Source organism: Novosphingobium aerophilum, from assembly GCF_014230305.1.
Lineage (GTDB): Bacteria > Pseudomonadota > Alphaproteobacteria > Sphingomonadales > Sphingomonadaceae > Novosphingobium > Novosphingobium aerophilum.
The window spans coordinates 113,378-171,048 of sequence record NZ_JACLAU010000005.1 but is presented as its reverse complement, the minus strand read 5'-3'; the positions used below and the strand labels follow the sequence as shown (position 1 = coordinate 171,048).

Genomic DNA, 57,671 nt, shown 5'->3' with positions numbered 1-57,671 from the left:
CACGTCGGCAGAGACCGGCTGGGCCGCGGCCGAAGGGGCGCAGTTGTTGGGGTTGTAGTTCAGGAGCTGGCTGTAGAACGGCGTGGTCTCGCCGCGCGCCACGTCATAGGAGAAATCGTTGGTGATCCCGTCGGCGGGCTTCCAGCGCACCGCGGCGCGGAAACCGCGACGGTTGAACTGGTTGAACCCGGCCTGGCCCGGCATCGGGTTGATCGTGGTCGGGTCCTGGCGCTGGAACACGCCGTCCAGCTTCAGGGCGAAGCCGGCCACGGCAGGCAGGTCGATATGCGCTTCGGCATTGACCGCACCGTAATTGCCCACACCCGAGCTGATCCGTCCGCCGAACTCGCCGCTGGGCGCGCGGGCGACGATCGACAGTGCGCCGCCTTCGGTGTTGCGGCCGAACAGGGTGCCCTGCGGCCCCTTCAGCACCTCGATCCGCTCAACATCGAACAGCGCCGAGTTGATGCCGTGCTGGCGACCCAGGTAAACGCCGTCGATGTAGATGCCGACGCCCTGCTCACGCGCGGGCTGGTTGGCGTCCAGCGGCACGATGCCGCGGATGCCGACGGTCAGCGCCGACTGGCGGGCTTCGAACGGGGCGACGCGCAGCGAGGGCACAGCGCCGTCGGCCAGGTCGAACAGGCTCTGTACGTGGCGCTTCTTGATGTCGTCGGTGCCCATCACCGAGATCGAGATCGGGGTCTTCTGCAGGTTGGTCTCGCGCTTGGTCGCGGTGACGACGATGTCGGTCAGGCCGGTCGAATCGGGGGTGGTCGTCTCGGCGGCGGCTGCGGCTTCGTCGGCGTCCACGGCGGTGTCCGCCGCGAAGGCCGGAGCGGCAGCGGCGGCGCAGGCCAGCGCCAGGGCGGAGACGGTGAACTTGATCGAATTCTGCATGATGCGTTCCCTTTCGGGCCTTTCTTCATCAGGCAGGAGGAAGCCCTCATGGCTCGACTCGGAATGTCGACCCCCCTGCTGCGAACAGGCCACTAGGGAGCCCACGTTTCACTTCACGGACGATATGATGACAACAATATGACATTGAACTGACGCATGTTGTGTCATGGAAGCGTCATGAATTCGTCATCGCGCTGATGCACATCCGGCAGAAGATTTCACTGCTGTGACCGCCATGCCGAAAATCACCGTCCTCATCGCTCCCGCCAATCGATCGCTGCAGGACCAGCTCGCCGAGGCGCGGCCGGACCTGGATATTCATGGCATCGGCATGGAACCTGTCCCGGCCCGTCTGACCGCTCCCCTGTTCGCCTTCGTCGACTGGCTCCTGCCGGACATGTCCGGTCTGGAGTTCTGCCGCCGCCTGCGTGACGCCGAGAGCTCGGCCCAATCCCCCGTCGCGCATGCCCATGTGACCATGGTGCTGGAAAGCGGTGATGCAGGTGCCCGCCGGCGCGCGCTCGCCGCCGGCGCGGACGACTACCTGGTCGGCCCGCTGACCCTCCCGGCCTTGCTGGAGCGGATCGATGGGGCCGAACTGTCGGTCGCGCGGCCGACCGGCTGGGCCCCGCTCCGCCTGGGCGAGCTGTCGGTGGACGTGACCGCCTTCCAGGCCCGCTTCCGCGGCCGCATCCTGCCCTTGCGGCCCAACGAGTTCCGCCTGCTGGTCCACTTCATGGAGAACCCCGACCAGGTGTTTTCGCGGACCGCACTGATCGACCGGCTGGGCAAGGACGGCGACATGATCGACGAACGCACCGTCGATGTCTGGATCGGCCGCCTGCGCCGGGCGCTGCGGGCCCACGGCGTGCCCGATCCGCTGCGCACGGTGCGTTCGCTGGGCTATGTGCTGGACAGCTTGCCACCGGCCTGACTGTCCTACCCGCAGGCCCGGTGGCAGACTGCCGCCATGCGCCTGGTCCTGCCCCCTTCCCGCCGCCGGTTCCTGCCCTCCCGGCCGGGTCCCGCCATTTCGCATCAGGACCGTGTCAACCGTGTCAACCGGCCCGGTGCCGGACCGGTGAATCGGGCGGGCATTTCCGCCCGCAGTCCCTTGCCCCGGCGGGCCACTGCGGGCATAGGCGCGGCGAGTCTGTTCGACCCGATCACCCTTGCCAGCGAAAGGCCCGCCCGATGAAGGTCCGCGTCCACGTCAGCCTGAAGAACGGTGTGCTCGATCCGCAGGGCCGGGCGATCCATCACGCCATCGAGGGGCTGGGCTTCGCCGGGGTCAAGGACGTGCGCGCCGGGCGCCTGTTCGAGCTCGAGGTGGACGACAGCGTGACCGATGCCGCGCTGGAGGACATGGCGGGCAAGCTGCTCGCCAATCTGGTGATCGAGAATTACCGCATCGAACGGGTGGCCGGGTAATGGCCTTCCGCTCGGCCGTCATCACCTTCCCCGGCTCGAATTGCGACCGCGACATGGCGGTGGCGCTCGAACAGATTGCGGGGACCGCGCCGCACCGGGTCTGGCACGGCGATGCCGACCTGCCCGACCGGCTGGACTTCATCGCCCTGCCCGGCGGGTTCTCCTATGGGGATTACCTGCGCTCGGGCGCGATGGCGGCCCGTTCGCCGATCATGCAGGCGGTCATCGCCGCGGCGGGGCGCGGCGTGCCGGTGCTGGGCGTGTGCAACGGCTTCCAGGTCCTAACCGAGGCGGGGCTGCTGCCGGGGGCGCTGATGCGCAATGCCGGCATCCGCTTCGTCTGCCGCGAAGTGGCCCTGACGGTCGCCAATACGCAGAGCCTGTTCACCGCCGGCTATGCCGCAGGCCAGCAGATCCGCATTCCGGTGGCGCACCATGACGGCAACTACTTCGCCGATGCCGCCACGCTCGATCGCCTCGAGGGCGAAGGCCGGGTGGCTTTCCGCTATGCCGAACCGGTCAACGGTTCGGCGCGCGACATCGCCGGGGTCCTGAACGAGGCGGGCAATGTGCTGGGCATGATGCCCCACCCGGAACGGGCGATCGATCCCGTCCATGGCGGGACCGATGGCCGGGCCCTGTTCGAAGCGGCGGTGCGGGCGCTGGCCTCCGCCTGAGAATCCCGGGGACCTGAGAATCCCGGGGGCCTGAAGCTCAGGCTGCCTCGCCGGACCGGCGCCGCTCGACGAAGCGGGGCGAGAACAGCAACCGGGCGTCCTCCGGGGGCATCGGCCGGCCGAAGTAGAAACCCTGGATCTTGGTGCAGCCCAGCGCCTTGACGATGTCCAGCTCGCTTTCGGTCTCGACCCCCTCGGCGGTGGTGGTGACCCCCAGGCTCTCGGCCATGGCCACCACGGCGCGGATGATCGCCAGGCTTTCCGGGTTCTTCTGCGCCGCGCCCTGGACGAAGCTGCGATCGACCTTGATGGTCGAGAAGCGCAGCTTGCGGAGGTAGTCGAGCGAGGAATAGCCGGTGCCGAAATCATCGAGCGCGATCGAGCAGCCCAGCCCCATGATCTGTTCCAGCGTGGCGCGGGCCGTGGTGGCATCGCGCAGGAAGATGCTCTCGGTCACCTCGATCTCCAGCCTCCGGGCCGGGAGCCCGGTCATGGCCAGGGCCGAAACCACGGTCGAGGCGAAGTGCGGGTCCAGCAACTGCTCGCCCGAGACGTTGACCGCCACCTTGGTGTGATCGGGCCAGCGCGTCGCTTCGGCGCAGGCTTCGCGCAGCACCCATTCGCCGATCGGCAGGATCAGGCGGGTGTCCTCGGCCAGCGGCACGAACTTGGCGGGATTGACCAGGCCATGTTCGCTGCTGTTCCAGCGCAGCAGGGCCTCGAAGCTCAGCACGGTCTCGGTGTCGGCCGAGACCACCGGCTGGTAGTGGACCAGCAGCTCGTTGCGTTCCAGCGCCCGGCGCAGCGCGAACTCCAGTTGGCGACGCTCCTCGGCGTGGGCGTGGAGCGCGGGCTCATAATTGAAGTGGGTCCCGCCGCCGGCGTCCTTGGCGCGGTACAGCGCGAGGTCGGCGCTGCGCATCAGCGTCTCGACCGTCGAACCGTCGCGCGGCCCCACCGCGGCGCCCACGCTGGCGCCGACATAGAGCGTGTGGTGATCGACCTCGTAGGGCTGCGACAGCCGCTCGATTACCGTCTTGGCCACGGTGGCAACCTGGTTCAGGTCCGAAGCGTCGCGGATCACGATGGCGAACTCGTCGCCGCCCAGCCGTCCGCACAGCTCGTTATCGGTCATCAGCTCGCGCAGCCGCGCCGAGACCTTGGCGAGCAACTGGTCGCCGACCAGATGGCCCAGGGTATCGTTCACCGCCTTGAACCGGTCGAGATCGATCATCAGGAAGGCGCAGCGGGTGCGCCACTGTTCCGCATAACGCATCGCGTCTGCGAGCGACTCGGTCAGCATCAGCCGGTTCGGCAGCCCGGTCAGGGTGTCATAGCGGGCCAACTGGGCGATCTTGTCCGCGCTTTCCCGCTGTTCGGTGACGTCGGAGCCGACCCCGCGAAACCCTTCGTAGACCCCGCTGTCGCTGATCTTCGGAGTGCCCGACAGCTCCCACCAGCGCTGTTCACCGGCGATGGTGACCCGCACCAGCAGGTTGGAGAAGCTCTCCCGCCGCTTCAGCCGCTCGGCCAGGTCGTGCAGGCTGGCAGGGAAATGACCGGTCTCCCAGGCGGGTCCGGCAATCAACTGGATGAAGGGTTTGCCCTCGATATCCTCGGGATCGAGCCCGAGGGCATAAGCGAACCGCGGGCTGACGGCGCGCACGCGGCGCGAGGTATCGACCTCCCACAGCCAGTCGGCGCCGCTTTCCTCGAACTCGCGTAGCAGCAGCGAGACGACCTCGGCCTTTTCGACCATACCGGCCTCGGCCACGCGCGATGCGAGGAACATCCGCGCCGCCTCGATCGTGCCGACCGAGACCATGATCATGAAGACGCAGGCCACCCCGGCACTCTGCCACAGCCCGTGCAGCCCGAACGAAACGGCGGCGACGCTGCCGACCATCATGCTGAACAGGATCGTGCCCATCGGTACCGCCGGAATGATGACCGCGAGCGCGGTCATCAGCATGGCGAGCACGGTCCACAGCTGCAGTTCGCTCTGGTAGCCGCCGATGGGCGCGAAAAAGAGGATGGGAACCAGCCAGACCGCGGCGATGATCGCCGCGGCGATGGTCTGGGCGTTGACCTCGTCGCGGCCCATCCGCCGGCGATCGGCATCGCCCAGGGTCTTGTCGTAGCGGGCGCCGTAATACAGCGCCCCGGCCAGGGCCACAGCCCAGCCGACCAGCGCCATCAGCATGACATGGCCCAGGAAAATCTGCACCGTCGCGACCGCGGCGATGCCGTGAACGATCATGCGGGCGAGTGTCGCCTGTGCCAGGCTGGCATATTGCATGCCGCGCAGGCGCGGCCAGTCGCCCTCGGGCGGATCAACCAACCCGATCACCGCCAGGACGGGCAAGTCCTTGGGCAGGGATGACAATTCTGGCACGCTGGGTTTCACGGCGCTTGGTTAGCCGATCAAACCTTGAAACCCGGTAAATCACCGGGGGAGAACCGTCTCCTCCCATCAAATAAACTTTGGCCGCGGCGGCGGCTCGGGGTCACAGCATGTCGATCAGCCGCAGCCCACAGCGTGACCGGCAGATCGACAGCGGGATGGATCGGGACGATTCGCCCGGTCCCGGCGAGGCGACTGCGCCGGGTTCCAAGGCTCCTGCCCTCAGGCCCGGCCGGGCCATCCCGGGGCACCAGCGGCAAGCCCCGGCAAAACCTTGCCGGGGGCGGCAGAATGCAAAGAACCCATAGCGGGATGAAACTGATCTTACGCGAAAAAATCGCCGATTTCGGGCCAATCCACGGCCTTTCCAGCATGCCCCCGTAATCCAAATGTTAGCGACTTCCGGCAAAATTGTGCCGGCTTACCCGGCGCCAGGAGATCCCACCGATGCAACATTCTTTCGCACAGCAGTTTGCCGAAGCGCGCAGCGCGTCGTCGGCAACCCTGTCCGAAATTCTCGGCGCCTTCAGCTACGCGCTCGACCTGACCGAAGGCCAGGAAGAAGGCCACAGCCTGCGCTGCTGCTGGATCGCGATGCGGATGGCCGATCAGCTTGGCCTGACCGCAGCGGAGCGGCGGGACATCTATTATGCCGTCATGCTCAAGGACCTGGGGTGCAGCAGCAACTCGGCGCGGGTGGCCGAGCTCTATCTGACCGACGATCGGCGGTTCAAGCGGGACTTCAAGCTGATCGGAACCGGCCTCAACGATGTGCTGGGCTTCGTCATGCGCACCACCGGCGCCGGCGAAAGCTTCGGAACCCGGTCACGCGCGATCGCCAACATCCTGCGCAACGGCACCGAGATCGCCCGCAGCCTGATCGAAACCCGCTGCACCCGCGGGGCCGACATCGCCCGCCGGCTGCGCTTTTCCGAAAGCGTGGCCCAGGCGATCCACAGCCTCGACGAACACTGGGACGGGGGCGGCAAGCCGCAAGGGCTGGCTGGCGATGCGATCCCACTGGGCTCGCGTCTGGCGCTGCTGGCCCAGATCGTCGACGTCCACTTCATCTGCAGCGGCGCCGAGGCCGCCATCGCCGAGGTGACCAAGCGCAGCGGCTCCTGGCTCGACCCCCGCCTGGCGCGCACCTTCGTGGTGCTGGCCCGGGACCCCGGCCTGTGGGACGAGCTGTCCGCTTCCGATCTGCCCGCCCGGGTCGCCGCGATCGAGCCCGAGGGCCCGGTCGTGACGGTCGACGAGGATTACCTCGACGACATCGCCGAGGCCTTTGGTGCGGTGATCGACGCGAAGAGTCCCTACACCGCCGGGCACAGCGAGCGGGTCGGGCATTATGCCGAACGCGTGGCGGAACGACTGGGGATGAGCGCGGCCGAACGCCGCGTGCTGCGCCGGGCCGCCATCCTGCACGATGTCGGCAAGCTGGGGGTCAGCAGCCGGATTCTCGAGAAGGCCGGACCGCTGGATCCGGATGAGTGGCAGACCATGCGCAGCCACGCCTGGTACACCACGCAGATCCTGGGACGCATCCCGGCGCTGCGGGACATGGCGCTGATTGCCGGATCGCATCACGAACGGCTGGATGGCACCGGCTATCCGATGAAGCTGGAGGCCCCGGTGATCTCGCTGGAAACGCGGATCATCACCGTCTGCGACATCTACGATGCCCTGACGGCCGACCGCCCCTATCGCAAGGCCATGTCGCGCGAGCGCGCGCTGGAGATCATGACCGGGGACGTCGGCAAGGCCATCGACGCCGACTGCCTAGCCGCCCTGCGCGCCGTGGTCGAAAGCGAGACGGCAGCCGGGCCTATGCCAGTTCTATCACCCGCGCTTGCAGGCGGCTGATCTCGGCCGGATCGTGCGTGACGTAAAGCACCGGCAGGCGCAATTCGTCACGAATCCGCTCGATCACGGCCAGGATGCCGTCGCGTCGGCCCAGGTCGAGCGAGGATAGCGGCTCATCCAGGGCCAGGAAGCGCGGGGCGGACAGCAGCGCCCGGCCAATCGCGACCCGCTGCGCCTCGCCTCCCGAAAGCGTGGCGGGCAGGCGATCGAGCAGGTGACCGACGCCCAGAAACCCGATCGCCTCGTCCGGGGTCATCCACCGCGCCGACGGGGGCAAGCGGCGCCAGGCGAACAGCAGGTTGTCGCGCACCCGCCGGTGGGGAAACAGGCGCAGGTCCTGGAAGACATAGCCGCAGCGACGGTGCTCGGGCGGGCAGTCGACCCCGGCGGCACTGTCGAACAGGACGGTCCCGTCCATCGCGATCCGTCCGGCGTCGGGCCGGACCAGTCCCGCAACCATGTCCAGCACGCTGGTCTTGCCGACCCCGGAAGGGCCGAACAGCGCGGTGATCTGGGCCGGCTCGACCGTGAACCGGGCCGCGATCGCACGGCCGCGCCGGATCAACCGCACGTCAACTTCAAGCGCCATCGCCACCCCCGGCATGCCGGTGCCCGCGCCGGGCAAGCGATTCGGACAGGATCAGGGCCAACAGCGAAAGCGCGATCGAAATTCCCGCAAGCCGGGCCACCATGGCATCGCCGCCCGGCAGCTGGAGCGCCGCGTAGATCGCCAGGGGCAAGGTGCGGGTCTCGCCCGGGATGTTGGAAACGAAGGTGATCGTCGCCCCGAACTCGCCCAGCGAGCGGGCGAAGCCGAGGACCGCTCCGGCCAGCACGCCGGGCAACGAGAGCGGCAGCGAGACCGAGCGGAACGTCTGCCAAGGCCCCGCCCCCAGGGTGCGCGCCGCAGCCTCCAGCCGGCGGTCGACCCCCTCGATCGACAGACGCATGGCCCGGACCATCAGCGGCAGGGCCATGATCGCGCTGGCCAGGGCCGCTCCGGTCCAGCGGAACATGACGGTGATCCCGAAGGCGGCCTCCAGCCAGCGACCGACCGGGCCGTTGGCACCGAACAGGATCAGCAAGAGCCAGCCGGTCACCACCGGGGGCACCACCAGCGGCAGGTGCACCAGCGCATCGAGCAGCACCTTCCCCGGGAAGCGCCCGCGCGCCAGTTGCCAGGCCAGGCCATAAGCGATCGGCAGGGTCAGCAGGATCGCCACCAGGCTGACCTTCAACGAAAGGGCGACAATGCCCCATTCCTCGGATGACAGCATGGCCGGGCGTCAGCGCAGACCGAAGCCGAAGCGACGGAAGGTCGCCCGGGCCTGGGGGCTGAGCAGAAACCGGCGGAAGGCCTCACCTTCCGGGTTGTCGCTGCGCGCCAGCCGGGCCACCGGATAGCGGATCGGCGCATGGCTGGTCGCCGGGAACAGGCCGACCACCCGCACCGCCGGACTGGCCAGGGCGTCGGTGGCGAACACGATGCCCAGCGGCGCTTCACCGCGCGCCACCAGCGCCAGGGCCGCGCGGACGTTCTCGCCCCGGGCGACCTGCCGTTCGACGCGGGACCAGACGCCCAGTGCAGTCAGCGCCTCACGGCCGTACTTGCCCGCCGGGACGCTGTCGGGATCGGCCATGGCGAGCCGTCCCGGTCCCAGCGCGCGGGCGAGCGGAAAGCCCGGCGCGACCGCCAGGCGGATGCGGCTGGCGGCCGGCGCGATCAGCACCAGGCGGTTGGTCAGCAGGGATACCCGCGTGCCCGGCCGCAAGCGGTTGTGCTGCGCCAGGTAGTCCATCCATTCCTCGTCGGCGGAAACGAACAGGTCGGCCGGCGCTCCGGCATCGATCTGCCGCGCCAGGGCGGAAGACGCCGCGAACGAGAGGATCGGCCGGGGATGACCCAGCCGCGCCCAGGCATCGGCCACCGCGGTCAGCGATTCCTGCAGGCTGGCTGCCGCCAGCACGATCGGCGCGCGGGGGTCGGCAGCGGCCCTCGCGGCATTCGCCAGCCCGAACGCCACCGCCAGCGCCATGGCCAGGGCACTCCGCCACCGCATTCCTCGACCTGCCCCGCGCATTGCCTGTCCCGCCTGGTCATCCCGGCAAGGGCCGGGTCGGGCGGCTATACCCGGCGAGGCGCGGCGCAGCAATCAGCGCGGCCCGACGCCGCCAGTCCGGTGTCAGTCTTCGTCGCCCAGGGCGACGCCGATCATCGCCGAGTCATCGGCCGAAGGAACCCAGTCGCTTGCCAGCAGACCGTCGGGCCCGAACACCGCCGCCACGATGCCAGCCGTGCCATGGGCAGCCCAGGCCGCGGCGAGCTCCGCCGCGCGGGGATCGTCGACGCTGCCCCAGCGCGCCGCGTTGTCGCCCCGGACATGGCGCAGCCAGGCGGCCACGGCGGTGAGGATCGCCGGGCAGGCGCGGCCGCGCTGCCGGTTGGCGGCCAGGGTTGCCAGCCAGCGCTGCGGGATCTTCTGGCTGCCGTCCATCGCGATCTGGATCAGCTTGTGGTTCAGGGCCGGATTGGCGAAGCGCTCGAGCAGGGCATCGGCGTAGCGGTCCAGATCCTGCCCCGGTGCTGCGGCGATAGTCGGCGCCGCCTCCTCGCGCATCAGCCCCTCGACCAGCGGACGCAGCAACGGATCGCCGACCGCCTCGTGGACAAAGCTGTGCCCGGCCAGCAACCCGCAATAGGCCAGCGCGGAGTGGGCGCCGTTGAGCATGCGCAGCTTGGCGGTTTCGTATGGTGCGACCTCGGCGACGATCTCGGCGCCGACCTGCTCCCAGGCGGGGCGCGGCCCGGCGAAGGCATCCTCGATCACCCATTGGCTGAACGGCTCGGTCACCACCAGGCCATGATCCTCCAGCCCCAGCGCCGCCGCCGCCGCGGCCCGCTCCTCGGCCGTGGTCGCCGGGACGATCCGGTCGACCATGCTGCACGGAAAGGTGCAATGCCGCTCGACCCAGCCAATCAGCATGGCCCGGCGCTCGCCCAGGTACTCCAGCAGGAGCCGACGCAACTGGTGGCCGTTGTCGGCCAGGTTGTCGCAGGACAGAAGGGTCAGCCCCCCCGCTCCCGTCGCCTGCCGCCGCGCCAGGGCCTCGGCCACCAGCGGATAGAAGCCGGCATCGGCCAGGGTCAGGTCCAGGCTCCCGTCGGCCTTGCGGCAATAGCCCTTTTCCGTGACGGTGAAGGTCACGACATGGGTATCGGCATGGGCCAGGGCGGTCACCACCGCCTCGCGCTCGGCGGTCGCCAGCAGGACCTTGCGCACGGCTCCGATCACCTGCCGCTCCGTCCCCGCCCCGGAGCGCACGGCCAGGGTGTAGAGCCCGTCCTGCGGATTGAGCTGGGCGCCCACCTCGGGCGAGCGGAGCGAGACGCCCAGCGTCAGCCAGTTCCCCCCCGCCGCGGCCATCGCCCGGTCCGTGTACCAGGCCTGGTGCGCGCGGGTGAAGGCGCCCAGGCCGAAGTGGACGATGCCGACCCGGGCTGCGGTCCGGTCATAGCCCGGCAGGGCAATGCCTGCCGGAAGATGCTGCTGCGACAGCCTGGTGACAGTTTGCCGGGTCACAGCTTGTAGGCCTGCTTGACGAGGTTGTAGGTCAGGTCCTGCGCCAGCTCGGCGGCCTCCCAGTCGGCCAGGCGGTGCTCGGCGACCAGCCCGGCAAGGAACCCGCAATCGATCCGCCGCGCCAGATCGTGGCGCGCCGGGATGGAGAGGAAAGCCCGGGTATCGTCGTTGAAGCCCACCGTGTTGTAGAACCCGGCGGTCTCGGTGGTCGCCAGGCGGAAGCGGCGCATGCCCTCGGGGCTGTCGTGGAACCACCAGGCCGGACCGAGCCGAAGGCAGGGATAATGCCCGGCGAGCGGGGCCAGTTCCCGCGCATAGACGCTTTCGTCCAGGGTGAAGAGGATCAGGGTCAGCCCCGCCTCGTTGCCATAGCGGTCGAGCAGCGGCTTGAGCGCGCGCACATAGTCGGTGCGGGTCGGGATATCGGCGCCCTTGTCGCGACCATAGCGCGCGAAGACCGCGGCGTTGTGGTTGCGGAACGATCCGGGGTGGAGTTGCATGACCAGTCCGTCATCCAGGCTCATTCCGGCCATCTCGGTCAGCATCTGCGCGCGGAACAGCTCGGCCTCATCCGGGGTGAAGGTCCCCGAGACCACGCGGGCGAACAGGGCCTCGGCCTCGGCGGGGGGCAAATCGGCGGTCAGCGCGGTGGGATGGCCGTGATCGGTGCTGGTCGCCCCGTGCCGGGCGAAGAAGGCCCGGCGCTGGCGGTGCGCAGCGAGATAGCCGGACCAGGTGCGGCAGTCCTCGCCGGTCAGCTCGGAGAACCGGTCGAGGTTGGCCTGGAAGCCTTCGAACTCGGGATCGATCACCGGGTCGGGGCGATAGGCGGTGACCACCCGGCCCTGCCAACCCCCGGGCCGCGCGTTCTCGGCCATGACCGCGGCATGATGCTCCAGCGTGTCGAGCGGGCTCTCGGTCGTCGCGATCACCTCGATGTTGTAGCGGTCGAACAGGGCCCGCGGGCGGAAGGCGTCGCTGGCCAGGGCCGCGGTGATCGTATCGAAGTAGTGGTCCGCGGTGTCCGGGCCGAGCATCTCGGTGAAGCCGAAGGCCTCGGCGAAGACCCAGTCGAGCCACATCCGCGAGGGCGTGCCGCGGAACAGGTGCCAGTGATCGGCGAACACCCGCCAGGCCGCGCGCGGATCGTAGCTGGCCTTGGCCGGGCCGATGCCGAGCGTTTCGAGCGAGACGCCCTGCGAATAGAGCATCCGGAACACGTAGTGGTCCGGGCGCAGCAGCAGTTCGGCGGCATCACCGAACGGGGCATTGCCCGCGAACCAGGCCGGATCGGTATGCCCGTGGGGCGAGACGATCGGCAGGTCCTTGACGGCGCCGTACAGCTCGCGGGTGAGCTGGCGAACCGCCGGATCGGCGGGAAACAGGCGATCGGGATGAAGGTCGAGCGGGCGGGCCATCGGTCTGTCGGGTCCTGTCAGAGAGTCACATGAAAACGGCCATTAGCCGCGATTGATACCGGTGTCATGAGCGATCGGGCGGCCGCGGCCGCCCGGGTTCAGCCGGTCACCCGGGCGAACCGTTCGCGCTTGGCGCGCGCGGCGCGGCGGGCCTCCTCGATCGCCTTCTCCTCGGTGGCGAAAAGCAGGCTGTCGAGCACGGCCGCGAGATGCGCACGCATGGCCGAGCGCGCGGTGACCGGGTCATGGGCGCGCAGGGCGTCCAGGATCGCGGTGTGCTCATCGACCACGGGCTTGATGTTGGCGGTCCGCGCCTTCTCGTGCAGCAGGGCGCTTTCCGGCGAGAGCGCGCGCAGATCCCACAGCCGCTCGATCGCCTCGGCCACGGCGGCATTGCGCGAGGCCCGGGCGATGGCAAGGTGGAACGCCCGGTCGGCCTTCTCGGTGCCATGGGGATTGCGGTTCTCGCGCTCGATTTCCTCGACCAGGGCTTCCAGTTCGGCCAGCCCCTCGGGGGTGATCTGGGTGGCGGCCAGCGCGGCGGCCTCGGCTTCGAACAGCAGCCGCGCCTCGGTCAGTTCGATCGCCGAGATGTTGAAGCCGGGGATGTCATTGGTGCCGGGCAGGCGCCGGACATAGGCGCCGGAGCCGACCCGCACCTCGACCAGGCCCTGCACCTCGAGCGCGATCACCGCCTCGCGCACGGTCGGGCGGGAGACGTTGTACTGGACCGACAGCTCGCGCTCGGCCGGCAGGCGGTCCCCGACGGCATAGCGGCCGCTCGCCAGCTCGGCGATCAGCTTGCGGGCGAGGTCCTGGTAGAGACGGTCGGGGGCGGCGCGATCGCGCTCAGTTGCAATGTCATTCACGCAGGCGGCACTCCAAAATGGCCTTACCACTTCATCGAACTTGACAGGCCAGATGCGACTGGTCAAGAATCTTCCCATCCCATAGCAGACCAATTCGGATCAACAGACGATGAAAATCACCTCAGCCCGCGTGATCGTGACGTGTCCCGGTCGCAATTTCGTGACCCTGAAGGTGGAGACGGACCAAGGGGTCTACGGGATCGGGGATGCGACGCTGAACGGCCGCGAGAAGGCGGTGGTGTCTTATCTTGAGGATCACGTGGTGCCGTGCCTGGTGGGGATGGACCCGGGTCGGATCGAGGACATCTGGCAGTACCTGTACCGTGGGGCCTACTGGCGGCGCGGACCGGTGACGATGCGGGCGATCGCGGCGGTCGACATGGCGCTGTGGGACATCAAGGGCAAGATGGCCGGGATGCCGGTCTACCAGTTGCTGGGCGGGCGCAGCCGCGACGGGGTGATGGTCTATGGCCATGCCAACGGCAGCGACATCGCCGAGACGGTCGAGGCGGTGGGGCACTACATCGACCTGGGCTACAAGGCGATCCGGGCCCAGACCGGGGTGCCGGGGATCAAGGACGCCTATGGGGTCGGCCGCGGCAAGCTCTACTACGAGCCGGCCGATGCGGCCCTGCCCTCGGTCACCGGGTGGGACACGCGCAAGGCGCTGAACTATGTCCCCAAGCTGTTCGAGGAGCTGCGCAAGACCTACGGCTTCGACCATCACCTGCTGCACGACGGGCACCACCGCTACACCCCGCAGGAGGCCGCCAACCTGGGCAAGCAACTGGAACCCTTCCAGTTGTTCTGGCTGGAGGACTGCACCCCGGCCGAAAACCAGGAGGCGTTCAAGCTGGTCCGCCAGCACACCACCACGCCGCTCGCCGTGGGTGAGATCTTCAACACCATCTGGGACTGCAAGGACCTGATCCAGAACCAGTTGATCGACTATATCCGCGCCACCGTGGTCGGCGCCGGCGGCCTCACCCACCTGCGCCGCATCGCCGATCTCGCCAGCCTCTACCAGATCCGCACCGGCTGCCACGGCGCCACCGACCTCTCCCCCGTCACCATGGGCTGCGCGCTCCACTTCGACACCTGGGTCCCCAACTTCGGCATCCAGGAATACATGCGTCACACCCCCGAAACCGACGAAGTCTTCCCGCACGACTACCACTTCGACCAGGGCGAGCTGTTCGTCGGCGACACCCCCGGCCACGGCGTCGACATCGACGAGGCCCTCGCCGCCAAATACCCCTACAAACCCGCATACCTCCCCGTCGCTCGCCTCGAGGACGGCACCATGTGGAACTGGTGAGCACGGCCACGACACCCGATTGAACCCCGATGCGCCGACCGGCGCGTCTGCATAGGACAAGCCCGATGAACTGGCGTTCCGCGCGCGTGCGCATCCTTCTGCTCGTGATGATCGGGACCATCCTGAACTATGTCGCGCGCAACTCGCTGGGCGCCCTCGCCCCGCAGCTCAAGACCGACCTGGCCATCACCACCGAGCAGTATTCGTACATCGTCGGGGCGTTCCAGCTCGCCTACACGATCATGCAGCCGATTGGCGGCATGCTGATCGACCGGATCGGCCTGACCGCCGGCTTCGCCCTGTTCGCGCTCGCGTGGAGCCTGGCCAACATGGCGCACGGCTTTGCCCGCGGCTGGCTGTCGCTCGCGGCATTCCGGGGCCTGCTGGGCATGGCCGAATCCGTGGTGATCCCGGCCGGGATGAAGACGATCGGCGAATGGTTCCCCGACCGCGAGCGCTCGGTCGCGACCGGGTGGTTCAACGCGGGCACGGCCTTTGGCGCGGTGATCGCACCGATCATCGCCGCGCTGGTCGCCAAGACCTGGGGCTGGCAGGCGGCCTTCGTCGTCACTGGCGGGATGGGTCTGATTTTCGCGGCGGTCTGGTACCGCACTTACCGTTCGCCCGAGGTGGCCAGCTATGTTTCGGCCGAGGAACTGGCCGAGATCCGCGCCGGACAGCGCCCCGTCTCGGTCGAGGCCACCTCGATTGGCGCCATCGTCACCACCTCGCGCTTCTGGGCGATTGCCGTGCCGCGCTTCCTGGCCGAACCGGCCTGGCAGACCTTCAGCTTCTGGGTCCCGCTCTATTTCGCCAAGGAACGCGGCTGGGACCTGACCGAGATCGCCCTGTTCGCCTGGGTTCCGTTCCTGGCGGCCGACGCCGGCGGCATCCTGGGCGGCTACATGTCGCCCTGGCTGCAACGCTGGCGCGGGTTCAGCCTGGAGGGATCGCGCATCGCGGGGATCTGGATCGGCGCGATCCTGATGATCGCCCCGGGCTGCGTCGGGCTGGTTGCCAGCCCCTACGCCGCGATCGCGCTGCTCGGCATCGGCGGCTTTGCCCACCAGGCGATCTCGGTGCTGATCAACACGCTGTCGGCCGATGTCTTCCCCAAGAACCACATCGCCAAGGCCAACGGGCTGGTGGGCATGTGCGGGTGGACCGGCGGGCTGCTGTTCTCGCTGCTGATCGGTCAGTTCGCCGACACCATCGGCTTCGCCCCGCTGTTCGCCTGCCTGGGCGTGTTCGACCTGCTGGGTGCGATCTGGCTGCTGGCGCTGCGCCGTCACCTGACCGTCGCTTCGGCCTGACCCGATGACCGCCTCCCCGTCCCTCCGCCGCGCCACCCTGTCCGCCCCGCCGCGCTTCGCCGTGACGGCGCAGGACGATGCTGGTGTGACCCTGACGGCGGATACCGGCGCCGTGGCCCGCCTGTTCGTGCTGGAGGAGGACATCATCCGCGTCCTGCTGCTGGCGAAGGGGCAAGTGACCTCCCCGCCAAGCTGGGCCATCGCCCCTGGCGCCGAGGACATCGCCGAACCCGGCCGCGACCGGCTCGACGCCAGCGGCTTCTCCCGGCCCGGCTTCACCCTCGCAGAGACCGAGACCCACGTCACGATCGCGACGCCGCGCCTGCGCCTGACCATCGCGCGCACCGGCCTGCTGTGCACCTGGCATCAGCGCGACGGTGAGGCCTGGACCCTGCTCGCCGAGGATCGCCCGACCCAGGCCTACAACTTCGGCTGGTGGGACGAGGCGACCTATCACTACGTGAAGCGGCAGCCCGGAGAGCGCCACTTCGGCCTGGGCGAGCGCAGCGGCCCGCTCGACCGCAGCGGACGGCGGCTGCGGCTGACCAATCTGGACTGCATGGGCTATGACGCCGAGAGCGACGATCCGCTCTACAAGGCGATCCCCTGGGTCCTGACGGTCAATGCCGCCGGCCAGGCCCACGGCACGTTCTACGACACCCTGGCCGATCCGGTGTTCGACTTCGGCCACGAGCATTCCAACTATCACCCGCATTACCGCTACATGCGGGCCGAGAGCGGCGATCTGGACTACTACATGATCGCCGGGCCCGATGCCGCCACGGTGGTTCGCCGCTTCACTTGGCTGACCGGCCGCCCCGCGCTGATGCCACGCTGGGCCGTGGGCTATTCCGGCTCGACCATGACCTACACCGATGCGCCCAACGCGCAGGAGCGGATGGGCGAGTTCCTCGACGGGCTGGCCCGGCACGACATTCCCTGCACCTCGTTCCACCTCTCGTCCGGCTACACCTCGATCGGTGACAAGCGCTACGTGTTCCACTGGAACACCGACAAGTTCCCCGACGCGCGCGGTTTTGTGGCGAGCTATGCCGCGGCCGGGGTGGAGCTGGTGCCCAACATCAAGCCCGCGCTGCTGCTCTCCCATCCCCGCTATGCCGAGCTGGCCGAGCGCGGCTGGTTCGTCAGCGATGCGGCCGGGCAACCGATCGAGTGCCTGTTCTGGGACGAGCTGGGCAGCTACATCGATTTCACCAACCCCGAGGCCGCCGCCTGGTGGCGCGAACAGGTGACCGCGAGGCTGCTCGACTACGGCATCCGTGCCACCTGGAATGACAACAACGAGTACGAGATCTGGGACCGGCGCGCGGTCTTCGCCGGGTTCGGCGCCGCGCGCCCGGCCGCCCCCGAGCGGCCGGTGCAGACCCTGCTGATGATGCGCGCGTCGCGCCAGGCGCAGTTGGCCTTCCGCCCGGACGAGCGGCCCTATCTGGTCACCCGCAGCGGCATGGCCGGGCTGCAACGCTATGCCCAGACCTGGTCGGGCGACAATTTCACCGCGTGGAAGACGCTGCGCTTCAACCAGAAGATGGGCATCGGGCTGGCGCTGTCGGGCGTGTCGAACACGGGCCATGACATCGGCGGTTTCGCCGGTCCGTCCCCCGAGCCGGAGCTGCTGGTGCGCTGGGTCCAGGCCGGGATCGTGATGCCGCGCTTCTCGATCCATAGCTGGAACAGCGACGGGACCGTCAACGAGCCCTGGATGTATCCCGAGGCGACCCCGGCGATCGTCGGCATGCTGAGGCTGCGCCACGCGCTGGTGCCGCTGCTGCACGACCTGCTGTGGCGCCACCACGCCGCTTACGAGCCGGTGACCCGCCCCCTGTGGCTCGACTTCCCGCAGGATCCGGAGTGCTGGCGCGACGGCGACACCTACCTGCTCGGCCCGGACCTGCTGGTCGCCCCGGCGCTGGACCCGGGCGTGTCCGAGATCGAGGCCTACCTGCCCGACGGGACGCGCTGGATCGATCTGCGCGACGATCGGGCCCATGCCGGAGGCACGACCGTCGCCCTCCCCGCACCGGGCACGGGTCTGCCCCCGATGCTGGCGCGCGAAGGCTCGGCGCTGTTGCTCGACCTGTCCGAACCCGGTTTCGTCCAGCGCCCGGCCGAACCCGCCGTGCTCCTCTATCCTCCGCAGGGAGCCGGGCAGATGGCCTGGCAGGGCTTTGACGAGCGCGAGGCCCGCTGGCCCGATCTGGAGCGCCCGCCGCTCTGGGCACTGGACATCGTCACCACGCCCGAGACGATCGCGATCACCGCCGCCTGGACCGGCCCGGAGGAGGCGCCCTCCGCTCACCTCGACCTGGTCTTGCCGCTGGCGGACAGCCGCCCGGTCACAGTCAACGGCACAGCCCTGGTCTGGACCGAGACCGAGGTCCTTGGCGTCCGGCGCCGCCTCGCACGCTGGGCGGTCTGAGAACGGGCGCCGATCGCTGACCGCACCCGCGGCGCCACCTTCGAAAAAAGGCCGGCCAGCGGGTCCATAGAGACACCGCGGGCCGGCCCAAGGACTGCCAGAAGGCAGGGTGGAATCGAACGCGCGGCGCCTCAGGGTTGCGCGAGGGTGCCGCTGGCCTTCAGCCAGAGCGCGTACTGGTCGAACCAGGCATCGCTGGTCGTGCCGTTGGGATGCGAGGCAAAGCCGTGCCCGCCGGCGCTGTAGAGGTGGAACTCGACCCCGCTGCCGGCCTTACGCCAGGCGTCGATCAGGCCAAGGTCCTGGCTCTTGAAGAAGCGGTCATCGGCGGCGAGCGCCGCGAACAGCGGCGGCGCGCCGGACGGCACCGCAGCGCTTGCGGTCGGGCCATAGATCATGCCGACAAAGTCCGGCCGGGTGTCGGGCTGGTTGGCCAGGGTCTGCGCCAGCACGGTGATGGCGCCGGCCGAGAACCCCAGCACGCCGATCCGCCTGGGATCGACCCGCCACTCCGCCGCGCGCCCGCGGACCAGCCGGATCGCCGCCTGCAGATCGGCCACGGCATGGGGCACCACTTCGAGCGGCGCCGGCCCGCCTTTCACGAACAGCCCGGTGAGCGCGGCCTTGAACCCGGCAAATCCGCCCGTGAGCGGCGCAGTACGGTACTTGACGATGAACACCCGCACGCCCAGCCGGTCGAGCTTGCGCGCCACGTCGTAGCCCTCGTTGTCCATCGCCAGGAACTGGAAACCACCGCCCGGCACCAGCAGCACGGCCGGGGCGGCGCGATCGGCCGGGAGTGAGCTGGGCACCGCCACCAGCGTGGGCTGGCTGACGTTGTAGGCGATCCGCTGGTCCGGCGATTGCTGCGCCCAGGCCTCGGCCTGACCGCCGGGCAGCGTGGTGCCGAGCGGCAGTGCCACGGCGCCGGGTTCGACCGGCACGGCGATGGGCTGGATCCGGTCAACCCAGCTTCCGGGCGCCGGTGCCGGGCTGGCTTGGGCCGTCGCGGCGGGCGCCTGCGCCTGCAGCGGGACCGACAGCGCCAGCGCGGCGAGCGCCAGCAGCGATCCCGCGGAAGTCGGCCGAGAGCGTCGAGGCCGGTTCCGGCTCATCGCCCGGCCACGGCCGCCTTGCGGGCATAGTAGTCGGCCAGCACGGCGAAGGCCTGCTTGCGCTCACCGGTTTCGGAAATCAGCCCCTTGCGGTTCCAGCCAATCTGGAAATCGGGGTTCTGCCGGCGCGGCGAGCGGAAGTCTTTGAGGATCCAGGGCGACATGCCGCGCAGTGTAGGGACCCGGTCAGCCATTTCCAGGGTTTTTCGATAGAACTCGGCCTGAAACTCCTCCGAAAACTTCTGCATCTTTTCAGGGCTGTGGAACCCGGCCTTGGCGTCGGCCCCGAACTCCGAGAAAATCAGCGGCTTGTCGTCGGGAATCTGCCAGACGCTGCCCGGCAGATCGGCGAGACGATCCCCGGTGTACCAGCCATTGTAGGTGTTGATCGCCAGGACATCGAGATCGGCAGCCAGGGGATCGGCCATGGCCATGGTTGGCACCTTGGCCGCACGATCACGCTCGACCAGCAGGGCGGCGCTGACCAGACGGGTATCGTCGAGTGCCCGCACGTCGGCAATCAGTTGCCGCAGGAAGGCGTTGCGGGCATCGCTGACCGGGGTCTCGTTGGCGACCGACCAGATGGCGATCGAGGCGCGGTTGCGATCGCGCAGGATGTTCTCGGCCAGCATGTTGCGGGCCGTCGCCAGCGTCTGGGTGTTGCCCCAGGCCACCATCCAGTAGACCGGGACCTCGCTCCACACCAGCAAGCCCAGCTCGTCGGCGGCGCGGGTCATCACCTCGGAGTGGGGATAATGCGACAGGCGCACGTAATTGCCGTGAAGCCCTTCCTTGATCTCGCCGAGCAGGGCCCGGGCATTGGCCGGCGTGATGATCCGCGCCGGATTGGCGCCGATCTCTTCCTCGTGCATCGAAATGCCGCGCAGGAACACCGGCTTGCCGTTGAGCAGGATGTCGGCGCCGCGCCGCTCGACCGTGCGGAAGCCGATGCGATCCCGCCACCGGTCCTCGCCGGAGCTCAGCGTGACATCGTAAAGCTTCGGCTGTTCGGGCGACCAGCGCACCAGCGCCCGCGGCGCGGCCATGGTCGCGCGCCAGTTGCCGGCGGCGTCCGTCTTGCCGGCCAGGTCCAGCTTCAGATCGGCGATGGTCAGCCGGACCGGCGCATTGGCCGCAGCGGGTCCGTCGAGGTGGGCATCGACCGCCAGCTTGCCGTCACGGGTCAGGCGCACCCAGGCGGTATCCACATAAGTGGCGGGCGTCTGGACCAGCCGGATCTCGCGGGTGACGCCGCCATAGTTCTCCCAGTCAGTGACCGGGGGCGGCACGGTGGTGGGCGTGGCGGCGGAATCGACCCCGATGGTGATCTGGTTCTCGCCATCGCGCAGCAGCCTGGTGGCTTCGAAGGCGAAAGGGGTGAAGCCGCCCTCATGCCGACCGAGCGGCTGGCCGTTCAGGTAGACCACCGTGGCATAGTTGGCGGCGCCAAAGCGCAGGAAGACCCGCCCCTTGCGGTCGGCCGGAGCGGTGAAGGTCCGCTGGTACCAGACCAGGCCCTGATAATGGCGCAGTTCCGGGGTGGCCGCCAGCCACGCGCCCGGCAGGCGGGCCACTGGCGAGTGGGCCATGTCGAATTCGTAAAGCGTGCGGTTGTCCGCCGCCATGGCCTGACGCACGTCGATGTCGAGATAGCGCTGCTGGCCGCGATCGGGGGCCTCGCCATGGAAGCCGGCGATGCCGGACCGGTAGGGATCGATCGAGTAGTGCCAGTCACCGGACAGGTCGATGCCGTCGCGCAGGTCGGCCGAGACCAGCAGGGGCTCCGTCTGGACTGTCGCAAGTGGGAGGGCGACGGGCGGAGACTGGGCGGGCGGAGACTGGGCCGGCGCTGGCATGGACAGTCCGGCAGCCGCCAGACACAGAACACCCCGCAGACCAACGATCCGCATCATCCGTTCTCCCACACCATGTGCGGTCCGCTCATCGTGGCGGACCTTCGCTGTTCACGTGTCCCAAACGGCCGAAGCCGGGACAGGGTTTCCCCTGCCCCGGCACCGGTCCACCGGGATCAGTAGTTCAGGCTGAAGCGGACCCCGCCGTAGCGCATGAAGTCGCGCGGCAGGAGCACCTGGGTCGCCTGGTTGTTGCCCCAGTTGCCCGCGCTGTTCGCCAGCGACGGGAAGTACTGCTGGTTGAACAGGTTGTTGACGAAGGCGGTGACTTCCCACTTGCGGTCCTCGTCCCGCACGCCCAGGCCCAGGTTGACGATCGAGTAGGCCCTCTGGAAGGCCTCAGGATCGCGCGCCACATAGTTGACGCTGCTGGTGTGCTGCCAGTTGGCCTGGACCACGCCGCGCAGGTTGTCGGTCAGGGCCGGAGTGTATTCGGCGCCGATCGAGAACTTGAACTCGGGGGCCTGAACCGCCCGCTCGCCCGTGAGGTTCTGGCGGGTCGGCTGCCCCGGGACCGTGACGCAGCCCTGCGCCGCAGTTTGCAGCGGGAAGCAGGGTGCCACCGGGAAGTCCAGGTACTTGGCATCGAGGATCGCGAACGACCCGCTCAGGTTGAACGTGTCACTCGGGCGGATCACGGTGTCGATCTCGACACCCTTGGTGCCCAGCTTGCCGACGTTGGTCAGCCGGAAGTTCGCGGTGCCGTCGGCCAGGGTCTCGATCGTCTGGGCCTGCAGGTTGCGATAGACCGTGTCGAACAGGGTGACGTTCAGCGTAACCTTGCGATCGAACAACTGGCTGCGGATGCCGACTTCGATGTCGCGCGACTTTTCGGGCTTGATCGGCCCGGCGGCGGCGCGGTTGTTGTTGAAGCCGGTGGTCAGGTCATAGGTCTGACCCTTGTACCCGGTCGAAACCGTGGCGAAGGCGTTGACCGTCGAGCTGAACTCGTACTTCAGGCTTGCCCGCCAGGTCGCCGCCGTGTCCGATGCGTTGCCCGACCACGTGCCGACCGGAGCAGCGCGGCTGGTGAAGGCATAGCGGATCTTCTCGTTCTGGATGCGCGCGCCGCCGGTCAGGGTGGCGTTGGGCATGAACTCCCAGTCGGCCTGAACGAAGGCAGCCAGTTGCTGCGACTTCGAATAGGCGGTCCAGTCCGCCAGCGAGAAGGCCGGCCCGCGCGAGAACGGACGGTCGAACCGCACCGAGGCGAAGTAGGCGCCCAGGGTGTAGCGGAACGGCTGGTCGCCCGGCGAGAGCAGGCGGAATTCCTGGGTGAACAGCTTCGACTTGAACGTGCCGACCTGGATGTTGTTGCCGTTGGCGGTGTTGGCCGAGGTGTCGTCCTGATCAAGGAAATCGTCGAGCCGGAACTTGTCGTACGAGGTGATCGAGACCAGCGAGTGGGTGCCTAGCTCGAAGTCCCCGCGCAGGTTGCCCCCCCAGCCATTGTACCGGGTGCTGGCCGGGTAGTTGTTGCTGATCGACCGGTTGAGTTCGCTGACCGTCACACCGGGCAGGGTGACCGCGGGGGTCTGGCCCGCGACGCCGCGCAGCGCCGCGTTGGCCCCGAAGCGGATGAACGGACGGCCGACCGTGGTGCTCCCGCGGATGACGTTGCCGGTCAGCGTGATCTTGGCCGCCGAACTCGGTTCCCAGCGCAGCTTGCCGCGGGCGTTGAAGGTGTCGTTGCCGTTGACCTTCTGGTTGTTGAACAGGTTGGTGACATTGCCTTCCCACCGGGCATAGCTGCCCGAGACGACGTAGCCGAGCTGCTCGCTCAGCGGACCCGAAACGCTGAAGTTCGCGCCAACCTCGTTATCGGTGGTGGCGGTGCCGTTGACCCGGATCTTGAACGTGTCGGTCGGGCCGCGGGTGATGATGTTGATCAGGCCCGCCGAGGCCGACTTGCCATAGAGGGTCGACTGCGGACCGCGCAGGACCTCGATCCGCTCCACGTCGGGCAGGTCGGTGAAGGCGCGCGCCTGGAAGGCCAGCGGCACTTCGTCGACCAGCACGGCGACGCTCGGCTCGACGCCGATGCCGAACGCGAAGGTGCCGACACCGCGCAGCGAGACGTTGGCGTTGACCGGATGTTCGGCCGGACGGATCGTCAGCGAGGGGGCAAGCTTGGTCAGATCCTGGAACTGGCGCACGCCAGCCGCCTGGAGCTGATTGGGCGAAAGCACGGACACCGCGAGCGGCACCTGCTGGACATTCTCGGCGCGCTTCTGCGCGGTCACGATGATTTCACCGTTGTCGGTGGCGGCCGCGGCAGACTGGTCCTGCGCCAGGGCAGGCTGGGCGGCGACCGTCAGGGCCAGCGCAAGCGCTCCCCGGGCCACGGTGTTGCGAAGCTTCGTCATTTCCATCCCCTCGTTACGCAGGCTTTGGGTCTTTCCATCGGAAAAGCCGCGCCTCTCATACGGAATGGCCTGACCAAATGCAAGCGGCACCAGGGGATTTGCTGCAATATTGGTCATTCACGTTGGAAAAAGGCCAATTTCCGGGGAACATTGCCGCGAGTCTGCGGGGAAAAGGCAGGTTCAAGGTCCGCCCAGCGAGCCGAACCCACGCTGTCGGCGAAAATTGGTCAATCCAATTGTGGCAATCAGCGCGAGGCCGACTCAGGTCAGAGTGGCCCGCCGGATCGCCGCCTGCCATTCGGCCACCAGGCGCGACCGCTCGGCCTCTGCCAGGCGCGGGGCGAAGCGGCTGAGCCCTCCCTGCTCCGCCACGCTGTCGAGCACACCGGTCCAGGCCCCGGACCGGTGTCCGGCCAGCATGGCGGCGCCCAGGGCCGTGGTCTCGAGGTTGGCCGGACGTTCGACCACGATGTTGAGGATATCGGCGAGGAACTGGCAGAACCAGTCATTCGCGGCCATCCCGCCGTCGACCCGCAGGGTGGCGAGCGCGCCGGCCCCGTCGCGCTGCATCGCGGCGACCAGATCGGCGGTCTGGAAAGCGACCGATTCGAGCGCGGCCCGGGCGATGTGGGCCGGGCCGCTGTCGAAGGTCAGGCCGGTCAGCATGCCGCGCGCCTCGGTACACCAGTGCGGGGCGCCCAGACCGACGAAGGCCGGCACCATATAGACCCCGCCGTTGTCGGGCAGCCGCGCCGCCATCTCCTGGGTCTGGCGCGCCTCGACGATGATGCCGAGCCCATCGCGCAGCCACTTGATCGCCGCCCCCGCGACGAACAGCGACCCTTCGAGCGCGTAATGGGTCACCCCGTCGATCCGGTAGGCCACCGTGGTGAGCAGGCGCGCGGCCGAGGTGACTGGCCGATCGCCGGTGTTGAGCAGCATGAAGCCGCCCGTACCGTAGGTGATCTTGGCCTGCCCCGGGGCAAAGCACGATTGGCCGACCAGGGCGGCCTGCTGGTCCCCGGCCATGCCCAGGATCGGAATCTCGCCGCCCAGCAGGGTGGTCGTCCCGAAATCGGCCGCACTGTCGCAAACCTCGGGCAGCACTGCGGCCGGGACGCGGAACAGGTCGAGCAGCTCGGGGCACCAGCGCTGGGCATGGATATCGAACAGCAAGGTGCGGCTGGCGTTGGTGACGTCGGTCTTGTGGCTGCGCCCTTCGGTCAGGCGCCACAGCAGGAACGTGTCGATCGTCCCGAAGGCCAGTTCGCCCCGCTCGGCCCGGGCCCGCGCACCGGGGATCGCATCGAGCAGCCAGGCCAGCTTGGTCGCGGAGAAATAGGGGTCCAGCAGCAGACCGGTCCTGGCCTGGACCAGGGCCTCATGCCCCGCGGCGTGCAGCTCGGCGCAGGTCGCGGCGGTGCGCCGATCCTGCCAGACGATCGCCTTGTGCAGCGGTTCCCCGGTGGCGCGGTCCCACAGCACCACGGTCTCGCGCTGGTTGGTGATGCCGATCGCGGCGATGTCCGCCGCGGCCAGACCCGCCTTGTCCAGCGCCCCGCGCGCCGTCGCCAGGGTGTCGCGCCAGATGTCCTCGGCATCGTGCTCCACCCAGCCGTCGGCGGGATAGTGCTGGGCAAACTCCTGCTGCGCCGAGGCCACCACGCTGCGGTCCGCCGCAAAGACCAGCGACCGGGTGGAGGTGGTCCCCTGATCGATTGCCAGAATGAACGTGCCCATCTTGCCCTCCCCGTGCGCTCAGCCGTTCGCGGCGAGCCAGTCCGTCAGTTCCTGCGCCAGCTCCGGCCCCGCGCCAAGCCCCAGCTTGGTCCGGCGCCACAGGATGTCCTCGGCGGTGCGGGCCCATTCGTGGGTCACCAGATAGCGCACCTCGGCCTCGGTCAGCCCGGCCCCGAAATCGCGGCCCAGCCCGGCCCAGTCGCTCGCCGCGCCGATGATCCGCTCGATCCGGGTGCCATAGGCATGGGCCATGCGCTCGGCCACGTCGGCCGGCAGGAACGGCCAGCGCTGGCGGCACGAGGCCAGGAAAGCCGCGAAGCCGCCGGCCGGCAGATCGCCCCCGGGCAGGGCCGCCCGGTCGGTCCACCCGTCGCCGTGGCGCGGCAGCCAGGGCCCCAGCTCGTCCATCGCATGCTCGGCCAGGCGACGATAGGTGGTGAGCTTTCCGCCCAGCACGCTCAGCACCTGCGGCGTGCTGCGGCGCCCCAGTTGCAGCACATAGTCACGGGTGATCGCCTTGGCGTCGGCGGTGCCGTCATCGTACAGCGGCCGCACGCCCGAATAGGACCGCACCACATCGTCCGGGCCGATCTCGCGGGTGAAGTACGCGTTGGCGGCGGCGCAGAGGTAGCTCGTCTCCTCGGGCGAGATCTGCGGACGGTCGCGCTGATCGGCGGCGACCAGCACATCGGTCGTCCCGACCAGGGTGTAGCGGTGCTCGTAGGGAATGGTGAAGACGATCCGCCCGTCGTCCTGCTGCAGGATGAACGCGTGGTCGCCGGAATACAGCTGCGGAACAACGATATGGCTGCCCTTGACCAGGGTGATGCCACCCTCGCGGGTGACCCCGTCGACGCCGTCGAGCAGGTTGCCCGCCCAGGGGCCGGCGGCGTTCACCACGGCCTTGGCCCGCACCTGCAGCGGAGCGGCCAGTCCCGGACGGCTGGGGTTGGGGGCCAGCGAGACGACCCATTCCTCGCCCTCCACCCGCGCCCCGGTCATGGCCGTGCCCGTCACGATCCGCGCGCCGCGCTCGCTCGCATCGATCGCGTTGAGAACGACCATCCGGGCATCGTCGACCCAGGCGTCCGAATAGACGAAGCCGCGGGTCAGGCCCGGCTTGAGCCCTTCCCCCCAACGCGGATCGCGCAGGTCCACCCCATGCGAGCCGGGCAGCGACTGCTTGCCTCCGATATGGTCATAGAGCCACAGCCCGATGCGGATCATCCAGCCCGGCCGCCCGCCCTTCGGCTGAGGCAGGACGAAGCGCAGCGGCCAGGAGATATGCGGCGCGATGTGGATCAGCCGCTCGCGCTCCTGCAGGGACTCCCGCACCAGGCGGAACTCGTAGTATTCGAGATAGCGCAGTCCGCCATGGATCAGCTTGGTGCTGGCCGAACTGGTGTGCGCGGCAAGATCGTCCCGTTCGACCAGCAGCACGCTGAGGCCCCGCCCCGCCGCATCGCGGGCGATCCCCACGCCGTTGATCCCGCCGCCGACGATCAGCAGGTCCACGGCTTCGCCATCCTGGACGGAGCTGGAGAGAGCGGGATGCTGCGTCATGCGGGGTTGTCCTCACGGCTGACACCGGCCGCCATGGCCGGCCTGGGGCCTGCGCCCTGCGGGCTAGGCAACCAATGGATCAGCGTCAATTGGTTAGTCCAATTTAGCACAGTGTCATAACCATAGAACAAGCGCACCCCGGGCGGGGCCCTCCCTTTGGGGAGAACCCCGGCGCCGCGGTCACAGGGTCACAGGGTCACAGGGTAAGCGGACCGTGCTGAATCCGGGGCAGCACATACCGCGCAAACAGGTCAGCCTCCTGCATGTGCGGATAGCCCGACAGGATGAAGGCCTCGATCCCCTCGGCCTGATAGGCGCGCAGCTTGGCCAGGACCTGGTCCGGGGTTCCCACGATCGCCGCGCCGCAGCCCGAGCGGGCCCGGCTGATTCCGGTCCACAGGTTGTCCTCGACAAAGCCGTCGCCGTCGGCCGCGCCGCGCAACTCCTGCTGCCGCTGGACGCCGAAGTTCTTGGCATCGAGCGACTTCTCGCGGATCGCCCGGCCCGCCTCCTCGTCCAGCTTGGACAGCAGGCGGTCGGCATAGGCCCGTGCCTCGTCCTCGGTCTCGCGCACGATCACATGGACCCGATAGCCGAACTTGAGCGACCGGCCGAAGCGCGCTGCCCGGGCCTTCATGTCGGCGATGGTCTCGCGCACCTTGTCCATGGTGTCGGGCCACATCAGGTAAACGTCGCTTGCCTCTGCCGCGCATTCGCGCGCCTCGTGGCTGAGCCCGCCGAAGTAGAACGCCGGACACTTCCCGGAAATCGTGCCGATCCGCGGCGGATCGAGCTTGAGCTGGAAGAATTCGCCCTGGAAATCCAGGTGCTCGCCATTCAGCAGCGTGCGGACGATTGTCATGATCTCGGTCGCGCGGGCATAGCGCGGGCCCGAGGCGATCGTCTCACCCGGCATGTCGGACGAGATGATGTTCACGTTCAGCCGCCCGCCAGTGCCCGCGGCATTGGGGCCCAGGATGCGGTCCAGCGTGGCGATCCGCCGCGCCAGCTGCGGCGGCCAGTCCTCGCCCATGCGGGTCGCCCAGAGCAGCTTGATCCGCCGCACCTGCGTCGCCACAGCGGCGGCGAAGGCCGTGGTGTCCAGCCCGAGCTGATAGCCGGATGGCAGCAGGATGTTGTCGAACCCGCCCTCCTCGGCGCGCAGCACGATGTTGCGGCAGTGCTCCCAGCTCGACTGCAGATACTTGTCGGGCACGCCGAGGAACTCGTAGTCATCGTCGCAGAGCGCTGAAAACCACGCGATCTCGCATTGCTGGTCAGCCATCGTTACCTCTCCTTCGTCTATCGGCGAATGCTCGGCCCGCGGGTTCAGGGCAGCCGCTCGCCCCGCGCGGCGACCAGCACCGCGTACCAGTCCTGCCGGGTCCAGCGGACGGTCAGGGCCTGCATGCCTTCGGCGATGCGCTCGGGCTGCTGCGAACCGATGATCGGGACGATCCCTGCCGGATGGGCCATCAGCCAGGCATAGGCCGCAACCGTCCGCGACACGCCCTGCGCCGTCCCGATCCGGTCGAGCTCGGCGGCGACCGCCTGCTCGCGCGGGGTGGTCGGCTGGGCCAGACGCCCGCCGCCCAGCGGGGACCAGGCCAGCGGGGTCAGGCCCATGGTCATCGCCTGGTCCAGTTCGCCGTTCTCGAAGCAGGTGATCCGCAGCGGGCTGATCTCGGGCTGGGTCGAGACCAGCGGACGGCCAAGGAAGTGCTGCAGCGCGGCCGTCTGGTGGATGGTGAAATTGGACACGCCGAGCTTGCGGATCTTGCCCGCGGCCACCGCATCATCGAGCACGCGGGCCACCTCCTGCGGATGGGCAAGAATGTCGGGACGATGGACCTGCCACAGGTCGACCTGCTCCACCCGCAGCCGGCGTAGCGAATTGTCGATTGCCAGGCGCAGATAGGCCTCACCCTGGTCATAGGGCAGCGGGGGCAGGATACCGCCCTTGGTCGCCAGGACCATGCGATCGCGCAGGCCGGGCTCGGCGGCGATCACCTCACCCAGCAAGGCCTCGGCATCGCCGAACCCGGCTGCGCCGTCGAAGCCGTAGATGTCGGCCGTGTCGAGGAAGGTGATCCCCGCGTCGAGCGCGGCATGGACCAGCGCCGCCGCCTCGCGGGCGGTGCGGCCGTTCTCGGCCAGACGCCACATGCCCCAGGCGATCGGGGAAACGGCAATATCGCCACCGCCGAGCTGGCGGGTGGCGGGGGGAAGAGGAAGTTCGCTCATGCAGGGTTCCTGAAAGGCGGCGCGACGGAGCCGCGCTCGACAAGGGTATGGGGCAGACGCCGGTGACAGATTTCGCCGCCCTCGATGAGGATGGCCGTGGCGGTGCGGGCCAGTTCGGCCATGGGTTGGTGGATCGTGGTCAGCGGCGGCCAGACCGTGCGGGCGAGCGTGGTATCGTCGAACCCGGCGACCGACAGCCGCGCCGGGACGGCGATGCCGCGATCGTGCGCCACGGCCAGGACCCCGGCGGCCATGTCGTCGTTGGCGGCGAAGATCGCGGTGGGCGGCGCGGCGAGATCAAGCAGCATCCGCCCCGCCCGGACCCCGGAATCGAAATCGAACTCGCCGTCGCAGACCAGCGCTGGCTCGAACGCGATCCCCGCCCGGTCGAGCGCGCGGCGATAGCCGAACAGACGGTCGTCCGAGGCCATGTGATTGGGATGGCCCTTGATGAACCCGATGCGCCGGTGCCCGAGGTTGATCAGGTGCGAGGTCATGTCATCCGCCGCCTGGGCATCGTCCATGAACACCGAGCTGGTCAGGGCGTGATTGGTCCCCGGCGAGATCCGCACGAACGGGATGTCCATCGCGTCGAGCGCCTTGAGCACCGCTTCGCAATCGGTCACCGGCGAGGACAGGACAATCCCGTCGACATGACTCTCGCTGACCAGCTCCCGCACCTGCTCGCCCACCAACGGATCGGCGACGTCCACCGGCTGGGCGAGCAGGCGCACGCCCTTCTCGCGGCACAGGTCCCAGCAGCCGGTCTGGATCTGGAACATGTAGTAAGGGCTGTGATTGTCATAGATCAGGGCGATCTGGTTGGACTTGGCCCCGGAGAGGATCCGGGCCGCCACGCTGGGCCGGAATTCCAGCGAGGCCATGGCCGCTTCGACCCGGGCCTTCGTATCTGCGCTGACGTAGGGATGGCCGTTGAGCACCCGGCTGACGGTCTTCACCGCCACGCCGGCGCGCGCCGCGACGTCGCGGATGTTGGCGCGCTCGCTCATCCCGCCAGGGCTCCCGCCAGGCCCGCGAACAGCGCCGCAAAACGGCTGTCCGGGCGATAGAACACCGGCGGCGCATCGAACGGCGCGGCCACGGTGTGAGTCCCGGCCGGGTAGTCCGCGCCCGTCCACACATGTCGCCAGGCGCCTTCCCCCGGCAGAACGACCCTGCGCTCGGTCTGACCAGCCTCGATCACGGGCGCGACCAGTAGGTCGGCACCGTAGAGGTACTGGTCCTGCACTGCGAACAGCGCGGGGTCGTCCGGATAGTGGAGGAACAGCGGGCGCTGCAGCGGCAGCCCGGTCTCGGCCGCCTCGTCGCTCAGGTGCCGGACATAGGGCGCCAGGGCGGCATGGACCCGGCTCCACCGGGCGAAACAGGCCAGCAGGTCGGGATCGGAATCGTACTGCAGGTTGTCATCGGGGCGGTTGCCCTCGTGGCTGCGCATCATCGGCGCGAAGGCGGCCAGCTCGGCCCAGCGGCGCAGCAGTTCAGCGGTGCGGACATTGCCGTGAAGCGAGGTGTAGCCGCCGCAGTCCGAATGGCTGTAGGCATTGCCCACCAGCCCGGCCGAGAGCGCGCCGGTGATCACCGTGCCGATCCCGTCATGCCGGGTGAAGTCCACCGACTGGTCGCCCGCCCACAGCATCGGGCAATGGGCCCCGACCCCGGAAAAGCCGGCGCGCATGAAGAACACCGCCTCGCCGGTCTGGCCGCGGCTGGCCAGCGCCATGGCGTTGACCTCGGCCCACAGCACCGGCCAGCGGTTGTGCGCCTCCATCGGGTCGGACCCATCGGCCAGGCGCACGTCGGTCGGCAGGTATTCGCCGAAATCGGCCATCCAGCCAGCCATGCCCTGATCGAGCATCTCCTGGCCCAGCACCCGCTCGGCAAACCAGGCGCGGGTTTCGGGCCGGGTGAAATCGACCACGCCGCAATCGAACTCGCCGAAGTCGACCAGATAGACCTCGTCGCTGTCCTGCCTGAGCGCGAAGTGCCCGCCGGCCACCCCTTCCGCGAACAGATCGCCATCGTTGCACAGGTAGGGATTGGCATAGGCCAGGAACCGGATGCCCCGCGCCTTCAGCGCGGCGATCCGGGCGGCCAGATCGGGGTAACGCGCGCGGCTGCGGTCACTGATGTGCCAGTCCCAGAACAGCCGCCGCCCGAAGCTGGTCTGGCGGACCCCGGCCCAATCCTCGCACCACAGCCCGGTCACCACGGTGCCGGCCGCAAGGAAACCTTCGAGCCGCTCGAAACTGTCGAGACCCGCCTTGAGCCCGACGATGGCCCCGCCGATGGCCCAGTCCGGCAGGGGCGGTTGCCGACCGAAGCGGGACGACAACTGCCCGACCAGACCGATCGGCCCCGTGTCGGCGAACAGCTCGAACGCCGCTTCCCCTGCCCAGGCCTCAACCCCGTGGCAGGCGGGGTCGGAGAAATCGAGCACGCTGTAGCAATTGGCATCCAGGTGAACCGCCAGCCAGCGCGAGGTCAGGAAGGTCGGCTGCGGGTAATTGGTGGTCCAGTAATCGCCGCCGGCCATCCCTTCGGCGTCCATGATCCGAGTCAGCTCGGTCGACTTGTCGCGGCCGACCCCGGGCTCGCTGGTCCAGATCGGAAAGCGCCGGCCGTTGACGGCCAGATAGCTCATCTGCTCCCCGCCGCCCCACACCGTCTCGCCCGGATCGGCGTGGAAGCGGACCCACAACCGGTCATCGCCGGGCCGCAGTGCAGTGACCACCAGCCGGTTGCCGTCGAGCGCCAGCCGGGCGACCGGGCCGGCCGCATCGCCAAGCACCACGCCTTCGCCATCGCGCTGCCATGAGCCGGGTGCACTGCGTTCGCGCGGCGCGTCGGCGATGCGGTAGTTGCCGCGATACATCGTGATGTCCGGCTCGCCGCGCGCGACCGACACCGCAGGACAGGCCGCGCTGTGACGCAACACGGTGAGCCCCGCGAATCGCAGCTCGAACCCGTCATCCAGCGGCACAAAACCCGTTTTCACGCCCGATCCGCCCCATCTCGCGGCCATGCGATGCAGCCATGCCACACCCTGCCGCCTGTTGTATGACACCGCTTGACATATCGGCCGCTCCAAAGCAGATCAAGGACTAGAAGTGGCACCGCTTATGCTTTGTCATGCGGATCAAGCCACGGTAAGGGCGCCCCGACGCAGGGGGCCTTCGCCGGTCCGAAGTGTGGGAGGAATTCACATGAAATTCGTGCTTTACAGCTCTGTTGCGGCCTTGGCGCTGGCCGCCAGCCCGGTGCTGGCGCAGCAGGCGCCCCAAGCCGCCGCCGACGCGCCGGAGATCGGCGAGATCGTCGTCACCGCCCAGCTCCGCACCGAACGCCTGCAGGACGTTCCGGTGGCCATTTCGGTGGTCTCGGGCGAAGCTGTGAGCAACGCCTCGCGCTCCAGCCTCGAAGGTGTGACCGCGCTGGTCCCCTCGCTCAACTTCGTCAAGGCGGGCACCTCGCTCAACCAGACCCTGTTCCTGCGCGGGCTTGGCACCACCTCGTTCTCGATCGCGGTCGAGCCGTCGGTGTCGACCGTGCTCGACGGCGTCGTGCTGAGCCGCGCCGCGGAAGCCTTCAGCGACCTGGCCGACGTGGCCCGCCTGGAAGTGCTGCGCGGTCCGCAGGGCACGCTGTTCGGCCGCAACGCCAGCGCCGGCGTGATCAACATCGTTTCGGTGATGCCGGGCGACACGGTCGGCGGCAATGGCGAAGTCGCCTTCTTCGGCGGCAACGGCAACGAGTTCCGCGCCCGCGGCTCGGTCGATCTGCCGCTCAGCCCGACCGTGCGGTCGCGCACCACCGTCTTCTACAACAAGTATGACGGCAACATCTTCAACGTCGCCCCCAACGTGAACCGTCGCGTCAACGGCTTCGAGCACTGGGGCATCCGCTCCATCCTCCAGGCCGACCTGGGCGAGAACGCCAAGTTCACCCTGATCGGCGACTACCACAAGAATGACGACGATTGCTGCGCCGACGTGATCGGCGGGCCGCCGCTGTTCGCGTCCACCTCGGCCACGCCGGGGGCGGTCAACACCACCAACCTGGCGCTGATCCAGACCGTCCTGCCCGCGCTGCGTGGCAAGGATTCGCGGACGATCAACCAGAACCTGATCACCCGCACGATCGAGACCGGCTATGGCTTCTCGGGCCAGCTCGATGCCGGCATCGGCGATCACACGCTGACCTCGATCACCGCCTATCGCAACTTCGCCAACAACGAGATCCGCGACGGCGACTTCTATCCGCAGGCCTACATCGGCGCGCCGCAGTCGCACGATACCGGCCCGCAGACCGGCTGGAGCTTCAGCCAGGAGCTGCGCATCGCCTCGCCGGGCAAGCAGTTCATCGATTACGTCGCGGGCGCCTACTACGCCTACACCTTCACCCAGCGCGTCTTCCGGCGTGACAACACGCTGTGCGCCGCGGCGGCCGGGGCCACCCTGCCGACCGGCGTGCTGACGCCCTGCTCCAGCCCGCTGGCCGCGCCGTCGACCACGGCCTTCGGCCAGGCGACCTATTCGAACGCGGCCAAGAACCTGGCCTTCTTCGCCCAGGCGACGATGAACGTGTCGGACTCGTTCCGCCTGATCGGCGGCCTGCGCTACACCCGCGACCAGCTGGACGAGAAGTTCATCCGCATCACCAGCCCCGGCAACGGCGCGTCGCAGCCGCCGTTCGATGCGGGCGTGTGGAACCGGTACCTGGAGCTCGTCGCCGCCGGCACCGCGCCGACCGCGGCCCAGTCGGCCGCCGCCGCCTCGACCAACGGCGTGCCGCTGACCACGGCCACCTCGGCCAACAACGTGTCCGGCCGGGCCGGCCTGCAGTATGACTTCAGCCGCGAGGTCATGGGCTATGCCACCTACACCCGCGGCTACAAGGGTCCGGCGTTCAACCTGTTCTTCAACCTCCAGCCGACCGGGCTGAAGGCGCTGGAACCGGAAACCTCGGACGCGTTCGAAGTGGGTCTGAAGAACTCGTTCATGGGCGGCAAGCTGACCGTGAACGTGGCCGGTTTCTACGCCAAGTATCACAACTTCCAGGCCAACAACCCGGATACGCTGACCGTCGGCGGAGTGACCGCCACGATCGCGCGGTTCACCAATGCCGGCACCGTTTCGACCCGCGGTTTCGAAATGGACATGACCTTCCGGCCGACGCGTGACTTCACCCTCAGCGGCGGCGCGGCCTACACCGACGCCCAGATCGACCAGTTCAATCCGCCGCCGGTGCGCACCCCGAACGACATCGTCCCGAACGGCACCACCCTGCCCTTCGCGCCGAAGTTCAAGGGCAGCCTGAATGCCGACTACCGCATCCGCCTGGGTGGTCCGATCGATATCGGCCTGAACGTCCAGGGCACCTACCAGTCGCGCCAGAGCCTGTTCCTGACCCCCGATCCGGTGATCCGCAACGCGACCACCATCGCGGGCTATGGCATCGTCAATGCCGGGATCACGGTGATGGACCAGGACGACCGCTACAAGCTGAGCTTCGTCGTGCGCAACCTGTTCGACACCAGCTACATCGCGGCGATCAGCACGGGCGGCCCGAGCGGCGCCTACCGCTATCAGATCCCCCGCGATGCCGATCGCTACTGGGGCATCATCGGCCGCGTGAATTTCTGATCCGGGGCCCCAACCCGTGATCGAGCAGGGCCTCGCCACCTCGGTGGCGGGGCCTTTTGCTTTGGTGATTGGGCCGCTTGCCAACGCGAAGGTCGAGCCCCCTCCCCGCTGCGACTAGCCCCGCCTGCGGCAGGGCCAGTCTCGCTCCCCTCCCCCCTGGGGAGGGGATGGGGGTGGGGGTTCCAGGCTTGTGTTGCGATCGACCCAATCCCCTTTGTTTTCAGGTGACAGGTGCAAGGGGACGGAGGACGGCAGGGAGCAGCCCGCCAGACCAGCCCCCCCAGACCAGGCCTACGAGCCTCCTCAGGCCTCCACGGCCGGGACCAGGCGGGGAACCACCAGATGGATCACCGCCAGCGCCACCAGATAGGCGCTGCCGCAGATCGCGAACATCGGGGTGTAGCCATGGCCGTTCTGCAACGACCAGGCGGCCAGCTCGATGATCCCCGCGCCCGACAGGTTGCCGGCGAAAGCACCGAGTGCGATCACCGTGGCGACGCGGGTGGCGGGGATGATGTCGGCCGTCATGCCGAAGATGTTGGTCGAGAAGCCCTGGTGCGCGAACAGGCCCAGCCCGATCAGCACCGCCGCGATCCAGGGGCTGCCGGTGACCAGCGCCAGCGGCATCCCCAGCACGACCAGGGCATAGAACAGCATCGAGGTCTTGCGCGCGGCATTGACGTTGAAGCCGCGCCCCAGCAGCAGCGGGAACAGCGCGCCCGAAGTCAGCGCGCCCAGGGCCGCCAGGGTGAAGATGATCGCGATCGGCCAGCCGAGCTGCCCCTGCCCCATGTGGAATTCGCGATTGAAGAAGTCGGGCATCCAGAACAGCACGAACCACCATACCGCATCGGTGCAGAACTTGGCCCCGATCACCGCCCAGCTCCGCCGGTCGGACAAGAGCTCGCCCCAGGCCACCGGGGCCCGTTCGGGCACGTTGCCGACGACCTCGAGCTTGCGCGTGACCGCCAGCCAGCCGATCAGCCAGAAGAAGCCGAGGGCTCCGGTGACGACGAAGGCCGCTTTCCAGCCAAAGGCCAGGGCAAAGGGCGGGATCAGCAGCGGCGTCAGGATCGCGCCGATGTTGGGCGCGGTGTTGATCAGCCCGATCGCCAGGTTGCGTTCGTTGGCGGGCAGGTAGAGCGCCGCCGCCTTGAGCCCCGCCGGGGTGCTGACCGATTCCCCCGCGGCCAGGATCACCCGCGCGGCGACAAACTGCTGCACCGTCTGGGCCAGGGCATGGGCCATTCCGGCGGCCGACCAGACCGCGACCGCCACGGCATAGGCGATCCGCACGCCCAGCCGATCGACGAACACGCCGACGAACAGGAGCACGCCGGCGGCGGCGATCTGAAAGGACGATCCGAGGTGCCCGTAATCGCCGTCGGTCCAGCCGAACTCGGCCTCGAGCGTGGGCTTGAGCAGCGAGAGCACCTGCCGATCGACGTAGTTCAGCGCATTGCCCAGGAACAGCAGCACGACCAGCCCCAGCGCGGCCCCGCGCATCACTCCTTCGGCTCGGCCGGTGGTCATCATCGCTCTCCCCTGCGTGCCTGCCCTGATCGTCCCGGGCCGTGCTTGCGGCTTGCAGACTAGCCGGTTGCGCGCCTAAGGGAAGAGGGTATGACACCGTGGGACATACACCGCGGACATACACCGCGAACAGGCATTGCGGAAAAGGGGAGCGGCCGGGCCGTGACACGCCACGAGATCGACTGGGAATCGCTGCCCTCGGCGGCCGATCTGTTCGGCGAACTGCACCTGGCCGACCAGGCCCCCCCGCCCGCCGACGCCCCCGCCAAACCGAAGGAATCGATCCTGCCCGGTTTGACGATCTGCGGGATCGCGGCGGGGGCGGCGGCCTGGCTGTCCGAACACTATCATTTCCCGATCATCCTGCTGGGCCTGCTGATCGGCCTGTCGATGAGCTTCGTCGCGCGCGAGCCGCGCAGCCATCGCGGGCTGGACTTCGCCTCGCGCACCTGCCTGCGGCTGGGTGTCGTGCTGCTGGGCTTCCAGGTGACCTTCACCCAGATCGGCTCGCTCGGGCCCGAACCCTTCGCCGGACTGGTCGGGGTCATGGCCCTGACCTTCTTTGCCGGCGTGATCGCGGCGCGGCTGGCCGGGCAATCGAGCTACACCGGCATTCTGGCTGGCGGGGCCACCGCGATCTGCGGCGCGAGCGCAGCGATGGCGCTTTATGGCATCATCGGACGCGAACGGCTGGCCCAGACCCAGTTCGCGATCACCCTGGTCGGTGTCTCGCTGGCCAGCGCCGTGGCCATGTCGCTCTATCCGATCCTGGCGGGCTATCTGCAATTGTCGCACCAGCAGGCGGGCTTCCTGATCGGGGCCTCGATCCACGATGTCGCCCAGGCGATCGGCGGCGGCTATGCCTTTTCCGAACAGGCCGGCAGCTATGCCACCATCGTCAAGCTCTCGCGCGTGGCGCTGCTTGCGCCGGTCGTGGTGATCACCGGGCTGGCGATCGGCGAGCCGGATTCCGGAGCGCAGCGCACGCTGTGGCGGCGCCTCGCCCTGCCCTGGTTCATCACCGCCTTCTTCGCCGTGGTGCTGGTCAACTCGCTGGTGCCGGTCCCGCCCGTGCTGGGCACCAATGCCCTGGCCCTGTCCAAGGGGCTGCTGCTGATCGCGGTGATCGCCACGGCCATGCGCAGCCGGCTGGACCTGCTGATGGAAACCGGCTTGCGCCCGGCCATCCCCGTGCTGGCCGCCACGGTGGTAAGCTTCATCGCCTCGCTGGGAGTGGCGTTGCTGCTGCTCTGAGGCGGGGCCCCCTCTCCCAACCCTCTCCCCTGAAGGGGAGAGGGCTTTCCACCTCGCGCTCTCTCCCCTTCAGGGGAGAGATACGCAGGCTTGCGAGCGCAGCGAGTTAGCCGAAGTTGCGAGGGGAACCCCGCCCGGCTTACGACCAGCCGTCCTGGGCTTCCAGATCAGCCGCCAGCTCCCCGATCACGCGGTAGCAGTCGAGCACCCCCGCCACCGAGCTGTTCGGTTCGCGCCCTTCGCGGATCGCGGCGACGAATTCGCGGTCCTGCAGCTCGATCCCGTTCATGCTGACGTCCACCTGGCTGACATCGATCGGCTCTTCCTTGCCGTTCACCAGATCGTCGTAGCGGGCGATGTAGGTGCCGGTGTCGCCGATGTAGCGGAAGAAGGTGCCGAGCGGTCCGTCGTTGTTGAACGACAGCGAGAGCGTGCAGATCGCCCCGGTTTCGGCCTTGAGCTGGATCGACATGTCCATCGCGATGCCCAGCTCGGGATGCTTCGGCCCCTGGATCACGTTGGCCTTGACGATCCGGCCCGACTGGTAGGCGAACAGATCGATGGTGTGCGCGGCGTGGTGCCACAGCAGGTGATCGGTCCAGCTGCGCGGCTGGCCCTTGGCGTTCATGTTCTTGCGGCGGAAGAAGTAGGTCTGCACGTCCATCTGCTGCAGGCCGAATTCGCCCGCTACGATCCTGTTGTGCACGTACTGGTGCGAAGGATTGAAGCGGCGGGTGTGACCGACCATGCAGACCAGCCCGGTCTCGCGCTGCTTGGCCACCACGGCCTCGGCATCGGCCCAGCTGTCGCACAGCGGGATCTCGACCTGCACATGCTTGCCCGCGTCCATGCAGGCGATCGCCTGGGCGGCGTGCATCTGGGTGGGGGTGCACAGGATCACGGCATCGACGTCATCCCGAGCCAGGGCGTCCGCGAGCTCGGTCGAACTGTGCCTGGCGCCGTACTTGGCGGCCACGGCCGCGGCCTGTTCGGCCGTGCGGCTGATGATCGAGACGATTTCGACCCCGGGGATGTTCTTGAGGCCATCGAGGTGCTTTTCGCCGAAGGCGCCGGCACCAGCCAGAGCGATGCGCATGGTCAGATCCTTGTTCTGAGGGAAGCCAAAAAAGGCCGGCCCCGCGGCATGCCACGGGACCGGCAGGGTGGAAGGGGTGTCAGTCCGCCGGTTCGAGCACGATGTGCCCGATCGCGGTGTTGGAACAGGGAATGTGATAATGCCGGTTGAGCCGCTTGACGCGCTTGCCCAGCGCGCCGCGCATGATCAGCCACATCACCATCTCGATGCCCTCGCTGCCGGTTTCGCGCAGATATTCGATGTGCGGGATGTGGCGCGCCGCATCGGTGTCGGATTCGAGCAGATCGAGGAACTTGTTGTCCCACTCGCGGTTGAGCAGTCCGGCGCGCGGGCCCTGGAGCTGATGGCTCATCCCGCCAGTGCCCCAGATCTGCACCTTGAGGTCTTCAGGGAAGCTTTCCACCGCGCGGGCGATCGCCTCGCCCAGCGCCCAGCAGCGGTTGCCCGAGGGAACCGGATAGGTCACCACATTGACCGCCAGCGGCACGACCTTGACCGGCCACTTGTCCGGCTGGCCGAACATCATCGAGAGCGGCACGGTGAGCCCATGATCGACGTCCATCTCGTTGATGATCGTCATGTCGAAATCGTCGAGGATCAGACTCTGGGCGATATGCCAGGCCAGATCGGCATGACCTTCCACATCGGGCACGGGACGCGGGCCCCAGCCCTCGTCGGCCGGCTTGTAGCGCTCGCCGCAGCCGATCGCGAAGGTGGGGATGATGTTGGCGTCAAAGGCCGAGGCGTGATCGTTGTAGACCAGGATGACGACATCCGGCGGAGACTCCTTCTCCCACTGGCGGGTCCATTCGTAGCCCTGGAAAATCGGGCCGAAGTAATCGTCCTGCCACTTGCCCTGATCCACCGCGACGCCCAGCAGCGGCACGTGGCTCGAGCCCACACCGGCAACGATCTTGGCCATCTCAATACTTCCCCTTGATCGAGCGATTGCCTTCGGGCGAACGCCCTCCGTCGAGCATCATCTGGCGATACTCGGGCCAGGTCATGTCGGTCATCGTGCTCACCGCCTCGGCGAAGGGCAGTCCGTCGGTCGAGAACAGCTTGGACAGGAAATAGACGTTGCCGCCCAGGTCCAGCAGCCGGTTGTAGTCCCGCGCCAGGATCGCCGCCTTGGCCTCGTCCGAGATGGTCCATTCGTCGAGGTAGGCGCGTTCGTCGGCCTTGAAGCGCTCACGATTTTCGGCCTTCATCAAGCTCATCGCGAACTGGTTGATCCAGTATCCCTTGCGCGCCCGTGCGGCCGTGAAAACCCGCGTGCCCGGAATGTCGTCGAACTCGGCCAGGTATTCGTGGATATTGACGCGGGCGTCGGTCACAGCCCCCTCTCCTTCAGCTTGGCGTCGAGGCGCGGGAACACACGGCGGGCGTTGCCCTCGAAGATCGCGTGGCGCTCGGCCTCGCTGATGGCGAGCGCATCGATATAGCGCTTGGTGTCGTCGAAGTAGAACCCGGTGGTCGGATCGATCCCGCGCACCGCACCGACCATCTCGCTGCCGAACAGGATGTTCTTGTTGTCGATCACGTCGGCCAGCAGGTCGATGCCCGGCTGGTGATAGACGCAGGTGTCGAAGAACACGTTGTTCATCAGGTGGGTCTGGAGGTCGGGCTTCTTCAGCATGTCGGCCAGGCCGCGATAGCGCCCCCAGTGATAGGGCACCGCGCCACCGCCGTGCGGGATGATGAAGCGCAGGCTGGGGAAGCGGCTGAACAGATCCCCTTCAAGCAGCTGCATGAAGGCGATCGTGTCGGCCGCGATGTAGTAGCCGCCGGTGGCGTGCATCGCCGGGTTGCACGATCCCGAAACGTGGATCATCGCCGGCACGTCCAGCTCGCACATCGCCTCGTAGAACGGGAACCAGAACGGGTCGGTCAGCGGCGGGTGCCTGAAATGACCGCCGCCCGGATCGGGGTTGAGGTTGCAGCCGATGAAGCCCAGTTGCTCCACACAGCGCTTCAGCTCGGCGATCGAGCTGGTCATGTCGGCCTCGGGCGACTGCGGCAGCATGCAGACCCCGGCGAAGGTCTCGGGATAGAGGCCCACCACGCGGGCGATCAGATCGTTGCAGACCTGGGCCCACTTCACCGCCACGCTCTGGTCGCCGACGTGGGGCGCCATGGCGCTGGCCCGGGGCGAGAAGATCGTCATGTCGGCGCCGCGCTCCTTCAGCAGGCGCAACTGGTTGGCCTCGATCGTCTCGCGGATCACATCATCGGAAATCTCGGGATAAGGCGGGCATTCGGTCCCGGCCTTGAACGCCGCCTTCTGCGCCTCGCGCCATTCGTCGTGGGCCTTGGGCAGCACCGTGTAGTGGCCGTGGCAGTCGATGATCAGGCTCACGCCGCTTCTCCCTTGCTTGCCGTCAACAGATCACGCCGCCCGGCCAGCTCGCGCTGGCGCCGCACCGTGCCGCTGGTCATGACCGGTTCGACCCCCAGCTCGGCCAGGGTCCGCGCCGATTCCTCCATTTCCGCCGCCCGGCGCAGGCCGTGGGTCACCATCCGTTCAATGTTGTAGGCCGCCCGCGCCGCCCAGGGCTGAGCCTTTTCGCTGGCGTCGAGCGAGGCCAGCACCTCGTCGGTCACCCCAGCGGCCTCTGCGGCCAGCATCATTTCGGCGGTCAGCGCCTCCAGCCCCTTGACCATGACCGAGCGGATCATCTTGATCGCGCTGGCCCGCCCCACCTCGGCGCCGACCGTGCGAACATGGGTAAAGCCCGTGGCCGAAAGCGCTTCGGCTGCGGCGTCGGCGGCTTCGCCGGACAGCAGCAGCGGCACGGCCAGGCGCGCCGGATGGACCGGGGCGAGCACCGCGACATCGACATAGCGCGCCCCCGCCGCCCGCACCGCTTCGGCCGCCGCCCGCTTGGTACCGGGGGCCACCGAATTCATGTCGCACCACAGCGCGCCGGGGGCCAGCAACGGCGCATAATCGCGCGCCGCCGCCAGCGCCTGGTCCGCCGTCACCAGCGACAGCACCAGCGGCGCCCCCGCCAGCGCCTCGGCGACCGAATGGGACCCGCGCAGCCCCTGTCCGGCGGCGGCGCCGCGACGGTCTGCCCGCAGGTCCCAGGCGGCAGCCGTTGCCTGCCACCCGGCGGCACCGGCAAAGGTCGACCCGGCCTCGCCGAAGCCGATGAGGGCAAGAGCTTGCTGCACGGCGCCTGACTTGTCCCGCGCCCGCCGGGACCGCAAATCGAAAACCGTCCCTGGCCATAAGCTGCGGCTATTTGATGATCGAACTGCAACATGTGGGCGGGGGATCGCGGTGGGCCGCACCATGGCTTGATCAAGGTCAAGGATTTGTCGCGCCGGCCTGCCAATCCGGGCCATCCGCACCGTGGGAGCCTTCGATGCCACACCCCGCCAGCCCGACCGAGACGCCCCGGGCCATTCCCGGCACCACCCTGTTCGACGGCGATGCCGCGCAGAAGGGCTATCAGCTCAACGCAATGTGCTTTTCGTTCAACAGCGCAGCCAACCGCGCCGCCTTCGCCGCCGACGAGGAGGCCTACTGCACCCGCTTCGCCCTGACCGCTGACCAGCGCAGGGCCGTGGCGACCCGCGACGTGCCGGGCATGATCGCGGCGGGCGGAAACATCTATTACCTCGCCAAGCTCGCCGGGATTCTCGGGCTCAGTGTCCAGGATGTCGGCGCCTTGCAGACCGGCCTCTCGGTCGATGCGTTCAAGGCCATGCTGCTCGCGCAGGGGCGCGGGCAGTCCTACGAGCAGTCTATCGCGGAGGCCCGTCATGGCTGAGATCGTCGGCGCCTATTTCACCAGCCACGTTCCCGGGATCGGCGGTGCGATCCAGCGGGGGGATCAGCAGACGCCCTACTGGAAGCCGTTCTTCGACGGGTTTCCCCCGGTGCGCGAATGGCTCGCCGCGGTCCGCCCGGACATCGCCGTGGTCTTTTCCAACGATCATGGCCTGAACTTCTTCCTCGACACCATGCCGACCTTCGCGGTCGGCGCCGCCGCCGAATACCGCAACGCGGACGAAGGCTGGGGGCTGCCGCTTTACAAGCCGGTCAAGGGCCACCCCGCGCTGAGCTGGCACGTGATCGAACAGCTGGTCGCGGACGAGTTCGATCCGGTAACCTGCCAGGCAATGCTGGTCGATCACGCCATCGCGATCCCGTTGGAGCTGGCCTGGCCCGACGTGACGGAATGGCCGGTGAAGCTGGTCCCCATCGGCATCAACACGGTGCAGCACCCCCTGCCCTCGGCCCGCCGCTGCCTGGCGCTGGGCCGCTCGGTCCATCGCGCGCTGTCGAGCTGGGGCGGTGACGAGCGGATCGTGGTGATCGGCACCGGCGGCCTCTCGCACCAACTCGACGGGGAACGGGCCGGCTTCATGAACCCGGACTTCGATCGCTTCTGCCTGGATCACCTCGCCGCCGACCCCGACGCGCTGACCCACCTGTCGGTCCACGACATCGTGAGGCTGGCCGGAACCCAAGGCGTTGAGGTGCTGAACTGGATCGCCGCGCGCGGAGCCCTGGGGCCCGGAGCCGTGGAGATCCATCGCAATTATCACCTGCCAATCTCGAACACCGCAGCGGCAACGATGCTGCTGGAGCCGGCGTGATTGGCAGGAAATGCCGCTGCGCCAAAACCTGGAGTTCAGCCGGTGCTTGCTCGCGGCGCGCCTTATCCCACGCTAGGTGACGCGCCACACCCAGAGTTTGATCGCCAACGGATAGCGGGCCCCGGCGCAGACGAAAACGGATCGGTTCAGCCAATCGTAACGGCCGATGGGGGCGATGAATTCCGGCACTGTGCGAAAATAGTATTGAGCCGGATCGACCTCCTCACCGGCAATCAGGCGCGCCATGACCTCGGGTGGGCCATGTCGAAGGCCGCGGTTGCGGATTTGGATAACCACGCCGTCATCGGTTTCGAGCGCATAGACCGCGTCCGCCACGGTCACCCCGTCGGGCCGGGTCAACTGCCAGTCCGCGGCATTGCCCAACAAGTGCCCCCGGATCAGCGGCCCTACGACGCTGCCGCCGGGACAGATCGGGATGATCCGGCGGGCGCCGTCGTGTGTGGTGCCAATCGCGATCGGCGGCTCCAGCTGGCCGGTGGCTTCGTACACGAATTCCAGTTCGGGCTTGATCATTTTGCCCTGACGATCCGGTGGAAGTAGTCGAGCGTTTCCGGGGTCGCATAGTCAGGCTCCACTGGCGGGAAGTAGCTCAGCTTGACGATCACAGTGCGGCTCGCGGGGTGAATGTAGATCAACTGCCCGGCCAGACCGACGGCGGCATAGGCACCGACCTCGCGGTCGAGCTGCCAGAACTGGAAGCCATAACCCAGGCCGAGATTAAGCCCCTGATCGGCCGATGAGGGAAACGGGATCATCTTCGTGGCCTGCGCCATCCAGCCGCTGGCCAGGACGCGCTTGTTTCCGCGCAGGCCATCATTGAGCATGAGCTGCCCGAGCCGGCCGTAATCGCGCAGGGTGGCGTTGAAACCCATGCCAGCAAGTTCGCGCCCGGAACCGGGCGGGCCATCGGCCAGCCACCAGGCATCGGCTTCCATGCCCGCCGGCGCCCATAGCACTTCCTGGGTGTAGGCCGCGAGGCTTTTGCCGGTCGCGCGTTCGATGATCCAGCCCAACACAGCGGTGTCCAGAGTGGCATAGTTGAAACGGCTGCCCGCATCGATCTTGCGGCCAATCGACCGAGCCGGGTCGGCGAAGCGCCAGCGGTTCAGCACAATCGCGTTCTGATGGATCTGGGCTGCCAGACTTGGACGCTCGCCGAAATCGTACCGCTCTTCGTAGTCCACCCCCGACCGCATCTGCAGGATATGGCGGATCGAGACCGAGCCATAGCCGCCGTCCCGAAGTTCTGGCACATACTTCCCGGCAGGGTCGTCCAGCGATGCAATATGGCCCTGTTCAAGCGCCTTGCCGACCAGTAGCGAGGTAATCGACTTGGCCATCGAAAATGAGATGAAATGGGTCGATGCATCGGACCGGTTGCGATAGTCCTCGAACAGGATGCGACCATCGCGGATCACGAGCAGGGCATTGGTGAACGTGCGCTCGGCCCAACGCGCATGGTCCGCCTCGCCGCCGGCAATCCGCGCCGGTGGCATGGCGAAGCCGGCGCGGCGCGGCAATGGCTGAACCGGGCCGGCGCGCCGCACCATGCGGTATTCGAAGACGCGGTTGGTATCCCGAAAGGTGAAGGCATTGACCGCCGGGTTGAGCCACTGTTCACGCATGGCGATCACGGCCGGGGATGGTCCCGCCGGCTCAGCCCATGCCGGCGAGACGCCCAGAAGCACTGCGGCCACCACCCCGAAGAGCCGGAACGCACGGCGATAGATCATGACATCAATCCTTGCTGCGGTTCAGGCTGGCAGGCCGATCGCTTCGGCCCCAGCCCAGTTGCCGTGCAGGCCGAAGCGCAGCCGGATCGGGATTTGGATCGTGGCGACCGGGCCCTTGGCGATATCCAGAGCTTCGAACAGCAGCAGATCGCTGCGGTGATCCTCAAGTCGATTGCAGACCTGCACGATCCAGCCGTCGCCCTCACTGGCATCACGACTGCGCGGGATAAAGCATGGCTCCTGCAGCGAGCTGGTTGGCCCGCACCACCAGTGCTGCTCCTCTCCGGTGACCAGATCCTTATGGCACAGGCAGTTCATCAGCAGGCCACCTGCGCTGCCGCCCTTGAGTTCGACCGGGCGGGCATAGTCCATCTCGAGCATCCAGCCATGGCGATAGGGCCGACCGGTGAAGCGATCGTCGATGCGGGGAAATTCGCCGGCGGTGTCGGTCAGCCGGGTGATCGCCGCGAACTCGTCGGTGTTGTTGGCCAGATCGACCGTCCAGCGGGTCAGGTAGCTCATCGCCTCCCGTCCATTGAACGGCGCACCGTGAACGTCCGGGAAGAACGGGAACATGTTGTTCTTCGCTTCGGGAATATCGAAGTGGATCTTCGAGCCGTCCTGAAACGCGTTCATCACATGGCTGGCGAAGCAGTTATCGCGCTTGAACCAGCGGATGTCCTCCTGCTTCAGCCCGGCCCGGCGCGGGATCACGCCAAGGTAGACCGGCATGGTCGTATCGAAACCGAAATGCGGCAAACCCTGTTCCAATCGCTCCCACGATCCGATCGAGGGAACGATGTGCAAGATCAGGTAGTCTTCGGTGATACCGAAATCGTGCATCATGCAGTAATAGGGAACCTTGAACCATTCCTCGCGGACCAGCTCGCCATCAGGACTAACCTCGAGGTAAGTCACATCGTCGCTGCACAGGCCCGAGGCGGCATAGCCGATCGCGACCATGTTGCCGGTGCTGGGATCGATCTTGGGGTGCGAGGTGAAGGTCTCGCCCGTCATCTTGCCGCCGAATTTCTCGAACCCGATGGTCTCCATCGTGACCGGGTCCATCAGCAGCGCCGGACTGTCTTCCTTCATGGCCCAGAGCTTGCCGGCAAAGGGGAAGGCATTGGTGTTGGCGGTCGAGCGATAGGCCCCCTTGACCGAGGGATCGTCGCCAAGCGGATTGCGATAGGCGCCGAACAGAGCCTTGCCGGCCGCGTTCTCTAGCTTCCACTTGTCGGTTTTGGCCCAACGCTGGCGAAAATCGCACTGGCCATCATGAAAGTGAAAGCGGGCGATCATTCCGTCGCCGTTGAAGGCGATATCGTCCCCCAGCTTGGGAGGGAATTGCGGATCGGGCTGAACCCGGTAGAACGCTCCGCTCAGTCCGGCTGGAATGGTCCCTTCATGGACAAGATCAACAATATCCGCTTCAATGCGCGACGGCGTGTTGAAGCCGGTAAAGTTGGGATTTTGCGGGAAGTTGGCCATGGCAATCTCTTCCGACTCTTTTTGTATGTTGCACTAACAATCGTCTCTGGAGCCTGAGTTGACAAGACCAAAAGAGATTCTCTCGCCAACCACCCCGCATGTCGAAGGTGACGACGACATCGGCGAAATCCGCGACATCGTCGGCTTCCATATTCGCCTCGCCTATGGCGCGGTCTACCGGCACTTCACCGAGACCTTCACGCACCTCGACCTGACCCAGAAGCAGGTGTCCGTGTTGTGGCTGGTCGATCTTCACCCGGACATCGCGCAGACCGGGCTGGCCCAACTGATGCGGATGGACCGGGCCACGACGATGGCGATCGTGAACCGGCTGCAGGCTCGCGGCTACCTTGTACGCGGCAAGTCGCTTGACGACGGCCGCAAGCAGACGCTCAACCTGACCGACGCCGGCCGCCAGATGCTCGCCACGGCCAAAGACGCCGTTGTCGAGCATGAGCGCTGGCTGAAATCGCGGTTCACCGAGAAGGAGGTCGTCAGCCTGATCGAGATGCTGACCCGTATTCACGACTGATCAACAGACGGCTTTACGCCGTGATTTATGTATGCAAGACATACAGAATAAGCCGTGCCTTGGGAGAGATAACGTGGCCGAGAGCGATCCTGCGCTGAACCAACCTGCCGGCTATGTTCCCCCTCGCGTGTGGACCTGGGACGCGCCGAGCGGTGGGCAGTTTGCCAATATCAATCGCCCGACCTCGGGCCCGACCCACAACAAGGCGCTGCCGGTCGGCGACCATCCGCTGCAGCTCTACTCGATGGGCACCCCGAACGGGGTCAAAGTGACGATCCTGCTCGAGGAACTGCTCGGCCTTGGCCATGGCGGGGCCGAGTATGACGCCTGGATGATCAGCATCAACGCTGGCGACCAGTTCGGCAGCGGTTTTGTGGCGGTCAACCCGAACTCGAAAATCCCGGCCTTGGTCGATCACTCGCTGGACCCAGCGGTATCGTTGTTCGAGAGTGGCTCGATCTTGTTCTACCTGGCCGAAAAGTTCGGGGAATTTCTGCCAACCGATCCCCATGGCCGCGCCAAAACGATGAACTGGCTGATGTGGCAGATGGGCAGCGCGCCCTATGTCGGCGGCGGGCTTGGGCACTTCTATGCCTACGCTCCGTTCAAGATGGAATATCCGATCAATCGCTTCGCCATGGAAACCAAACGCCAGCTCCACGTGCTCGATACGCACCTGGCGCAACACGAATACATGGCTGGCGACAGCTATACGATTGCCGATATCGCGATTTACCCCTGGTACGGGAACATCATGCGCGACGCCTACAACTGCCAGGAGTTCCTCTCGGTGCACGAATACACGCACCTGGATCGCTGGGTCAGCCAGCTGGCCGAACGCCCAGCCGTGCAGCGCGGACGCATGGTCAACCGCACCTTCGGCGGCCCGGAAAGCCAGTTGCGCGAACGCCACCAGGCCAGCGATTTCGAAACCAACCGCGAAGACATGGTCATCGCGCGCGGCGGCGCCCGGGTCTAGCCGGCGGAGCGGGTCAGCTGGCCGGCCGGACTGCCCCGGATCGGTCTCTACACTCTGCCACCTTTCATTGAGCCATCACCGGAGTTCGCGACGTCTCGCCAGTCCGGCTTGAATCAGGACCACAAATCGATGCCGACCCCTGCCCCCAGTGCCGCCGAAATCACCCGGATCTTTGCCTTGCAGCAGGCGAACCAGTGGGACGTCAAGGCCTCGACGGCTGACCAACGCAAAGCCAAGCTGCAGCGGCTGAAGTCGGTCTACGAAGCCCATGCCGACGAGATCGTGGCCGCCGTGCGGCAGGATACGCGCAAGCCATTGGCGGAGATCCGGATCACCGAAGTGCTGAACGTGTTGGGCAATATTCAGCGCAACATTGACAACCTCGATGCCTGGATGGCGCCGACCGAGGTCGCCACCTCGCTCAATCCCGCCGACAGGGCACAGATCGTTCCCGAAGCGCGCGGGGTTTGCCTGATCCTGGGGCCGTGGAACTTTCCGCTGGGCCTTGTGTTCGGCCCGCTCGCCGCCGCTGTGGCGGCCGGAAACTGCTGCATTGTCAAGCTGACCGACCTCTGCCCGGCCTCAGCCGCGATCGCCGGACGCATCATCCGTGCCGCTTTTGACGAATCCGAGGTCGCCCTGTTCGAAGGCGATGTCGGCATAGCCACGGCGCTGCTCGACCTGCCCTTCAACCACATCTTCTTCACGGGCAGCACCCGTGTCGGAAAACTGGTCGCCGCCGCAGCCGCCCGCCACCTCGCCAGTGTCACGCTGGAGCTCGGCGGAAAATCACCGGTGATCGTCGAGGACAGCGCCGACCTGGAAAAGGTTGCGACCGATCTCGCTTCGGCCAAGCAGTTCAACGGTGGTCAGGCCTGCATCTGCCCCGATTACGTCTTCGTCCGGCCCGAGCAGAAAGAGCGGCTGATCGCGCTGTTCGGGTCCAGGGTCGCCGCGAACCTCTATGCCGAAGGCACGCTCAACAAGGAAGGCATTGCCCAGATCGTCGATCCGCGCAACTTCGCAAGGGTCAAGGGTCTGCTCGACGATGCCGTGGCTGGCGGAGCCAGCATTGCCGTGGGTGGCGTGACCGAGGCGGAGGATCTGACCGTCCATCCGACCTTGCTCACCGATGTCTCGCCCGACATGCAGATCCTGAAGGAAGAGATCTTCGCACCGCTGTTGCCGGTGATGACTTATGACAAGCTGGATGACGTCATCAGCTACATCGCTGCGCGCGACAAGCCGCTGGCCCTCTATATCTACAGCGCGGATTCGAACGCCGTCGCGAAGATCCTGGCGCGCACCTCGTCAGGCGGGGTCACGGTCAACGGCGTTTTCTCGCATTACCTTGAGAACAACCTGCCGTTCGGCGGCGTGAACCACAGCGGCACAGGCAGCTATCACGGCCACTTCGGGTTCAAGGCCTTTTCCCATGAGCGCGCGGTGTACTTTCACCAATAGGCGACGATCCCGGCAGGGTTTCTTCTGAAGTCAAGGCGGGACAAGACCAGGCAAGGGCGCATGGGCCTTGCACTACCAGCCCGGTTTCCGCTCACCTTGCCCCTCGAATTTTGTTAGTAGAACTTACAATATAAGCCGCCCCGCTCAAGAGGGAGAGGAATCAGATGTCAAATGTTGAAGCCCGCCTCGACTCGCTCGAACGCAGGGTCGCCGAGCTTGAGGATATCCATGCGATCCGCCGTCTGCACATGGCTTACGGCTATTACATCGACTATAACCGGCCCGAAGAGGTTGCCGGGCTGTTCGCCCGTGATGGTGCCGTGGTTTTCCTCTCGGGCGAGTATCGCGGTTACGAAGGGGTGATGCGCCTTTACGGCACCTGGTTCCAGAACCTGTTCACCGGCGGCCAGCGCGGCCCGGTTGAGGGCCTGCTGCTCGACCACTTCCAGATGCAGGACGTGATCACCGTCGCACCGGATCGGTTGACCGCCAAGGGTCGGTTTCGCGCCTTGCTGGCGGGTGGCTGGCACGATGCGGTGCAGGACAAGCTGCCCGAGAGCATGCCCCAACAGTTCTGGGAGGCGGGTCTCTACGAAAACGACTATGTTCGCGAAGCCAATGCGGCAGGTGAGTTGGTCTGGAAGATCAAGCGGCTCGATTACATGATGCAGTGGCAAGCCGATTACGAGGGCGGGTGGGCCCACACCGTCGCCCACCTTCAGCCAGCGCAGGTCTGCTATCCCGAAAATCCGATCGGACCTGATGTTATCCTGCCCGACCGGGAGGTGCGCCAGACCTGGCCCCACCGGCAGGAGGTGCCGATGAGCTTCGCCCATCCCGTGCTGGCCCAGGCCTTTGCCGTCGGTGACTTCACGCGGTTGAAGAACAGGTAGGCCGGCGCCGTAGCCCAGCGCTGCTCAATCGTCGGTGCGGTGGGTGCCCCAGTTGACCATGGCGGCAATGACCTCATCGGCGATGCGGGCCAACTCGCGCCGTTGCCGCGCCGTCAGCGAACCCAGCAAGGCATCGGCCACCGCTGCGATATCTGGCATCGCGGCTGCATAGAACGCTTCGCCCGCTGCGCTCAGTCGAACCGGTCGACGGCGGCGGTTGTCGGGGTCGTTCGAGTCCTCCACCAGCCCGTTGGTCCGCAGGGCGGCTATGGCCCGACTGACACTCATGGCAGGTGCCCCCAAGATCCGCATCAGTTCGTGGCCAGCCAGTTCTCCCTCGCCCGACAACGCCATCACCACTTTCAGCTCGGTCTGGCTAAGGCCGGAGGGATTGCAGACCCCTTCGTTCATCGGGACGTTGATCAGGCTGCACAGTTTGAGCAGGCGAATCAGCAGGTCCAGTCGCTCGGAATCGGGTGAAGTCAGAGGCAGATCGTCAGGGCCAGTCATGCCATGGCTATTGCGGGCCGCTTTGCCGCGGGCAAGGGCTTATCGACCACCAATAAGAAATGTTGCGAATTTGTGTGGTGATCCGCACCGGGGTTGTACCACTTGCGCCGACAACCAGCCCCTTGAGTACAGCGCGCCTTACCTTGGCAGGCCTCCGCACGATCATGGCGGTTCGATCCTGCGCCACCACGACCTAAGACATTAGCGGCAACGCGCACTCCACTTTTTCGATACGGCCGCCTTGCGTGGTGTAGAAGATGAACTGCCGGATTTCCTGCACATAGCCCGCACGGATCGGCAAGAACCCGGTCGCCCCGCGGGCGTCGAGGGCCTCCCGCGTCAGATCCTTCCTCGCAACGATGCGCACGACGGCATCGACCGCGGTACACGTCGCGCTGGCCGCAAAGTTCAGCACCTCTACGGTCTCGTCCACATGATCGTGCAGCCAGGCATAGAAGGCCTTGAGTTCTTGCCGCGAGGTGATCACCACCCCGAAAAACGCCATCCGGGGCGGGTCGACATAGAAATCGGCGACCCCGTCGTAATCGCGGGAATTGAAAGCGCCGAGATAGCGGTCGTAGGCGGCGCGATCGAGCATTCGGTTGTCCATCATGGCACCCATGTCTGTCCGGTCACCGGATTGGCATAATGATAGGGGGGCACGAACACGCTCGGAAATGAACCATAGGCAACCGTCTGAGGCGCATCGGGCGGGAACTCGGGCAGTTCGGTGCCCATCGGCACACCCCCGCCGGACAGGCCGGCCTGCCAATCGGCATAGTAGGTCACGAAACAGTGCAACCGTGCGATCTTCCAAACGCCGCCATCGCGGACATAACGGTTCTCGTAGGTCGCCTCCCCCACCAGATCGACCTTGCCACGGATTGCCACCTCCATGATCGCCCGCCACCGACCCCAGGCGTGATCGCCCTCAAGCGTGATCAGGGGCTGCAACTGCATGTGATTGAAGACCGTCCCCTCAAGCAGCGATGGCAAGCATTTCAGATAGGAGCGGATCCGGTCCTGCCCGCGATAGAGGCCCCGGCCCGCGATTTCGAGCGTGGCATCGGCGGCAAACAGGTCGGCAGCCTCGTCCCACTGAGCCTTGTCGACATAGTAGCCGTAGGCGGTCTGCAACCGGATGACCGCTCGTTCATCTTCAATCAAACCGATCCGCTCTGCCAGCGAAAGGGTGGGTTCCATCGTCTGCCTCCCGGGCCATTGTTCCCAGCACTCGGCCTGACCTGGGCACCGGGGCACAGACCAGCCCCCGCAAAAAGGGCGGCCCGCCGGACCGCCCTTTTCATCAGACCGCTACCGGGCCCACTCAGAACTTCTTCTTGACCGTAACCCCCCACTCGCGCGGCCGGCCCGGCTGACCGGTGATCGCACCGGCGCCCGCACCCGTCAGGTCGAACTTGCTGAGGAAGTAGTACTTGTTGAACAGGTTGGTCACCTCCAGCGCGACCGACACGTCCTTCCGCTCGTTCAACCAGGTCAAGCGGGCATTGCTGATCGTGAAGCTCGGAACCTGGCCGAAGATGGCCGAAGGCGATCCAGCGACGGGCGCAACATCGGCACCGGCCAACCCGGACTGGTAGTTGATGTCGAAGCGCGGCGTGAGCGATCCGCTGGAGCCGAGATCGGCCTCATACTGCATGCCGACACTCCATTTGGTCTGGATCAGGCCACGCGGGTTCTGCGCGAGCAGACCGACCACGGCCGGATCGCTTGAGCAGGGTCCCGAAGCCCCACCGACCACGGCCGGGTTCACGCACTTCCACTTCCAGTCGATGTAGCTGATAGAAGCATCGAGCTGGAACCCATCAACCGGCCGGGCAAAGAGTTCGGCTTCGACACCCTTGACTTCGGCATTGCCGGCATTCTGCGGCAGAGCACAGGGCCCGGGCCCGCCGAATTGCGGACACGAGAGCAGCGTGAGCTGGGCATTCTTGAAATCATTGAAGAACCCAGCCAGGTTCAACCGCACGCGGCGATCGAGCAGGTCTGTTTTCAAACCGATTTCATAGGAAGTCAGCGTCTCGGGACCAAACCCGCGCGCCTGGGCGGCGTTGAACGGACGCGGTCCGACACCACCAGCCTTATATCCGGTCGAAATCGTCGCGTAGGCCAAGACCTCGGGCGAGAACCGGTAATCGGCCGAAATGCGATAATCGAACCGGTCGCCGCTGAAGAGGGCGGTCCGCCCGCTCAGCGCCGTGCCGTTGGGGCCGCTATAGCCGATACCATTGGCTGCACCCACGGCGTCGAGGAACGGGTTGATCGTCTTCCCGTCAAGATTGAACCGGTAGAACGTGTAGGCCTTCTCATCCTTGGTGTAACGCACGCCGGCGGTCACCGTCAGAGCGTCGGTCGGCCGCACGATCACGGTGCCGAACACCGCCTTTGACTTCGTCCGGACAGGGTCGTTGCCGATGAACTGCAACGGGAAGATCGGCAGAGGACCGGCCGCCACATAGCGAATGTCCTGCAGCGTGTAATAGGTGGTTTTCTCGTCCGAATAGTAGCCACCAAGTGTGGCATCCGCCATCTCGCCGAGCTTGGCGTTAAGCCGCAGTTCCTGGCTCCAGAACCAGTGGGTCAACTCGTTGTTGCCGAAGCCGACCCGTGCCGGAGAAAGGTCGTTGTCGATCGAAAAGCTCGACTTCCAGCCGCGATAGGCGGTGATCGAGGTCAGCTTGAGCGAGTCGCTCAGGCTCAGATCGACGTTACCCGAGACCCCCCAGCCTTCGTAATCGGATGACTGCTGGCCCGTGGTCGCTGCCAGCGGCAAACCGTTGAGGGGAGGAATCAGGCCGGCAACGAACGCACCGGCTTCCTGTCCGGTCGAAGTGTAGTTGCACCACCGGCCGCAGATGAACCGCGAATCGTATGACAGGCCATTGACGGTCCGGGTGTTGGGGTTGGCGTTGTTGGCGTAAAGCAGGACTTCCGCGCCGTTGTTGTGGCTGTCCTTGGTGTAGTCAGCGCTGAACATGATGTCGACGCGATCGGACGGGTTGTAGCGCAGAATGCCGCGCAGCGCCGAGTATCCGACATCGCCGAGCTTGTACTTCTTGCACTTGGTGCCGCCGGTCGTCGCCGGGACCCCGCTGGACGGATTGGCGCAGCCGTAGTCGATCACGTCGACAAAGCCGCCCTGATCGGCAAAGGTGCCGGAAACGCGTGCAAACAAGTCCTTGGCGATGGTGAAATCGGCGCTGGCGCGAAGGTTGACGCGGTTTCGGATACCGTAAGTGGCCGACAGGTAGCCGCCACCCTCACCCGTGGGCTTGCGCGAAATGAACCGGATCGCACCACCCTCGGAGTTGCGCCCCGTCAGGGTGCCCTGCGGACCGCGCAGCACTTCGACACGCTCGACATCCATGAGGTCAAAGTTGGCGCCGGTCAGGCGCGGGTAATAGACGTCGTCGATGTAGAGACCGACGCCCGGTTCGTAGGCCGGATTGAAGTCGATCTGGCCGAAGCCGCGGATGCTGGCCGTGATCGAGTTGCCGAATGCGGCCGAAGCCGGGCGCAGCACCACGCTCGGCGTCGAATTCGCAATATCGGTCAGCGCCCCGGCGCTGCGCTGCTCGAGTGTGTCGCCCGAAATCGCCGTGATGGCGATCGGCGTATCCTGCAACCGCTGCTCGCGGAACTGGGCGGTGACCACGATTTCGGACGTCTTGTTGGCGTCACCGGCCTGATTTGAACCGCCCTCGGCCTGGGCCTGCGGTGCGCCTTGGGCAAGTGCCGGCGACGCCAGGGTGAATGCCACCGCACAGATACTGCCAGCAGCAAAAAGTGATACCAATCGCGTATGTTTCGTCGCCATGGGGGGGTCCCCTCTCCTGATAAGCCCTCTGCGGGACTGTTCTACCATTTGTTAGTAATACATACAGAAGTGACATTGGCAAGACCCGGCAAGCGGGATTCTGCGCGAACGTCCGATCGAGCCAGATTGTCGCCATGCGGTCGCGGCCACCGACCCAAGCTCCGCCGCCAAAGTCGCCGGATTTGCTGGCTCCAAGCCTGGAAATGGCCGCAAACCCGAGGTAACAGCCAAGTCTGCAGGTTGAGGCTCGGGCGCTGGCTCTAAGCGTTCAAGACGTGCAAGCGAGACAGGATGGGTGCGCATAAAGAGTCAGCGGCCGTCCCTGCCGAAGTGTGGCAAGCCGGTGCGCTGGCTCGCAAAAGACTGCCGCCCTGGCATTGACACAGAGCCGACTACACGGCACATTAATACTACCAAATGTTATAAAAGTCCGGGAGAAGCCAAGGTGCAATTGACCCTGCCGCCGCGCGTGTCGCCGGTGCGCTTCCAGGCCGCACTCAACGCCTTCGAAAAGGTCGTGGGCAAGAGCTGGGTGCTCGCCAGCGATGAGGATCGCGAGGCCTACTCCGACATCTATGCTCCGGGCTCTGCCGACGAATGGCCGGCATCGGCGGCGATAGCGCCGGGCAGCGTGGACGAAATCCAGGCCATCGTTCGACTGGCCAATGAGCACAAGGTGCCGCTTTGGCCGGTGTCTCGCGGCAAGAACCTGGGCTATGGCAGTGCCGCGCCGCGGATGCCGGGGACCGCGGTGCTGGATCTGGGCCGGTTGCAAAAGATCCTCGAGCTCGATCCGAAGCTAGCCTATTGCGTGGTCGAACCGGGGGTGAGCTTCTTCGACCTGTACGAGCACATCCAGCGCGAGCAGGCCCCGCTGTGGATGTCGGTTCCGGGCAATGCCTGGGGCTCGGTGCTGGGCAATGCCCTCGAACACGGGCTCGGCTATACTCCCTATGGACAGCATGCCCGCAACCTGTGCGGCTTGGAGGTGGTGCTGCCCGATGGCGAGCTGATGCGCACCGGCATGGGCGCCATGAAGGACAATCCCAGCTGGCACCTGTTTCCGATGAGCTATGGCCCGGACTGGACGCACATGTTCACCCAGTCGAACCTGGGCATCGTGAGCAAGGCCGGCGTCTGGCTTCAGCCAGCCCCAGAGACCAGCCTGCAGCTGACCTGGAACATCCCCGAAGAAGGCGACATCGGCTGGGTGGTCGACACGATTACCCCGCTCAAGCTGGCTGGTGTGATTGAGCAGAATGTGTTCATCCCGAGCTGGCTGGGCAAGATCGTGCTGCTGGGTCAGCGCAAGGACTTCTGGGACAAGGAAAGCGCGATGCCGGAATGGCGCGTGCAGGAGCTGCTCAAGGAACACAAACTCGGCTACTGGCAGGTCCAGATCCGTTTCTATGGGGATGAAGGGCTGAACAAGGCGCGCGCCGACGTGGTCAAGGCCGCGTTCAAGCGGCATCTCGACGCCCCGCCTCGCGAGGACTGGTGGCGTCAGGGGGACCCGGTCAACATGTTTGATCCCACGATGGGCGTGCCCACCGCGGTGCCCCTGCAGATGAGCGACTGGGTGGGCGGGCGCGGCGCACACATGGGCTTTTCGCCGGTCGTCCCGGCCACCGGCGCCCACGTGGTCGGCCAGCTCAAGCGCAGCCGCGCGATCATCGCCGCGCATGATGTCGATTTCTATGCAAGCTTCACGATCGCGGGACGATTTGCCACCAATATCAACATGCTGATGTACGATCGCGACAATACCGCCCAAGTCGCCAACATGCGCAAGCTGTTCGACGCATTGATCGCCGAGACGGCCCTGGCCGGCTACGGCGAGTACCGAACTCACCTGGGCTGGATGGACAAGGTCAATGACACCTACAACTTCAACGGGGCGGCCCAGCGCCGTTTGAATGAAACGGTCAAGGATGCGATCGACCCCAACGGCATCATTGCTCCGGGCAAGCAGGGCGTATGGCCCGCGGCCTACCGCGGCGCTAGCAAGGGAGGACGGGCATGAGGCGGTTGGAGATCATGGCCCTGGTGGCAACAATGGTGGCCGGCAGCGGTGCCGCCGTGCTGGCGCAAGGACCCGCCGGTGGTCCGCCCCCGCCTCCGCCCTATCAGACCCGGGCGCAAATGCCCCCCGGCGATCGGGTCGCCGCCGGGCGCAATGGCGCAGCCCTGTTTTCCAACCGCTGCGGGGTGTGCCACCTGGCTGGCGGTATGGGCACCAATCTGCTCACCAAGCAGCGCCTGGCTGCCGGATTTGCGCCGGACAGCGCCCTGCTCGCCAACCGCACGGACCTGACCCGGGGCTATGTGAAAGCGGTGGTCCGCAACGGCAAGATGGCCATGCCGCGACTGTCGCGGGTCGAAGTGACCGATGCCGAACTCGATGCGATTGCCCGCTATCTCGGAAAGGCCGGCGAATGAGGCTCGACCGACGCAAATTCGTCAAGGCCAGCGCGGCCGTGTCGGCGCTGTCGGGCCTTGGCGCCACCGCCCGGGCAGCGACCCAGGCTCCGGCGCTGGTCATCTACGACAGCCGTTTGTCAGAGAGCTGCGCCTTCGCGGATCGGCACGGGGCGCTCAAGTTCGACATCGCCGCAGAGCACGGCCAGCTATGGCGCGGTATGCGCTCTGGACTGCCGGCAGGGCGTGTGATCGGCCTGACCCGGTGGAGCGATCTCGTGATTGTGCGAGGCTATGCCGGCGAACAGGGCAAGCGGCTGCGCCATCATCGCAAGCTTGGCCGCTTGTTCGTCTGGGAACTGGTCTGAAGACACGCCGAAGCGGCCAACGCTGGGCTTGCAAGGCTGCAGCACTCAGCCTATATCGTATGTGTTGCATACAATATAGGTGACCCACGTCATGACCGCACGCCTAATC

At 67.0% G+C, this 57,671-nt stretch carries 49 protein-coding genes (2 of these 49 running past the window's edge); 19 read left to right on the top strand and 30 right to left on the bottom strand.

All coding sequences use genetic code 11. The features are described 5' to 3' along the window. Window positions 1–900, bottom strand: the start of a protein-coding gene (locus H7F49_RS05995; RefSeq protein WP_185682661.1) for a TonB-dependent receptor. 1,701 nt of this gene lie to the left of the window's left edge; only the first 900 of its 2,601 coding nucleotides appear in the window; the start codon lies at window positions 898–900; its stop codon lies off the left edge, out of view. 235 nt (window positions 901–1,135) lie between these two features. Between H7F49_RS05995 and H7F49_RS05990 the strand changes: the two genes are divergently transcribed. From H7F49_RS05990 to purQ, 3 genes are all read left to right on the top strand, one after another. Then, window positions 1,136–1,834 (top strand): response regulator transcription factor, encoded by a 699-nt coding sequence (locus H7F49_RS05990; protein ID WP_185682660.1) that lies wholly within the window; start codon window positions 1,136–1,138, stop codon window positions 1,832–1,834. A gap of 260 nt (window positions 1,835–2,094) precedes the next feature. Further along, entirely contained in the window at window positions 2,095–2,331 is a 237-nt protein-coding gene (gene purS, locus H7F49_RS05985; protein WP_185682659.1) for a phosphoribosylformylglycinamidine synthase subunit PurS, read from the top strand. Continuing rightward, window positions 2,331–3,008, top strand: coding sequence for a phosphoribosylformylglycinamidine synthase subunit PurQ (gene purQ, locus H7F49_RS05980; protein WP_185682658.1), 678 nt, complete (start codon window positions 2,331–2,333; stop codon window positions 3,006–3,008). Before purS ends, purQ begins: the two co-directional genes overlap by 1 nt. A 37-nt stretch (window positions 3,009–3,045) precedes the next feature. Here the strand turns inward: purQ and H7F49_RS05975 are convergent, their stop codons facing one another. After that, window positions 3,046–5,358 (bottom strand): putative bifunctional diguanylate cyclase/phosphodiesterase, encoded by a 2,313-nt coding sequence (locus tag H7F49_RS05975; RefSeq protein WP_328806551.1) that lies wholly within the window; start codon window positions 5,356–5,358, stop codon window positions 3,046–3,048. A 501-nt stretch (window positions 5,359–5,859) separates the two neighbouring features. Between H7F49_RS05975 and H7F49_RS05970 the strand changes: the two genes are divergently transcribed. Further along, entirely contained in the window at window positions 5,860–7,278 is a 1,419-nt protein-coding gene (locus tag H7F49_RS05970; protein ID WP_185682657.1) for an HD-GYP domain-containing protein, read from the top strand. Here H7F49_RS05970 and H7F49_RS05965 read toward each other — a convergent pair. From H7F49_RS05965 to H7F49_RS05940, 6 genes are all read right to left on the bottom strand, one after another. Further along, on the bottom strand, window positions 7,241–7,867 hold the full coding sequence (locus tag H7F49_RS05965) for an ATP-binding cassette domain-containing protein (RefSeq protein WP_185682656.1): 627 nt from the start codon (window positions 7,865–7,867) through the stop codon (window positions 7,241–7,243). The two genes, H7F49_RS05970 and H7F49_RS05965, sit on opposite strands and share 38 nt — an antisense overlap. Continuing rightward, window positions 7,857–8,555 carry a molybdate ABC transporter permease subunit gene (gene modB, locus H7F49_RS05960; protein ID WP_185682655.1) on the bottom strand — a complete coding sequence of 233 codons (699 nt, stop codon included), beginning with the start codon at window positions 8,553–8,555 and terminating at the stop codon, window positions 7,857–7,859. Before modB ends, H7F49_RS05965 begins: the two co-directional genes overlap by 11 nt. 9 nt (window positions 8,556–8,564) lie before the next feature. Continuing rightward, window positions 8,565–9,338, bottom strand: coding sequence for a molybdate ABC transporter substrate-binding protein (gene modA / locus H7F49_RS05955; RefSeq protein WP_185682654.1), 774 nt, complete (start codon window positions 9,336–9,338; stop codon window positions 8,565–8,567). Between the two features lie 123 nt (window positions 9,339–9,461). Beyond that, window positions 9,462–10,859: a mannitol dehydrogenase family protein gene (locus H7F49_RS05950; protein ID WP_328806550.1), complete on the bottom strand. Its 1,398-nt coding sequence runs from the start codon at window positions 10,857–10,859 to the stop codon at window positions 9,462–9,464. Beyond that, window positions 10,856–12,277: a glucuronate isomerase gene (uxaC, locus tag H7F49_RS05945; protein ID WP_185682653.1), complete on the bottom strand. Its 1,422-nt coding sequence runs from the start codon at window positions 12,275–12,277 to the stop codon at window positions 10,856–10,858. Before uxaC ends, H7F49_RS05950 begins: the two co-directional genes overlap by 4 nt. Window positions 12,278–12,375: 98 nt before the next feature. After that, window positions 12,376–13,146: a FadR/GntR family transcriptional regulator gene (locus H7F49_RS05940; protein WP_298200460.1), complete on the bottom strand. Its 771-nt coding sequence runs from the start codon at window positions 13,144–13,146 to the stop codon at window positions 12,376–12,378. Window positions 13,147–13,255: 109 nt separating this feature from the next. Here H7F49_RS05940 and manD point away from each other — a divergent pair, with 109 nt between their 5' ends. The 3 genes from manD to H7F49_RS05925 all read left to right on the top strand — a co-directional run bounded on the left by manD (window position 13,256) and on the right by H7F49_RS05925 (window position 18,217). Beyond that, a complete protein-coding gene (gene manD, locus H7F49_RS05935) occupies window positions 13,256–14,464 on the top strand; it encodes a D-mannonate dehydratase ManD (protein WP_185682651.1) in 1,209 nt (402 codons plus the stop codon). A 65-nt stretch (window positions 14,465–14,529) separates the two neighbouring features. Next, window positions 14,530–15,777: an MFS transporter gene (locus H7F49_RS05930; protein ID WP_185682650.1), complete on the top strand. Its 1,248-nt coding sequence runs from the start codon at window positions 14,530–14,532 to the stop codon at window positions 15,775–15,777. A gap of 4 nt (window positions 15,778–15,781) precedes the next feature. Continuing rightward, a complete protein-coding gene (locus tag H7F49_RS05925) occupies window positions 15,782–18,217 on the top strand; it encodes a glycoside hydrolase family 31 protein (RefSeq protein ID WP_185682649.1) in 2,436 nt (811 codons plus the stop codon). A gap of 131 nt (window positions 18,218–18,348) precedes the next feature. On the opposite strand, the gene H7F49_RS05920 is transcribed toward H7F49_RS05925, so the two are convergent. The 9 genes from H7F49_RS05920 to H7F49_RS05880 form a co-directional block, all read right to left on the bottom strand. After that, window positions 18,349–19,332, bottom strand: coding sequence for an alpha/beta hydrolase (locus H7F49_RS05920; RefSeq protein WP_185682648.1), 984 nt, complete (start codon window positions 19,330–19,332; stop codon window positions 18,349–18,351). Continuing rightward, window positions 19,329–21,188, bottom strand: coding sequence for a glycoside hydrolase family 2 protein (locus tag H7F49_RS05915; protein WP_235981927.1), 1,860 nt, complete (start codon window positions 21,186–21,188; stop codon window positions 19,329–19,331). Before H7F49_RS05915 ends, H7F49_RS05920 begins: the two co-directional genes overlap by 4 nt. A 173-nt stretch (window positions 21,189–21,361) precedes the next feature. Continuing rightward, window positions 21,362–23,611, bottom strand: a complete 2,250-nt coding sequence (locus H7F49_RS05910; protein ID WP_185682646.1) for a TonB-dependent receptor — start codon at window positions 23,609–23,611, stop codon at window positions 21,362–21,364. 261 nt (window positions 23,612–23,872) lie between these two features. Next, a complete protein-coding gene (glpK, locus tag H7F49_RS05905; RefSeq protein ID WP_185682645.1) occupies window positions 23,873–25,351 on the bottom strand; it encodes a glycerol kinase GlpK in 1,479 nt (492 codons plus the stop codon). Between the two features lie 18 nt (window positions 25,352–25,369). After that, window positions 25,370–26,914, bottom strand: a complete 1,545-nt coding sequence (gene glpD / locus H7F49_RS05900; RefSeq protein WP_185682644.1) for a glycerol-3-phosphate dehydrogenase — start codon at window positions 26,912–26,914, stop codon at window positions 25,370–25,372. Between the two features lie 196 nt (window positions 26,915–27,110). Beyond that, entirely contained in the window at window positions 27,111–28,199 is a 1,089-nt protein-coding gene (locus tag H7F49_RS05895; RefSeq protein ID WP_185682643.1) for an LLM class flavin-dependent oxidoreductase, read from the bottom strand. Window positions 28,200–28,243: 44 nt separating this feature from the next. Then, window positions 28,244–29,158 carry an aldo/keto reductase gene (locus H7F49_RS05890; RefSeq protein ID WP_185682642.1) on the bottom strand — a complete coding sequence of 305 codons (915 nt, stop codon included), beginning with the start codon at window positions 29,156–29,158 and terminating at the stop codon, window positions 28,244–28,246. Continuing rightward, window positions 29,155–30,168: a LacI family DNA-binding transcriptional regulator gene (locus H7F49_RS05885; RefSeq protein ID WP_185682641.1), complete on the bottom strand. Its 1,014-nt coding sequence runs from the start codon at window positions 30,166–30,168 to the stop codon at window positions 29,155–29,157. The genes H7F49_RS05890 and H7F49_RS05885 overlap by 4 nt, the downstream gene beginning before the upstream one ends. Next, the gene (locus H7F49_RS05880) at window positions 30,165–32,174 is read right to left on the bottom strand and encodes an alpha-glucosidase (RefSeq protein ID WP_328806548.1); all 2,010 of its coding nucleotides are present in this window, start codon (window positions 32,172–32,174) and stop codon (window positions 30,165–30,167) included. Before H7F49_RS05880 ends, H7F49_RS05885 begins: the two co-directional genes overlap by 4 nt. Window positions 32,175–32,382: 208 nt before the next feature. Between H7F49_RS05880 and H7F49_RS05875 the strand changes: the two genes are divergently transcribed. After that, on the top strand, window positions 32,383–34,821 hold the full coding sequence (locus H7F49_RS05875; RefSeq protein ID WP_185682639.1) for a TonB-dependent receptor: 2,439 nt from the start codon (window positions 32,383–32,385) through the stop codon (window positions 34,819–34,821). A gap of 303 nt (window positions 34,822–35,124) precedes the next feature. Here the strand turns inward: H7F49_RS05875 and H7F49_RS05870 are convergent, their stop codons facing one another. After that, window positions 35,125–36,354 carry an MFS transporter gene (locus H7F49_RS05870; protein WP_185682638.1) on the bottom strand — a complete coding sequence of 410 codons (1,230 nt, stop codon included), beginning with the start codon at window positions 36,352–36,354 and terminating at the stop codon, window positions 35,125–35,127. A gap of 162 nt (window positions 36,355–36,516) precedes the next feature. On the opposite strand from H7F49_RS05870, the gene H7F49_RS05865 reads away from it, so the two are divergent. Continuing rightward, on the top strand, window positions 36,517–37,608 hold the full coding sequence (locus H7F49_RS05865; RefSeq protein WP_328806547.1) for a YeiH family protein: 1,092 nt from the start codon (window positions 36,517–36,519) through the stop codon (window positions 37,606–37,608). A gap of 139 nt (window positions 37,609–37,747) precedes the next feature. On the opposite strand, the gene H7F49_RS05860 is transcribed toward H7F49_RS05865, so the two are convergent. The 5 genes from H7F49_RS05860 to H7F49_RS05840 all read right to left on the bottom strand — a co-directional run bounded on the left by H7F49_RS05860 (window position 37,748) and on the right by H7F49_RS05840 (window position 41,881). Next, entirely contained in the window at window positions 37,748–38,704 is a 957-nt protein-coding gene (locus H7F49_RS05860; RefSeq protein ID WP_185682636.1) for a Gfo/Idh/MocA family oxidoreductase, read from the bottom strand. Between the two features lie 79 nt (window positions 38,705–38,783). Next, a complete protein-coding gene (locus H7F49_RS05855) occupies window positions 38,784–39,626 on the bottom strand; it encodes a class III extradiol dioxygenase subunit beta (protein ID WP_185682635.1) in 843 nt (280 codons plus the stop codon). Window position 39,627: 1 nt separating this feature from the next. After that, window positions 39,628–40,041: a protocatechuate 4,5-dioxygenase subunit alpha gene (gene ligA, locus H7F49_RS05850; protein WP_185682634.1), complete on the bottom strand. Its 414-nt coding sequence runs from the start codon at window positions 40,039–40,041 to the stop codon at window positions 39,628–39,630. Next, complete coding sequence (locus tag H7F49_RS05845) at window positions 40,038–41,063, bottom strand: amidohydrolase family protein (RefSeq protein ID WP_185682633.1); 1,026 nt, start codon at window positions 41,061–41,063, stop codon at window positions 40,038–40,040. The genes ligA and H7F49_RS05845 overlap by 4 nt, the downstream gene beginning before the upstream one ends. Next, a complete protein-coding gene (locus H7F49_RS05840) occupies window positions 41,060–41,881 on the bottom strand; it encodes an NAD(P)-dependent oxidoreductase (RefSeq protein WP_185682632.1) in 822 nt (273 codons plus the stop codon). The genes H7F49_RS05845 and H7F49_RS05840 overlap by 4 nt, the downstream gene beginning before the upstream one ends. Before the next feature lie 194 nt (window positions 41,882–42,075). On the opposite strand from H7F49_RS05840, the gene H7F49_RS05835 reads away from it, so the two are divergent. Next, window positions 42,076–42,483 carry a protocatechuate 4,5-dioxygenase subunit alpha gene (locus H7F49_RS05835; protein WP_185682631.1) on the top strand — a complete coding sequence of 136 codons (408 nt, stop codon included), beginning with the start codon at window positions 42,076–42,078 and terminating at the stop codon, window positions 42,481–42,483. Then, a complete protein-coding gene (locus H7F49_RS05830) occupies window positions 42,476–43,315 on the top strand; it encodes a class III extradiol dioxygenase family protein (RefSeq protein WP_185682630.1) in 840 nt (279 codons plus the stop codon). Before H7F49_RS05835 ends, H7F49_RS05830 begins: the two co-directional genes overlap by 8 nt. Window positions 43,316–43,387: 72 nt before the next feature. Here the strand turns inward: H7F49_RS05830 and H7F49_RS05825 are convergent, their stop codons facing one another. The 3 genes from H7F49_RS05825 to H7F49_RS05815 are packed head-to-tail and all read right to left on the bottom strand — an operon-like array spanning window position 43,388 to window position 46,560. Then, the gene (locus tag H7F49_RS05825) at window positions 43,388–43,849 is read right to left on the bottom strand and encodes a DUF3237 domain-containing protein (RefSeq protein ID WP_185682629.1); all 462 of its coding nucleotides are present in this window, start codon (window positions 43,847–43,849) and stop codon (window positions 43,388–43,390) included. After that, window positions 43,846–45,069 (bottom strand): serine hydrolase domain-containing protein, encoded by a 1,224-nt coding sequence (locus H7F49_RS05820; protein ID WP_185682628.1) that lies wholly within the window; start codon window positions 45,067–45,069, stop codon window positions 43,846–43,848. The genes H7F49_RS05825 and H7F49_RS05820 overlap by 4 nt, the downstream gene beginning before the upstream one ends. A 21-nt stretch (window positions 45,070–45,090) precedes the next feature. After that, window positions 45,091–46,560: a carotenoid oxygenase family protein gene (locus tag H7F49_RS05815; protein ID WP_185682627.1), complete on the bottom strand. Its 1,470-nt coding sequence runs from the start codon at window positions 46,558–46,560 to the stop codon at window positions 45,091–45,093. A 58-nt stretch (window positions 46,561–46,618) separates the two neighbouring features. Here H7F49_RS05815 and H7F49_RS05810 point away from each other — a divergent pair, with 58 nt between their 5' ends. The 4 genes from H7F49_RS05810 (at window position 46,619) to H7F49_RS05795 (ending at window position 50,428) form a co-directional block, all read left to right on the top strand. Beyond that, window positions 46,619–47,092 carry a MarR family winged helix-turn-helix transcriptional regulator gene (locus H7F49_RS05810; RefSeq protein WP_185682626.1) on the top strand — a complete coding sequence of 158 codons (474 nt, stop codon included), beginning with the start codon at window positions 46,619–46,621 and terminating at the stop codon, window positions 47,090–47,092. A gap of 73 nt (window positions 47,093–47,165) precedes the next feature. Then, complete coding sequence (yghU, locus tag H7F49_RS05805; RefSeq protein ID WP_328806546.1) at window positions 47,166–48,071, top strand: glutathione-dependent disulfide-bond oxidoreductase; 906 nt, start codon at window positions 47,166–47,168, stop codon at window positions 48,069–48,071. 129 nt (window positions 48,072–48,200) lie between these two features. Next, a complete protein-coding gene (locus H7F49_RS05800) occupies window positions 48,201–49,535 on the top strand; it encodes an aldehyde dehydrogenase family protein (protein WP_185682624.1) in 1,335 nt (444 codons plus the stop codon). Window positions 49,536–49,699: 164 nt separating this feature from the next. Further along, window positions 49,700–50,428 carry a nuclear transport factor 2 family protein gene (locus H7F49_RS05795; protein WP_185682623.1) on the top strand — a complete coding sequence of 243 codons (729 nt, stop codon included), beginning with the start codon at window positions 49,700–49,702 and terminating at the stop codon, window positions 50,426–50,428. Window positions 50,429–50,452: 24 nt separating this feature from the next. On the opposite strand, the gene H7F49_RS05790 is transcribed toward H7F49_RS05795, so the two are convergent. From H7F49_RS05790 to H7F49_RS05775, 4 genes are all read right to left on the bottom strand, one after another. Beyond that, on the bottom strand, window positions 50,453–50,938 hold the full coding sequence (locus H7F49_RS05790) for a MarR family winged helix-turn-helix transcriptional regulator (RefSeq protein ID WP_185682622.1): 486 nt from the start codon (window positions 50,936–50,938) through the stop codon (window positions 50,453–50,455). Window positions 50,939–51,131: 193 nt separating this feature from the next. Further along, window positions 51,132–51,536, bottom strand: a complete 405-nt coding sequence (locus H7F49_RS05785) for a nuclear transport factor 2 family protein (protein WP_185682621.1) — start codon at window positions 51,534–51,536, stop codon at window positions 51,132–51,134. Between the two features lie 11 nt (window positions 51,537–51,547). Then, entirely contained in the window at window positions 51,548–52,141 is a 594-nt protein-coding gene (locus H7F49_RS05780; RefSeq protein WP_185682620.1) for a nuclear transport factor 2 family protein, read from the bottom strand. A gap of 124 nt (window positions 52,142–52,265) precedes the next feature. Continuing rightward, entirely contained in the window at window positions 52,266–54,719 is a 2,454-nt protein-coding gene (locus H7F49_RS05775) for a TonB-dependent receptor (protein WP_328806545.1), read from the bottom strand. Between the two features lie 502 nt (window positions 54,720–55,221). Between H7F49_RS05775 and H7F49_RS05770 the strand changes: the two genes are divergently transcribed. The 4 genes from H7F49_RS05770 to folD all read left to right on the top strand — a co-directional run. After that, entirely contained in the window at window positions 55,222–56,799 is a 1,578-nt protein-coding gene (locus H7F49_RS05770) for an FAD-binding oxidoreductase (protein ID WP_185682618.1), read from the top strand. Continuing rightward, on the top strand, window positions 56,796–57,215 hold the full coding sequence (locus H7F49_RS05765; RefSeq protein ID WP_185682617.1) for a c-type cytochrome: 420 nt from the start codon (window positions 56,796–56,798) through the stop codon (window positions 57,213–57,215). Before H7F49_RS05770 ends, H7F49_RS05765 begins: the two co-directional genes overlap by 4 nt. Further along, window positions 57,212–57,562, top strand: a complete 351-nt coding sequence (locus H7F49_RS05760; protein ID WP_185682616.1) for a hypothetical protein — start codon at window positions 57,212–57,214, stop codon at window positions 57,560–57,562. Before H7F49_RS05765 ends, H7F49_RS05760 begins: the two co-directional genes overlap by 4 nt. 91 nt (window positions 57,563–57,653) lie before the next feature. Beyond that, on the top strand, window positions 57,654–57,671 hold the 5' portion of the coding sequence (folD, locus tag H7F49_RS05755) for a bifunctional methylenetetrahydrofolate dehydrogenase/methenyltetrahydrofolate cyclohydrolase FolD (protein ID WP_185682615.1). Its footprint extends 864 nt past the window's final position; the window shows 18 of its 882 coding nt (coding positions 1–18); the start codon lies at window positions 57,654–57,656; its stop codon lies beyond the right edge, outside the window.

Excerpts from the sequence above, each read along its gene's own strand:
- manD (WP_185682651.1), top strand. The coding sequence starts at position 13,256 with ATGAAAATCACCTCAGCCCGCGTGATCGTGACGTGTCCCGGTCGCAAT.
- H7F49_RS05820 (WP_185682628.1), bottom strand. The coding sequence starts at position 45,069 with ATGATCTATCGCCGTGCGTTCCGGCTCTTCGGGGTGGTGGCCGCAGTG.
- H7F49_RS05835 (WP_185682631.1), top strand. The coding sequence starts at position 42,076 with ATGCCACACCCCGCCAGCCCGACCGAGACGCCCCGGGCCATTCCCGGC.
- H7F49_RS05765 (WP_185682617.1), top strand. The coding sequence starts at position 56,796 with ATGAGGCGGTTGGAGATCATGGCCCTGGTGGCAACAATGGTGGCCGGC.
- H7F49_RS05920 (WP_185682648.1), bottom strand. The coding sequence starts at position 19,332 with ATGAGCCGGAACCGGCCTCGACGCTCTCGGCCGACTTCCGCGGGATCG.
- H7F49_RS05825 (WP_185682629.1), bottom strand. The coding sequence starts at position 43,849 with ATGATCAAGCCCGAACTGGAATTCGTGTACGAAGCCACCGGCCAGCTG.
- H7F49_RS05915 (WP_235981927.1), bottom strand. The coding sequence starts at position 21,188 with ATGCCAGCGCCGGCCCAGTCTCCGCCCGCCCAGTCTCCGCCCGTCGCC.
- H7F49_RS05885 (WP_185682641.1), bottom strand. The coding sequence starts at position 30,168 with ATGAGCGAGCGCGCCAACATCCGCGACGTCGCGGCGCGCGCCGGCGTG.
- modB (WP_185682655.1), bottom strand. The coding sequence starts at position 8,555 with ATGCTGTCATCCGAGGAATGGGGCATTGTCGCCCTTTCGTTGAAGGTC.
- H7F49_RS05870 (WP_185682638.1), bottom strand. The coding sequence starts at position 36,354 with ATGACCACCGGCCGAGCCGAAGGAGTGATGCGCGGGGCCGCGCTGGGG.
- H7F49_RS05925 (WP_185682649.1), top strand. The coding sequence starts at position 15,782 with ATGACCGCCTCCCCGTCCCTCCGCCGCGCCACCCTGTCCGCCCCGCCG.
- H7F49_RS05860 (WP_185682636.1), bottom strand. The coding sequence starts at position 38,704 with ATGCGCATCGCTCTGGCTGGTGCCGGCGCCTTCGGCGAAAAGCACCTC.
- H7F49_RS05930 (WP_185682650.1), top strand. The coding sequence starts at position 14,530 with ATGAACTGGCGTTCCGCGCGCGTGCGCATCCTTCTGCTCGTGATGATC.
- purQ (WP_185682658.1), top strand. The coding sequence starts at position 2,331 with ATGGCCTTCCGCTCGGCCGTCATCACCTTCCCCGGCTCGAATTGCGAC.
- H7F49_RS05965 (WP_185682656.1), bottom strand. The coding sequence starts at position 7,867 with ATGGCGCTTGAAGTTGACGTGCGGTTGATCCGGCGCGGCCGTGCGATC.
- glpD (WP_185682644.1), bottom strand. The coding sequence starts at position 26,914 with ATGACGCAGCATCCCGCTCTCTCCAGCTCCGTCCAGGATGGCGAAGCC.
- modA (WP_185682654.1), bottom strand. The coding sequence starts at position 9,338 with ATGCGGTGGCGGAGTGCCCTGGCCATGGCGCTGGCGGTGGCGTTCGGG.
- H7F49_RS05790 (WP_185682622.1), bottom strand. The coding sequence starts at position 50,938 with ATGACTGGCCCTGACGATCTGCCTCTGACTTCACCCGATTCCGAGCGA.
- H7F49_RS05815 (WP_185682627.1), bottom strand. The coding sequence starts at position 46,560 with ATGGCCAACTTCCCGCAAAATCCCAACTTTACCGGCTTCAACACGCCG.
- H7F49_RS05875 (WP_185682639.1), top strand. The coding sequence starts at position 32,383 with ATGAAATTCGTGCTTTACAGCTCTGTTGCGGCCTTGGCGCTGGCCGCC.
- H7F49_RS05780 (WP_185682620.1), bottom strand. The coding sequence starts at position 52,141 with ATGGAACCCACCCTTTCGCTGGCAGAGCGGATCGGTTTGATTGAAGAT.
- H7F49_RS05895 (WP_185682643.1), bottom strand. The coding sequence starts at position 28,199 with ATGGCTGACCAGCAATGCGAGATCGCGTGGTTTTCAGCGCTCTGCGAC.
- H7F49_RS05830 (WP_185682630.1), top strand. The coding sequence starts at position 42,476 with ATGGCTGAGATCGTCGGCGCCTATTTCACCAGCCACGTTCCCGGGATC.
- uxaC (WP_185682653.1), bottom strand. The coding sequence starts at position 12,277 with ATGGCCCGCCCGCTCGACCTTCATCCCGATCGCCTGTTTCCCGCCGAT.
- H7F49_RS05990 (WP_185682660.1), top strand. The coding sequence starts at position 1,136 with ATGCCGAAAATCACCGTCCTCATCGCTCCCGCCAATCGATCGCTGCAG.
- H7F49_RS05760 (WP_185682616.1), top strand. The coding sequence starts at position 57,212 with ATGAGGCTCGACCGACGCAAATTCGTCAAGGCCAGCGCGGCCGTGTCG.
- H7F49_RS05890 (WP_185682642.1), bottom strand. The coding sequence starts at position 29,158 with ATGAGCGAACTTCCTCTTCCCCCCGCCACCCGCCAGCTCGGCGGTGGC.
- H7F49_RS05970 (WP_185682657.1), top strand. The coding sequence starts at position 5,860 with ATGCAACATTCTTTCGCACAGCAGTTTGCCGAAGCGCGCAGCGCGTCG.
- H7F49_RS05800 (WP_185682624.1), top strand. The coding sequence starts at position 48,201 with ATGCCGACCCCTGCCCCCAGTGCCGCCGAAATCACCCGGATCTTTGCC.
- purS (WP_185682659.1), top strand. The coding sequence starts at position 2,095 with ATGAAGGTCCGCGTCCACGTCAGCCTGAAGAACGGTGTGCTCGATCCG.
- H7F49_RS05910 (WP_185682646.1), bottom strand. The coding sequence starts at position 23,611 with ATGACGAAGCTTCGCAACACCGTGGCCCGGGGAGCGCTTGCGCTGGCC.
- H7F49_RS05855 (WP_185682635.1), bottom strand. The coding sequence starts at position 39,626 with ATGGCCAAGATCGTTGCCGGTGTGGGCTCGAGCCACGTGCCGCTGCTG.
- H7F49_RS05785 (WP_185682621.1), bottom strand. The coding sequence starts at position 51,536 with ATGCTCGATCGCGCCGCCTACGACCGCTATCTCGGCGCTTTCAATTCC.
- glpK (WP_185682645.1), bottom strand. The coding sequence starts at position 25,351 with ATGGGCACGTTCATTCTGGCAATCGATCAGGGGACCACCTCCACCCGG.
- H7F49_RS05795 (WP_185682623.1), top strand. The coding sequence starts at position 49,700 with ATGTCAAATGTTGAAGCCCGCCTCGACTCGCTCGAACGCAGGGTCGCC.